Annotated in this window: 41 protein-coding genes and 4 pseudogenes (1 of these 45 running past the window's edge); 11 read left to right on the top strand and 34 right to left on the bottom strand. The window is 64.4% G+C overall.

Annotated features, from left to right (window positions below):
• The 10 genes in view from J8I82_RS31835 to J8I82_RS31790 are tightly spaced (at most 52 nt apart) and all read right to left on the bottom strand, a layout consistent with a single transcriptional unit that may run on beyond the window.
• On the bottom strand, positions 1-322 hold the start of the coding sequence (locus J8I82_RS31835; RefSeq protein WP_209763575.1) for an amidohydrolase family protein. The gene continues 680 nt to the left of window position 1, outside the view; 322 of the gene's 1002 nt are visible here — the first part of the coding sequence; it begins with the start codon at positions 320-322; its stop codon lies beyond the left edge, outside the window.
• Between the two features lie 26 nt (positions 323-348).
• On the bottom strand, positions 349-882 hold the full coding sequence (locus J8I82_RS31830) for a 3-hydroxyanthranilate 3,4-dioxygenase (RefSeq protein WP_209763574.1): 534 nt from the start codon (positions 880-882) through the stop codon (positions 349-351).
• An 8-nt stretch (positions 883-890) separates the two neighbouring features.
• Positions 891-1319, bottom strand: coding sequence for a RidA family protein (locus J8I82_RS31825; protein ID WP_209763573.1), 429 nt, complete (start codon positions 1317-1319; stop codon positions 891-893).
• Positions 1320-1345: 26 nt separating this feature from the next.
• On the bottom strand, positions 1346-2665 hold the full coding sequence (locus J8I82_RS31820; protein ID WP_209763608.1) for a sulfatase family protein: 1320 nt from the start codon (positions 2663-2665) through the stop codon (positions 1346-1348).
• 41 nt (positions 2666-2706) lie between these two features.
• Entirely contained in the window at positions 2707-3687 is a 981-nt protein-coding gene (locus J8I82_RS31815) for a Bug family tripartite tricarboxylate transporter substrate binding protein (protein ID WP_209763572.1), read from the bottom strand.
• A gap of 52 nt (positions 3688-3739) precedes the next feature.
• Positions 3740-4507, bottom strand: coding sequence for a 2-keto-4-pentenoate hydratase (locus tag J8I82_RS31810; RefSeq protein ID WP_209763571.1), 768 nt, complete (start codon positions 4505-4507; stop codon positions 3740-3742).
• Complete coding sequence (gene dmpG / locus J8I82_RS31805; RefSeq protein WP_209763570.1) at positions 4504-5541, bottom strand: 4-hydroxy-2-oxovalerate aldolase; 1038 nt, start codon at positions 5539-5541, stop codon at positions 4504-4506. The genes J8I82_RS31810 and dmpG overlap by 4 nt, the downstream gene beginning before the upstream one ends.
• A gap of 11 nt (positions 5542-5552) precedes the next feature.
• Entirely contained in the window at positions 5553-6500 is a 948-nt protein-coding gene (locus tag J8I82_RS31800; protein ID WP_209763569.1) for an acetaldehyde dehydrogenase (acetylating), read from the bottom strand.
• 1 nt (position 6501) lies between these two features.
• On the bottom strand, positions 6502-7323 hold the full coding sequence (locus tag J8I82_RS31795) for a 2-keto-4-pentenoate hydratase (protein WP_209763567.1): 822 nt from the start codon (positions 7321-7323) through the stop codon (positions 6502-6504).
• 19 nt (positions 7324-7342) lie between these two features.
• The gene (locus J8I82_RS31790; RefSeq protein ID WP_209763565.1) at positions 7343-8806 is read right to left on the bottom strand and encodes a 2-hydroxymuconic semialdehyde dehydrogenase; all 1464 of its coding nucleotides are present in this window, start codon (positions 8804-8806) and stop codon (positions 7343-7345) included.
• A gap of 163 nt (positions 8807-8969) precedes the next feature.
• Between J8I82_RS31790 and J8I82_RS31785 the strand changes: the two genes are divergently transcribed.
• Positions 8970-9929 carry a LysR substrate-binding domain-containing protein gene (locus tag J8I82_RS31785; RefSeq protein WP_209763564.1) on the top strand — a complete coding sequence of 320 codons (960 nt, stop codon included), beginning with the start codon at positions 8970-8972 and terminating at the stop codon, positions 9927-9929.
• Positions 9930-10003: 74 nt separating this feature from the next.
• Here J8I82_RS31785 and J8I82_RS39735 read toward each other — a convergent pair.
• Both J8I82_RS39735 and J8I82_RS31775 read right to left on the bottom strand, forming a co-directional pair.
• Positions 10004-10394: pseudogene (locus J8I82_RS39735) on the bottom strand (adenylate/guanylate cyclase domain-containing protein); the annotation flags it as partial.
• A gap of 155 nt (positions 10395-10549) precedes the next feature.
• A pseudogene (locus J8I82_RS31775) lies at positions 10550-11447 on the bottom strand (sensor histidine kinase); the annotation flags it as partial.
• Between the two features lie 6 nt (positions 11448-11453).
• Here J8I82_RS31775 and J8I82_RS31770 point away from each other — a divergent pair.
• Both J8I82_RS31770 and J8I82_RS31765 read left to right on the top strand, forming a co-directional pair.
• Positions 11454-11796 (top strand): annotated as a pseudogene (locus J8I82_RS31770) (FAD-dependent oxidoreductase); the annotation flags it as partial.
• A 3-nt stretch (positions 11797-11799) separates the two neighbouring features.
• Positions 11800-12015 (top strand): annotated as a pseudogene (locus J8I82_RS31765) (NAD(P)(+) transhydrogenase (Re/Si-specific) subunit beta); the annotation flags it as partial.
• Between the two features lie 300 nt (positions 12016-12315).
• Here the strand turns inward: J8I82_RS31765 and pdxR (J8I82_RS31760) are convergent.
• Positions 12316-13827, bottom strand: a complete 1512-nt coding sequence (pdxR, locus tag J8I82_RS31760) for a MocR-like pyridoxine biosynthesis transcription factor PdxR (protein WP_245180344.1) — start codon at positions 13825-13827, stop codon at positions 12316-12318.
• Positions 13828-14087: 260 nt separating this feature from the next.
• On the opposite strand from pdxR (J8I82_RS31760), the gene J8I82_RS31755 reads away from it, so the two are divergent.
• The 6 genes from J8I82_RS31755 (at position 14088) to J8I82_RS31730 (ending at position 23405) form a co-directional block, all read left to right on the top strand.
• Positions 14088-14984 carry a carbon-nitrogen hydrolase family protein gene (locus J8I82_RS31755; protein WP_209763563.1) on the top strand — a complete coding sequence of 299 codons (897 nt, stop codon included), beginning with the start codon at positions 14088-14090 and terminating at the stop codon, positions 14982-14984.
• Between the two features lie 266 nt (positions 14985-15250).
• Positions 15251-18184 carry an aminotransferase class I/II-fold pyridoxal phosphate-dependent enzyme gene (locus J8I82_RS31750; RefSeq protein ID WP_209763562.1) on the top strand — a complete coding sequence of 978 codons (2934 nt, stop codon included), beginning with the start codon at positions 15251-15253 and terminating at the stop codon, positions 18182-18184.
• 140 nt (positions 18185-18324) lie between these two features.
• Positions 18325-19779, top strand: coding sequence for a biotin carboxylase (locus J8I82_RS31745; protein ID WP_209763561.1), 1455 nt, complete (start codon positions 18325-18327; stop codon positions 19777-19779).
• 26 nt (positions 19780-19805) lie between these two features.
• On the top strand, positions 19806-20870 hold the full coding sequence (locus tag J8I82_RS31740; RefSeq protein ID WP_209763560.1) for a C45 family autoproteolytic acyltransferase/hydrolase: 1065 nt from the start codon (positions 19806-19808) through the stop codon (positions 20868-20870).
• Between the two features lie 232 nt (positions 20871-21102).
• On the top strand, positions 21103-22416 hold the full coding sequence (locus tag J8I82_RS31735) for a dicarboxylate/amino acid:cation symporter (RefSeq protein ID WP_209763559.1): 1314 nt from the start codon (positions 21103-21105) through the stop codon (positions 22414-22416).
• A gap of 56 nt (positions 22417-22472) precedes the next feature.
• Entirely contained in the window at positions 22473-23405 is a 933-nt protein-coding gene (locus J8I82_RS31730) for an amino acid ABC transporter substrate-binding protein (protein WP_431831599.1), read from the top strand.
• A gap of 286 nt (positions 23406-23691) precedes the next feature.
• On the opposite strand, the gene J8I82_RS31725 is transcribed toward J8I82_RS31730, so the two are convergent.
• The 17 genes from J8I82_RS31725 to aspA form a co-directional block, all read right to left on the bottom strand.
• Positions 23692-24933, bottom strand: coding sequence for a polyhydroxyalkanoate depolymerase (locus tag J8I82_RS31725; protein WP_209763557.1), 1242 nt, complete (start codon positions 24931-24933; stop codon positions 23692-23694).
• Positions 24934-25100: 167 nt separating this feature from the next.
• Positions 25101-26459 carry a sigma-54-dependent transcriptional regulator gene (locus tag J8I82_RS31720; protein WP_209763555.1) on the bottom strand — a complete coding sequence of 453 codons (1359 nt, stop codon included), beginning with the start codon at positions 26457-26459 and terminating at the stop codon, positions 25101-25103.
• Positions 26456-28228: an ATP-binding protein gene (locus tag J8I82_RS31715; RefSeq protein WP_209763554.1), complete on the bottom strand. Its 1773-nt coding sequence runs from the start codon at positions 28226-28228 to the stop codon at positions 26456-26458. Before J8I82_RS31715 ends, J8I82_RS31720 begins: the two co-directional genes overlap by 4 nt.
• A 192-nt stretch (positions 28229-28420) precedes the next feature.
• Positions 28421-29425 carry a cytochrome d ubiquinol oxidase subunit II gene (locus tag J8I82_RS31710; RefSeq protein ID WP_431831598.1) on the bottom strand — a complete coding sequence of 335 codons (1005 nt, stop codon included), beginning with the start codon at positions 29423-29425 and terminating at the stop codon, positions 28421-28423.
• Positions 29422-30825: a cytochrome ubiquinol oxidase subunit I gene (locus tag J8I82_RS31705; RefSeq protein WP_209763552.1), complete on the bottom strand. Its 1404-nt coding sequence runs from the start codon at positions 30823-30825 to the stop codon at positions 29422-29424. The genes J8I82_RS31710 and J8I82_RS31705 overlap by 4 nt, the downstream gene beginning before the upstream one ends.
• An 87-nt stretch (positions 30826-30912) precedes the next feature.
• Positions 30913-31581 (bottom strand): DUF6781 family protein, encoded by a 669-nt coding sequence (locus J8I82_RS31700; protein WP_209763550.1) that lies wholly within the window; start codon positions 31579-31581, stop codon positions 30913-30915.
• Positions 31582-31652: 71 nt separating this feature from the next.
• Positions 31653-32399, bottom strand: a complete 747-nt coding sequence (phbB, locus tag J8I82_RS31695; protein WP_209763548.1) for an acetoacetyl-CoA reductase — start codon at positions 32397-32399, stop codon at positions 31653-31655.
• A gap of 50 nt (positions 32400-32449) precedes the next feature.
• Positions 32450-33625 carry an acetyl-CoA C-acetyltransferase gene (locus tag J8I82_RS31690; RefSeq protein ID WP_209763546.1) on the bottom strand — a complete coding sequence of 392 codons (1176 nt, stop codon included), beginning with the start codon at positions 33623-33625 and terminating at the stop codon, positions 32450-32452.
• 44 nt (positions 33626-33669) lie between these two features.
• Positions 33670-35385 (bottom strand): PHA/PHB synthase family protein, encoded by a 1716-nt coding sequence (locus J8I82_RS31685; RefSeq protein ID WP_245180343.1) that lies wholly within the window; start codon positions 35383-35385, stop codon positions 33670-33672.
• A gap of 43 nt (positions 35386-35428) precedes the next feature.
• Positions 35429-36787, bottom strand: a complete 1359-nt coding sequence (locus tag J8I82_RS31680; RefSeq protein ID WP_209763544.1) for an NAD(P)/FAD-dependent oxidoreductase — start codon at positions 36785-36787, stop codon at positions 35429-35431.
• Positions 36788-36798: 11 nt separating this feature from the next.
• Positions 36799-38151 (bottom strand): dicarboxylate/amino acid:cation symporter, encoded by a 1353-nt coding sequence (locus J8I82_RS31675; protein WP_209763542.1) that lies wholly within the window; start codon positions 38149-38151, stop codon positions 36799-36801.
• 156 nt (positions 38152-38307) lie between these two features.
• Positions 38308-40602 carry an NADP-dependent malic enzyme gene (locus J8I82_RS31670; RefSeq protein WP_209763540.1) on the bottom strand — a complete coding sequence of 765 codons (2295 nt, stop codon included), beginning with the start codon at positions 40600-40602 and terminating at the stop codon, positions 38308-38310.
• Between the two features lie 145 nt (positions 40603-40747).
• Positions 40748-42490: a dihydrolipoyl dehydrogenase gene (lpdA, locus tag J8I82_RS31665; protein ID WP_209763539.1), complete on the bottom strand. Its 1743-nt coding sequence runs from the start codon at positions 42488-42490 to the stop codon at positions 40748-40750.
• Positions 42491-42503: 13 nt separating this feature from the next.
• A complete protein-coding gene (locus J8I82_RS31660; protein ID WP_209763538.1) occupies positions 42504-44087 on the bottom strand; it encodes a dihydrolipoyllysine-residue acetyltransferase in 1584 nt (527 codons plus the stop codon).
• A gap of 20 nt (positions 44088-44107) precedes the next feature.
• The gene (gene aceE / locus J8I82_RS31655; protein ID WP_209763537.1) at positions 44108-46795 is read right to left on the bottom strand and encodes a pyruvate dehydrogenase (acetyl-transferring), homodimeric type; all 2688 of its coding nucleotides are present in this window, start codon (positions 46793-46795) and stop codon (positions 44108-44110) included.
• A gap of 263 nt (positions 46796-47058) precedes the next feature.
• Positions 47059-48351 carry a dicarboxylate/amino acid:cation symporter gene (locus J8I82_RS31650; protein ID WP_209763536.1) on the bottom strand — a complete coding sequence of 431 codons (1293 nt, stop codon included), beginning with the start codon at positions 48349-48351 and terminating at the stop codon, positions 47059-47061.
• 110 nt (positions 48352-48461) lie between these two features.
• The gene (gene aspA, locus J8I82_RS31645) at positions 48462-49889 is read right to left on the bottom strand and encodes an aspartate ammonia-lyase (RefSeq protein WP_209763601.1); all 1428 of its coding nucleotides are present in this window, start codon (positions 49887-49889) and stop codon (positions 48462-48464) included.
• A gap of 337 nt (positions 49890-50226) precedes the next feature.
• Between aspA and J8I82_RS31640 the strand changes: the two genes are divergently transcribed.
• Positions 50227-51180, top strand: coding sequence for a LysR substrate-binding domain-containing protein (locus J8I82_RS31640; RefSeq protein WP_209763535.1), 954 nt, complete (start codon positions 50227-50229; stop codon positions 51178-51180).
• Positions 51181-51242: 62 nt separating this feature from the next.
• Here the strand turns inward: J8I82_RS31640 and J8I82_RS31635 are convergent, their stop codons facing one another.
• The 4 genes from J8I82_RS31635 to J8I82_RS31620 all read right to left on the bottom strand — a co-directional run bounded on the left by J8I82_RS31635 (position 51243) and on the right by J8I82_RS31620 (position 55685).
• On the bottom strand, positions 51243-52364 hold the full coding sequence (locus J8I82_RS31635) for an asparaginase (protein WP_209763534.1): 1122 nt from the start codon (positions 52362-52364) through the stop codon (positions 51243-51245).
• A 118-nt stretch (positions 52365-52482) separates the two neighbouring features.
• A complete protein-coding gene (locus J8I82_RS39425; protein WP_336620920.1) occupies positions 52483-52806 on the bottom strand; it encodes a glycine zipper domain-containing protein in 324 nt (107 codons plus the stop codon).
• Positions 52807-52948: 142 nt separating this feature from the next.
• Entirely contained in the window at positions 52949-54400 is a 1452-nt protein-coding gene (locus J8I82_RS31625) for an NAD-dependent succinate-semialdehyde dehydrogenase (RefSeq protein ID WP_209763532.1), read from the bottom strand.
• A gap of 10 nt (positions 54401-54410) precedes the next feature.
• Entirely contained in the window at positions 54411-55685 is a 1275-nt protein-coding gene (locus tag J8I82_RS31620; protein WP_245180342.1) for a 4-aminobutyrate--2-oxoglutarate transaminase, read from the bottom strand.
• A gap of 146 nt (positions 55686-55831) precedes the next feature.
• On the opposite strand from J8I82_RS31620, the gene pdxR (J8I82_RS31615) reads away from it, so the two are divergent.
• The gene (gene pdxR, locus J8I82_RS31615) at positions 55832-57319 is read left to right on the top strand and encodes a MocR-like pyridoxine biosynthesis transcription factor PdxR (protein WP_209763528.1); all 1488 of its coding nucleotides are present in this window, start codon (positions 55832-55834) and stop codon (positions 57317-57319) included.
• The last annotated feature ends 352 nt before the right edge of the window (positions 57320-57671 follow it).

Genomic DNA, 57671 nt, shown 5'->3' with positions numbered 1-57671 from the left:
AGGCGCAATGCTCGAGGGCGAGGTCATTCATCCGCTGCGCCCATGCGGCCGTGGCGCCGGCTTCGTAGCGGTAGCCGAACATGATGGGCGTGGCGCAGACGATCTGGATGTCCAGTTCGTTGCGGTCCATTTCCTCGATGCGCAGGGCGGGATCCCACAGCGCGCGATAGACCGGCCGGAAGCGCTGGTCGCCCACCATGATGTGGCCGGATTCGCCATCGGCTTCGATGGCGAGCCAGGGCGCATTGTCCGCGTCCAGCGCGGCGGCTTCTTCCCGCGTGATGCGCGGAAAGAAGTGGGCGTGCATATCAATCTTCTTCATGATGGTTGAAGCGGTGTGGTAGCGCGTCAGGCACCCTTGCCCGGGTGGATCCTGCCGCAGTTGGGGCATCGGCGGTGCTGCTCGCTGCGATAGAAGGCCTCGAAGAGCGGGGGCAGGTCAGTGACGATGTTCTGCAACTGCACCTCCACGCGATGGACGAGGTGGCCGCAGCCATCCTCGCCGTCGCAGTACCATTCGAAGCCGTCCACGATGCCCGCCGGGCGCTGGCGCTCGATGACCAGGCAGGCGCTGCCGGCCTCGGGCCGCTGCGGCGAATGCCTGACGTGGGGCGGCAGCAGGAAGATGTCGCCTTCCTTCAGGTCCACGCGCTCGCGCCGCCCGTCGATCCACAGGTTCAGGTAGGCGTTGCCGCGCATCTGGTAGAAGAACTCCTCGAGCGGGTCGTCGTGGTAGTCGGTGCGGTGATTGGGACCGCCCACCACCGTGATCATGAGGTCGGCGTCTTTCCAGACCTGCTGGTTGCCCACGGGTGGCTTGAGCAGGTGGGCGTGCTCGTCGATCCACTTGGGGAAATTGAACGGAAGACCGTGCTTGAGCATGCTGACTCCTAGCGGGCGAGCGGATGGTAGGCGATCGCCTTGATCTCGATGCGCAGGTGGGGGTGGGGAAGCTGGTGCACGGCCACGGTGGTGCGGGTAGGGCCCTCGTAGCCGAAGTATTCCGAGTACACCGCGTTATAGCCGCCGAAGTCGTTCATGTCGACCAGGAAGCTGGTGACCTCCACCACGTCTTCGAGGTCCGCGCCGGCGCTGCGCAGGATATCGCGGATATTCCCGATCACGGCCCGGGTCTGGGCCCGGATATCGAGAGAGGTCGTGCCCATGGCGTCGACTTCCACGCCTTCGAAGGTATTGTCGGGGCGCCGGGAGCTGGTGCCCGACACGAACAGGAAGTCTCCGGCCCGTCGCACATGGGGGAAGGTGCCGCGCGGTGTTGCCTTGCCGGCCACCACGGAGGATGTCGATGTTGCTTGCATGTTTGTTCTCCTTGGCTCGCCGTCTGTCACGGCATGTCTTTATGGGTGTAGACCAGTTCTACGCCGGCCTGCTCGGGAATCTCCGGCATGCCTTGGGCCCAGTCCCGGTAGCAATTGCGCAGGGTGTCCAGCATGGCGGGCTCGCGCCTGGCCAGGTTGGCGCGTTCGCGCGAATCACGGGACAGGTCGAACAGGTACTCGTTGCCGTCCACCGCGAGGAACTTCCAGCTGCCGTGGCGCACTGCCTGCTGGGCGCGGTACTTCATGCGCCAGTAGACCGTGCGCGGGCTGGCCTGGGCGGGATCGGACAGGCATGGCAGTAGCGAGATGCCGTCGGGCTGGTGCATGTGTGCAGGGAGAATTCCCGCGGCATCGAGCATGGTGGGGCACCAGTCCATGGTCATGGCGACCTGCGGGGTGGTGCCACCGGCGGGGATCACCGCCGGCCAGCGGGCGATCAGCGGCACCCGGATGCCGCCTTCGAGCAGATCCATCTTCTTGCCCGACAGCGGCCAGGTGTCGGAGAAGCGCTCGCCGCCGTTGTCGCTGGTGAAGACCACCAAAGTATTTTCCGCCAGGCCCCTGTTGGCCAGGACATCGAGAATGCGGCCAATGCCTTCGTCCATCTGGCGGATCATGGCCTGGTAGGTTTCGACCGAGCCGCCGTCGGTATGCTGGATCGCCGCCCGGATGCGCTCGGACTCCGCCTGGTCAAAGCGGGTTTCCCAGGGCCAGTGCGGGGCGGTGTAGTGCACGCTCAGCATGAAGGGCGCGTCCGGCGGCACCGCCTGCAGCCAGTCAGCCGCGCGCTCGCTGAGGATGTCGGTCAGGTAGCCGCTGCGCTCGACTTCGCGCTCGTTCTCGTAGAGGTCGTGCGTGCCGCCGCGGTCGCAGTGGGTGAAATAGTCCACGCCACCGCCGAGCGGGCCGAAGAACTCGTCATAGCCGCTCTTGAGCGGGCCGAAGTGCGGTGGGAAGCCCAGGTGCCACTTGCCGATCAGCGCGGTGCGGTAACCATGTTCGCGCAGCAGCGAGGGCAGGGTCGGGTGCCCGGGAGGCAGGCCCAGATGGGATTGCCCGCGCGCGCGCCCCGTCATCGGCTCCTCGGCGCCGCCGCGCAGCCGGTACTGGTAGCGGCCCGTCATCAGCGCAAAGCGGCTGGGCGAGCAGACCGGGGAATTGGCGTAGGCATCGGTGAAGCGCACGCCCTCGGCCGCCAGCCGGTCCAGGTTGGGCGAGACCGGCGCGCGGCCGCCGTAGCAGCCCAGATCGGCATAGCCAAGGTCATCCGCAAGGATGAAGACGAGATTCGGCCGGCCAGGCGCCGGCGAGCGCTTGGAATTCATGGCGTTCATGGTGGCGTTCATGATGGCGTTCATGGATGCTGTCAGTCCTGCGCAGTGAAGCCGGTCTTCTGCACGATGGCACGCCAGCGGTCGATTTCAGACTGGGCGTATGCCTGGAAGGCGGCGCGGCCGGAAAAGGCGGGCCGTACGCCTTGCTCGGCGAGCCGGCGCTGCAGGTCCGGACGCTCCATCACCACTCCGATCTCATGCTCGAGTCGCTGGAGGATGGCTTCGGGCGTGCCCTTGGGCGCATAGATGCCATACCAGCCTGTCGCCACGACGTCGCCATAGCCGGCCTCGGCCATGGTCGGAAGCTCCGGCGCGGCGGCCTGGCGCGCACTGCCTGTCACGGCAAGCAGCCTGACTTTGCCGGCCCTGGCCAGTTGCTGGGCGACCTGCAGGACTACGAAGCTATACTGCACTTGCCCGCCAACCAGATCGGTCACCAGCGGGGCCGAACCCTTGTATGCCACATGCTGCGCATCCGTTCCGCTGCTCCTTGCGAACATTTCACCGGCAAACTGCGATGGCGAGCCGGAACCGAAGGAGCCGAAGGCGGCCTTGCCCTTGTTCGTCCTGAGCCAACCGACCAGGTCAGCAACAGTCTTTACCGGCAGCGAGGCGGGCACGGCCAGCACCAGTTCGAACTCGACCAGGCGGGCGACCGGCGCAAAGTCGCGCAGCGGATCATAGGGAATGCGCTTGAAGGTAGCGGGGTTCAGCGCCATGGTCTGGGCGAATCCCATCAGCAAGGTGTAGCCATCCGGCTGGGCGCGGGCTGCGGCCTGTACGCCGATGAAGCCGTTGGCGCCGGCGCGGTTGTCGACCACGACCTGTTGCCCGAGCCGTGCGCGCAGCGACTCGCCGATCAGCCTGGCCACCGCATCGGGCGTGCCGCCTGCCGGACCCGGGACGATCAGCGCGACCGGCCGCTCAGGATAGCTGCCTGCGTGCGCGGCCTGGCCAGGCGCGGCCAGGGTCAAGGCAGCAATGCAGGCGTTGCGAAGATGGTTCCAAAACATGAGGGTCTCCTCCTGATCGGCCCGACGGCTGACGCCACCCGGCCGGTCGTATTCACACCACGTGGAAAGCGGCACTGCCCAGCGCGCCCATCGTCGCGCAGACATGATTGCCACGGGCCAGGGCTTCGGCAGCGGTGGCCGCGCCGGCCATGACCAGGCTGCCGGCCGGGAGCACGGTACCGGCCTGGGACAGCACTTGCGAAGCCTGCACCAGGCTGCGCAGCGGATGCCCCAGGATCGCGGCGGTCGAGCCGGTCTGTACGACGCGGCCATCGATGCGCAGCACGACGCCGAGATTGGCCAGCGCGTCGAACTGGCGCGACCATGGGCCCACCACGAGTCCGGCCGACGAGCAATTGTCGGCAACCACATCCTCGAGTGTGAAGCGGAAGTCGCGGTAGCGCGAATCGATGATCTCGATTGCGGGCGCCACGGCCTCCAGGTAGTCGGCAGCCTCCAGCAAGGTCAGCGGCCGGTCGATGTCGCGCCGGGTCAGGAAGCAGATTTCCGGCTCGGCGCGGGGGTGGATGTAGTTGTCCAGCAGCACGCGGCCGCCGTCTTCCTCCACCATGGCATCGGTCAGCCAGCCCCATATAAGGCTGTCCACGCCCATCTGGACCATCTTGGCGCGGCTGGTGAAACCCAGCTTGATGCCGATGCGCCGCTCCCCGCGCTGGCGGCGGTGCTCGATCGACATGGTCTGGATGGCGTAGGCCTGCTCGATCGAGAACGGCGTGGTGGCACTGAATTGCGCAACCGCCTCGGCGCCGCGTGCGGCGTCGTCCAGAGCGGCTGCGATGAATGCGTTACGGCTGATCATGCTGCCTCCTTGCGCTTGCCGGTGCCGGCCTGCAGCAGGTCGAGCGCCACGTCGACGATCATGTCTTCCTGGCCTCCAACCATGCGGCGCCGGCCCAGCTCGACCAGGATGTCCGCGGTCTTGAGCTGGTATTTGGCGGCCGCGCTTTCCGCGTGACGCAGGAAGCTCGAGTACACCCCGGCGTAGCCCAGCGCCAGCGTTTCGCGGTCGACGCGGACCGGGCGGTCCTGCAGCGGGCGCACGATGTCGTCGGCGGCATCCATCAGGCGGTACAGGTCGCAGCCATGATGCCAGCCCAGCCGTTCGGCCGCGGCGATGAAGACCTCGAGCGGCGCATTGCCGGCGCCGGCGCCCATGCCGGCGAGGCTGGCATCGATCCGGTCACAGCCTTCCTCGACCGCGACGATGCTGTTGGCGACACCCAGGCTGAGGTTGTGGTGGGCATGGATGCCGGTTTCGGTCTCGGGCCGCAGCGCATCCCTGAAGGCGCGGAAGCGGTCGCGCACGCCGTCCATGGTGAGGGCGCCGCCGGAATCCACCACATAGACGCAATGGGCGCCGTAGCTTTCCATCAGCTTCGCCTGTTCCGCCAGCGTGGCGGGGGAGGCCATGTGGCTCATCATCAGGAAGCCGGCGACATTCATGCCCATGGCGCGTGCGGTCTCGACATGCTGGCGCGCGGTGTCGGCCTCGGTGCAGTGCGTGGCCACCCGGACCACGCGCGCGCCGGCTGCATGGGCTTCGCGCAGGTCGTGCACGGTGCCGATGCCCGGCAGCAGCAGGGTGGCGACCTGGGCGCGCTGCACCGTCTCGGCCACGGCGGCAATCCATTCCACGTCGGCATGGGCACCGAAGCCATAGTTGAAGCTGGAACCCGCCAGGCCATCGCCGTGTGCGACTTCGATCGAATCGACGCCGGCCTCGTCAAGGGCGCGTGCAATGGCGCGGACCTGCGCCACCGAATACTGGTGGCGCACGGCGTGGCTGCCGTCGCGCAGGGTCACGTCGGAGATATAGAGGTTCTTGTTGGTCATGGTCGGGTTCCTCAGGCTGCCGCCGTGGATGCGGTCAGGCCGCTGCCCAGCGATTCCGCCACGCGTTCGGCGCAAACCAGCGCGGCACTGGTCATGATGTCCAGGTTGCCGGCATAGGCGGGCAGGTAGTGCGCCGCGCCTTCCACTTCCAGGAAGATGGTGGTCTTCAGCCCCGTCTTCCGGCCGAGGCCCGGCACGTTCACCGGGCCGTCGATGCGGTCGAACTGCACGCGCTGCTTGAGCCGGTAGCCGGGCGCATAGCCCTGCACGCGTTCCACCATCGCCTGCACGGCGGCCTCGATCGCGCCGGTGTCGGCTTCGTCGGTCAGGCAGCAGACCGTGTCACGCATGATCAGCGGCGGCTCGGCCGGGTTCAGGATGATGATGGCCTTGCCGCGGGTGGCGCCGCCCACGGTCTCGATGGCGCGCGAGGTGGTCTCGGTGAACTCGTCGATGTTGGCGCGCGTGCCGGGGCCGGCGGACTTGCTGGCGATCGACGCCACGATTTCCGCGTAGTGGACCGTGGTCACACTGGCCACCGCCGCCACCATCGGGATGGTGGCCTGGCCGCCGCAGGTGACCATATTGATGTTCGGCGCATCCAGATGCACGCCGGCGTTGACGCTGGGCACCACGTACGGGCCGATGGCGGCCGGCGTCAGGTCGATGACCCGCACGCCGTGCGCCTGCAGCGCTGCGTTGTGGCCGGCGTGGGCGCCGGCGGACGTGGCATCGAAGGCGATGCGGATGTCGCCGAAGCCCGGCATCGCCAGCAGGCCGTCGATGCCTTGCGCCGTCACCGGCACGCCGAGCCGCGCCGCGCGTGCCAGGCCTTCGGAGGCGGGGTCGATGCCGACCATGGCGCCCATCTCGACGTGCTTGCCATGGCGCAGCACCTTGATCATCAGGTCGGTGCCGATATTGCCGGAACCGATGATGGCAACTTTGCAGGGGTTCATGTCAGGCGTCTCCTTTGCTGGTGGCCTGGAACGACGCCGTCACGGCGCCCAGTCCTTCGATGCGGACGGTAAAGACGTTGCCCGGCTGCACCGTCACCATGGGGCCGAGGGCACCGGTCAGGATGATGTCGCCGGCCCTGAGCGGCGCACCGACGCGGCTCATGGTGTTGGCCAGCCAGACGGCGGCATTGAGCGGATTGCCAAGGCAGGCCGCGCCGGCGCCGACCGAAACCGGTTCGCCGGCCAGTTCCATGCTCATGCCGCAGTTGACCAGGTCCAGGTCACGCAGGCTGACCGGCCGCGTGCCCAGCACGAACAGGCCGGAAGAGGCGTTGTCCGCGATGGTGTCGGTCAGGCGGATATCCCACCCGGCAATGCGGCTGCCGACGATCTCGATCGCCGGCAGGGCAAAGGCGGTGGCCCGGATCACATCGGCAACGGTATGAACGGCATGCGGCAGGTCGCGCTCCAGGACCAGGGCGATTTCCGCCTCGACCTTGGGCTGCAGCACGTCGCCGCAATCGATCTCCTCGCCGTCCTGGCGCGCCATGTCGACAAAGAGCATGCCGAAATCCGGCTGGTCCACGCCCAGCTGGCGCTGCACCACAGTGGAGGTGAGGCCGATCTTGCGGCCGGCGACGCGGCGCCCGGCATCGAGCGCGCGCTCGGTGTTGTGCTGCTGGATGGCGTAGGCCAGCGCCACCGGATCGGCGCCGGCGCCGGCGGCCTGTGCAATGGCATCGCGCACGGGCGGGCAGGGTTGGCCATGCTCGGCGGCGGACCAGAGTTGGTCCGCGGCCTTGATGAGTTCTGGGTTTAGCATGCGGGTTCTCGCGACGGGCTCAGGGGTTGACGCAAATGGTGGTCAGGGAGGAGTAGAAATCCAGAGAGTGGCGTCCGCCTTCGCGGCCGATGCCCGACAGTCGGGTGCCGCCGAAGGGCGTGCGCAGGTCGCGCAGGAACCAGGTGTTGACCCAGACGATGCCCACGTCGAACTGCCGGGTCACGCGGTGCGCGCGCGCCAGGTCGCGGGTCCAGACCGAAGCCGCCAGTCCGTAACGGGAATCGTTGACGCGCGCGACCACTTCATCGTCACTGTCGAACGGCGCGATATGGCAGACCGGGCCGAACACCTCTTCCTGCACGCAGCGCGCCGAATCGGGCAGACCGGTCCAGATGGTGGGCTGGACATAGGCACCGTTGTCGCGCGCGTCGCCGAAATGCGGCACGCCGCCGCCGGCGACCACGGTGGCGCCTTCCTCGCGCGCCAGCGCAAAGTAGGACAGCACCTTGTCGCGATGGCCGTGCGAGATCAGCGAGCCCATTTCCACGCCGTCGGCGTCGGGATAGTCGATGCGCAGCGCTTCGGCGCGCGCCTTCATCGCCGCCACGAAGCGCTCAAAGATGGGACGCTCCACGTAGACGCGCTCCGAGCACAGGCAGACCTGCCCGGTATTGGTGAAGCTGGAGCGCATCACGCCCGCTACCGCCTTGTCGAAGTCGCAGTCGGCGAACACCACCGCCGCATTCTTCCCGCCCAGCTCGAAGGACACCTCCTTAACGCCGTCCGCCACGGCCTTCATGATGGTGCTGCCGGTTCGGGACTCGCCGGTGAAGGTGATGGCATCGATGCCCGGATGCCGCGACAGGAACTCACCCGCCGAACCGCCGCCGAAGCCGTGCACAAGGTTGAAGGCGCCCGCCGGCACGCCGGCTTCGTGCATGACCTCGGCCAGCAGCGTGGCGCTGCCGGGCGTCTCCTCGGAAGGCTTGACCACCACCGCGTTGCCGCAGGCCAGTGCCGGCGCGACCTTCCAGGTCATCAGCAGCATCGGCAGGTTCCATGGCGAGATGATCCCCACCACGCCATGGGGCTTGCGTACCGTGTAGCTGAAGACATCGCCATCAGCCGTGCGCATGTCGAAGTATTCGCCACCGGCCTGGCCGGCCAGTTCGGCAAAGGTGCGGAAGTTCTGCACGCCGCGGCGGATGTCCAGCGCGCGCGCCTGGTGTTGCGGGCGGCCGGTGTCCGCGACTTCCGCCGCCACGAAGGCATCGAAGCGCCTCTCGATGCCGTCGGCAATTGCATGGAGCAGCCTGGCGCGCTCGGCGGCGCTGGTCTTGCCCCAGGGGCCCTCCATGGCGGCGCGCGCGGCTCCGACCGCGCGATCCACCAGGCCGGCATCGGCCTCGCAGACCTGGCCGATCACGGTGCCGTCGACCGGCGAGATATTGGGAAAGATTCTGGCCGCCTCCTCGAAGCGGCCATCGACGTAGTTTCGAAACAGGATGGGGCGTGACGACACGGTGCAGTCTCCGGGCGATGATCTGGGACGCAGTGTAGGCAGCCGTTGTATTCCTGAAAAATGAAAGTTTCGTCGTCGTGTATTACTAACTAGAATAGCAAGACTGCGGGCCGGGCATCCGCATCATCCGGCGCCTGGCCTATCCCTTGTCCCCCGCATCTCCATGGCACATCACGCGAACTCCCTGGGCAGGAAACTGCGCTTTGCCCAGATCATTATTTTCGAGCAGGTGCTGCGCAGCGGTTCAATCCTGCGCGCCGCTCAGGAACTCAACCTGACGCAGCCAGCGGTCACCAAGGTGGTCCATGAGCTGGAGGGCCATTTCGGCGGGCCCCTGCTGGTGCGGGGCAACCGCGGTGTCACCGCCACGGAACTCGGCGAGCTGGTGGCGAGGCGGTCGAAGTCCCTGCTGGCGGAGTTGCGCCATATGACCGACGAGGTCAACGCCTTCCAGGAGGGGGCCGCCGGACAGGTGCTGGTCGGCACGCTGATCTCGGCGTCTGCGGTGCTGCTGCCGCGTGCGATCCAGTTGCTCAAGGCGCGGGCGCCCGCGGTGGTCGTCACTTTGCGCGTGGGCCAGATGGATCAGTTGCTTCCCGCGTTAAGCGTGGGCGACCTCGACCTGGTGGTGGCAAGGATTCCCGACGACGGCGGCTGGCAGGGCAAGTCGCCCGGACTCGAAGCCGAGGCGCTCTATGCGGAGCAGCTTTGCGCGGTCGGGGGCGCCCATCATCCTCTGGCTTCGCGCAACTTCGCCAGCCTGGCGGACATGCTGGCGTTTCCGTGGATTCTCCCGACGCGGGATTCCTCCCTGCGTCGGACGGCCGAGCGGCTCTTCTTCGAAGCCGGGCTGGGCGCACCGGCGAACGTGGTCGAATCCCTTTCCGTGCTGACCAATGTCGCGCTGATGCTCGACCAGCAAACGGTCGGCCTGATGCCGCGCACGGAGGCGCAGCAGTTCGCGGACGCGGGCATGCTGGCCATCCTGCCGCTGGCGGAACTTCCGGGATTCGGCGAGATCGGCTGCTTCGCCTGTTCCGGCCGTGTGCCGGCCCAGGCGGTTACCCTGTTCAAGGCCTGCCTGCGCGATGCCGCCACGCAGGCCTTGCAAGGTACGCCGTGAGCGGCTGCTGCAGCCGGCGTTCAGCCCTTAAGGCCCTTGTCGGCTGTCTGCCTGCCGTATGCGTCGGCCTCTCCTCATCTGGGCGCGTCGGTGGCTCTCCCAACCAAGAGCCAGGTGGGCAAGTCACCAATGCCCTTCGCTGCAACCAGGCCGCGCTCCTCTACCACGAACGGCGGACCGAGTCGCTTCCGAGTAGCTGCCGTCACCTGAACGCGGCCGGCAATGCCCTGCGACTCCATCCGGCTGGCGATATTCACGGTATCACCCCACAGGTCATATATGAATTTTCTTCGCCCGATCACGCCCGCTATGATCGGCCACAGGCCGGGGCAGACCGGCGACCGCCATATAGGAATCGCCAATTGTCTTGATCTTCTCGAGTCCCCGGCTGTCTGCGATATCGTCGAAGCCGGCAAATATCTCATTCAGTACTGCCACAAGCCGTTCGGGGCTCAGGGTGGGAGAGAATCTGGTGAATTGCACGAGGTCGGCAAACAGTACCGACACTTCTTCGAACTTTTCGGCGATGACTTCCGGGGGACCGGCGGTCGTGAGATCGGAGCGCAGCTTCAAACGCTCGGCGATGGGGGCGGGGAGCAGGTTGAGCAACAGCCGCTCCGTTACCTGTTGTTCGCAGACGAGCTGATCGTAAAGGCGTCTGAGTTCGCTACTCTGGCGAACGATCGTCTCCCGGCTCGCTTCCAGTTCACGCACCGTTTGCTCGAGCTCCTTTCCATGCTGCAACGAATCGGCTTGGTCAGATAGCGGAAGAATCCTGCAGCCATGCCCTTCTCGATGTCGCGCGGCATGGCGTTCGCACTGAGGGCGATGACGGGAATGCGGGCTGTCTTCGCGTCTTCGCGAAGACGTCTCAGCGCTTCGATGCCGTTGATATCGGGGGTGGATATCCATCACGATGACGTCGGGCAGCGCGGCGCGCGCGAGCTCGACGCCAACGGTTCCATTGATCGCAGTCAGCAGTTGCACGTCTGGCTGGCGCGCGATGAGCTGCTCGACGAGCTTCAGGTTGGCGGGGTTGTCTTCGACATACAGCAAGGAATGCACCGAAGCGGGGGCCTGCGGTTGCGCCTGGGCCGGTTCCGCAGGTTCTGCACGTTCACGATCCATCTCCGGCGGGCGTGCAGCGGGCAGGTCGACCCAGAATACGCTGCCCACGCCAACTGTACTGTCGGCCCCGATGGCGCCTCCCATCAGCTCGGCCAGCCGCTTTGCCACGACGAGGCCGATGCCCGTGCCTTCCACGGGGCCCCCCTTGTGCCCGAGCCGGTTGAACGGCTGGAACAGTTGTGCGAGCCGTCCCGGTGCCAGGCCTGCGCCGGTGTCGCGCACGCTGACGCGGACGCGATCGTCGGTCACGCTCAGCACTTGCACCTCGACCGTTCCCTGGTCCCGGTTGTACTTGATCGCATTGGACAGCAGGTTGAGCAGGATTTGCTTCAGGCGGGTCCGGTCAGCGCGGACGAAACACGAGTCGGGCATTGGGAATCGAATGCGAACGGCGACAATTCGGCCGCGTGCGACTACATGCAGCTCGACAGCATCAAGCACAGCGCGCAGGAAAAGCGTTTCATCGGCGGCTCGCAGGTCCTCAGCAACAGGATGGCACAGCCGCTTGGCACGAAGCTGCGGCTGTCGTGCCCGGTGCGCCGGATCTCGGATTGGGACCGCGAGGTCGTCACGCTGCACACCGACCAGGGCGAAGTGCGCGCGCGCCACGTCATCATGGCCATCCATCCGGCTTTGTGCGATCGCGTGCGGTTCGAATCCGCCGCAGCCGGCCAGGCGTGCCGCGCTGCAACGCGCCTGGCCAGCCGATTCGCCCGCGCGCAAGACGGCCATGGTCTACGGCGTGGTCAACCCCGCGGCCAAGACCGATCCCGAGTCGCCGATCGCCGGGATGCCGATCCTGGAGGCGTACAAGGCCAAGACCATCATCGTCAACAAGCGCTCGATGGCAGCCGGCTACGCGGGTCTCGACAACGAGCTGTTCTACATGGACAAGACCATGATGGTGTTCGGCGACGCCAAGAAGGTGGTCGAGGACATGGTCAGGGCAGTGGAGTGATTTTGTGACGGCCAACAGCGCCAGGTGTGCACGGCCGCTTTGCCGATACCGTCAGCGCACCGCATCAGATTTAAAAGATCCCTAATACAACGCAAGGAAGTATGAGATGGCAATCAGGACAGTGGGCATCGTCGGTGCCGGCTCGAACCTACCGCGATTTCTCCTACGGGTGCGAACTGCGGTAGCGCGGTGCGTTGCCACATCCGATGTGCGCTTGGGCAAAGCAACAAAGGGACGTTGGGAAGGTTGTCAAGATGCAGGGCTATAGCAGCCCTGAAGACCAGATTGTTCCCTTTCCTTTCATGAGATGTCTCGGCCAGGTTCGCGCACCAGTTGGATAGCATGCGCCAGCTTGGCAACCGACGACGCAATCTCTTCGTTGCTTACGCCGCCGTAGCCGAGAACCAGGCCGTTCTGGGAGTTCTGCTGGGAAGCAAAATATGACGAAAACGGCCGGGCAACGATACCGTGGGCAAGCGCGCAGCGCGATACGAGCTGGTCGTGAGCGTGCCGCAGCTTGACGGTCAGGTGCAGTCCTGTATCCGTTCCGACGATATCGATCTCCTCGCCAAGCTGGTGCTGCAGTTCGCTTGTCAGCAGGGCCTGCCGTTCGCCATAGATCTTGCGCATCTTGCGTACGTGCGCCGCGTAATGGCCATCCGCAATGAATTCCGCCAATGCAGCCTGTATCAAAAGCTGTCCGCCACGATGCAGCTCAGACTGTGCCACCGAAAAAGCATCGGCAAGTCCTGGCGGAACAATGAGGAAGCCGAGCCGCAAGCCGGGGTAAAGAACCTTAGAAAAGCTGCCTACGTAAATCGTATTGTGATGCGGATCCAGACCCTGGAGCGAGGGCAAGGGAGCACCCTGATAGCGGAACTCGCTGTCGTAGTCGTCCTCGATGATCCAGGCGCCGTGGCGATGCGCCAGCTCAGTCAGCAGCCGGCGCCGCGCCAGGCTCATCACCGCGCCGCTCGGATACTGGTGTGACGGCGTGACGAAGATCAGGCGCGGTGGTTCGCCCGGCGAGACGGGCGGCTGGATGCCTTGCTCGTCGACCGGCAGGCTATCCATCTGCAGGCCGGCCGAGCGAAAGATGCTGCGCGCCCCCCAATAGCAGGGATCCTCAACCCAGATCCGGTCGCCGTGGTCGGCGAGCATGCGCGCGCACAAGTCGATGGCCTGGTGGCTGCCTTGCGTCACGATGATCTGCTCGGGCGAGCAATCGACACCGCGCGCCAGCGCCAGATATTCCGTCAATGCGCGCTTGAGGGGCGGGAAGCCATGTCGGCTGCCATAGCCCAGTTGCTCCTGGCTGGCGAACTTCCAGGCCTTGGTGATCAGCCGTTGCCATACGCCGCGGGGGAACTGGCTGACGTCCGGAATGCCGGGGACGAAGGCACCTGCCTGCACGTCCGATACGCCGACGTGGGCAAGCAGCTCGCGTGCGCGCTGCGACAGGCGTGATTCGTCGCCGGGATACGGCGGCTGCTGGTCCACGCCGGCCATGCTTGCCAGCAAGGCCGGGTCGGGAGCCGTATTGCCTACATACGTGCCACTGCCGCCGTGCGTCTGGGTGTAGCCCTCGTCAGTGAGGCGGTCATAGGCATAGAGGACTGTATTGCGGGCAATGCCCAAGTCCTGTGCCAGTTCCCGCGTGGGTGGCAAGCGGGTGCCGGGCGACAGCTGCCCGGCGAGGATCGCATCGCGGATATCATCAAACAGCTGCCGGTTCAGCGGCACGCCCGAGCGCACCGGGGTGCTCCAATGACTGCGCGCGAGAAGCCAATCGGTCAATGGCGTCTCTTTCAATTCTTGGCTCCATCCGAAAATTTGTACCGGTACTATACAGTGGGGCCAACTGGCTTGTAGAGTAGATCCCATCATGTCGCTGCATTACCACAGAACTATTTCAACAATGCGGCAATTCAATCAGGCAGTCGGCATTAGCTTATGGAGATGGGAGCGCCGCAACCGGGCTGGCGCTTAATTAATTCCCGAGAACTATGACGGTGCTCCGCCAGCGCTGCGGATATACCGGGCGGTAAGATTTGTGTTTCGTGAGGCATTAAATGAAGCGTTTTGCAGTAGCAGGTATTCAAATGCCGGTTTCGGCATTCGATGAGAACATCACGCAAATGAATCGCTACCTGGCGCATGTCAGGCACCGTTTTCCCTGGGTCGATATGGTGATGTTCTCGGAACTCGCCGCCTTTGGTCCGAGCCCGGCCAAGGCGGTGGAAATGCCGGGCGCCGAGGAGGTCCGGTTGTGCGAGATGGCGGCCAGGCATGGCTTGTGGCTGATACCAGGCTCGCTGTTCGAGCGCCGCGACGGCGCGATCTATAACACCGCGCCCGTCATCGATCCCGCCGGCAATGTGGTGGCGCGGTTCCGCAAGCTGTTTCCGTTCCGCCCCTACGAGCAAGGCATCGCCGCGGGCAACGAGTTCGTGGTGTTCGACGTACCGGACGCCGGCCGCTTCGGCATCTCAATCTGCTACGACATGTGGTTCCCGGAGACGACCAGAACGCTTGCAGCCATGGGCGCCGAGGTGATTCTGCACCCGACCATGACGGATACGATCGATCGCGATATCGAGTTGTCGATCGTGCGCGCGTCGGCGGCAACCAACCAGGTTTATTTCTTTGACATCAATGGTGTCGGAGATGGCGGCGTGGGGCGCTCCATTGTGGTCGATCCTTCCGGTTATGTGCTGCATGAGGCTTCGTCGGGTGCCGCGGAGATCATTCCGGTGGAGATCGATTTTGAGAAGGTGCGGCGCGAGCGCGAACGTGGCTTGCGCGGCCTTGGCCAGCCGCTCAAGAGTTTCCGTGACCGGGAAGTGGAGTTTCCCGTCTATCAGCGCGGCAGCGGTGCCGACGCATATCTGCATACCTTGGGGAAACTGGTCAAGCCAGGAGTCAGCGAAAACGCACAGCCGCAAGTGAGCGGTCCTGCCGGGGAGTAACTTCGCGGTACCCCGGATCGGCCTCATGCTCCCCGGCTGAACTGGCGCGATCGCATTGGAGACGATTATCGGATGGGAACGCATGCGCTGTCCCAGGGAGACGCTTGTCGTCGGCTTTGTTATGGGATCCTTTAATCATGGCCCATGGAAAATGCACGACAAGCGCAAAACAAGATCACAACCATCGATTAAGCAGCTAAGACTCAAATTCGGGTTCGCACGCGCGCATCCGGGTATTGAGAATATCTCGCTGGCGGAGGAATAACATGACACGCAGCACCGCAAGAAAAGCGAAAACCGGGCAAAACGTTTCCCTGAACCGCTATCGCAGTGTCTGGGAGATGCGCGCGGATGGCTGGATGAACCTGACCGACGATCTGGGTCGGCTGGTCAATCTCGGACGCGAATGCAATGAGTTCGTCGAGCGCCACGCTCGTGTCACCGAAACCCTGTCAATGCTTGAGCCGATCGAGCGGTTCTGGGCGTTTCCGGGCTACCGTCTGTTCGAGGAACTGACCGCCTGGTTCGCCAGTGGAGACCTGCACCGGCTCAATATTGCAGTGCATCGCATCAATCGCATGCTTGCCAGCGATACCTATCGCCACAAGAAACTGTCGCTCGAGGCCGAATCCGAGGAGCCGTCCGAGATCGAGACGGAAGAAGAGATGCAGGCCCAGATCACGCGCCCATATTTTGAGGTGCTGATCGTCGACGACATGTCACGCGAGGATGAAGAGGCCCTGCGCAGGCGCGTCCAGCGCAAGCAGCGCGTGGATGACCCCTTCGTCTGGGATGTCGTGGTGGTGCCGAGCTTCGAGGATGCCCTGATCGCCACGCTTTTCAACTTCAACCTGCAGGCATGCGTGATACGGCACGGGTTCCCGTTCAAGTCGGAGTATGAACTGGACCTGTTGCGCAAGTTCCTGGACGGGCTGGACGAAGGCATCGAACAGCAGCCGGAGTCCGAGCGAGGGCCATTGCTCGGACAAAAGATCGCAGAACTGCGACCCGAGCTCGACCTGTACCTGGTGACTGATGTTAAGGCCGAGGAAATCGCCTCGCGCGTCGGCGAAGTCTTCAACCGGATCTTCTTCCGGGAGGAAGACCACACCGAGCTGTACATGTCAATCATGAAGGGGGTGTCGGAGCGATACAAGACCCCGTTCTTCACGGCGCTGAAGGAATACTCCAAGCAGCCAACCGGCGTATTCCATGCCCTGCCGCTGGCGCGCGGGAAGTCGATCATGAATTCGCACTGGATCCAGGACATGGCGCAGTTCTATGGCCTGAACCTGTTCATGGCGGAGACGTCGGCCACCTCGGGAGGGCTGGATTCGCTGCTTGATCCCATCGGCCCCATCAAGGTTGCGCAGGAGTATGCAGCACGTGCATTCGGGGCTCGCCGCACTTTCTTCGCCACCAACGGCACCTCGACCGCAAACAAGATCGTGGTGCAGGCGTTGGTAAAGCCCGGCGATATCGTCATGGTGGACCGCAACTGCCACAAGTCGCATCACTACGGCATGGTGCTGGCGGGCGCAAAAGTGGCCTATCTTGACTCTTATCCGCTGAACGACTTCTCGATGTACGGCGCCGTGCCGATCGCCCAGATGAAGCGCACCCTGCTGCGCTTCAGGCAGGCCGGCACGCTGGACAAGGTCAAGATGGTGCTGTTGACCAACTGCACGTTCGATGGCGTCGTCTATGACGTGAAGCGCGTGATGGAGGAGTGCCTGGCCATCAAGCCAGACCTGATCTTCCTGTGGGACGAGGCATGGTTTGCCTTCGCCCGCTTTCACCCGACCTATCGCCAGCGCACCGGCATGGATGCTGCATCGCGCTTGCGCCGCGAACTCGACAGTGACGACTATCGGCGGCGATACGAGGCCTTCGCCACATCGTTCCGCGGCGCTGACTGGGATGACGAGGAGAAACTCGTCGCCACGCGCCTGATGCCGAACCCGGACCGGGCACGGGTGCGCGTCTATGCGACCCAGTCCACGCACAAGACCCTGACCTCGCTGCGGCAGGGCTCGATGATCCACGTGTGGGACCAGGACTTCAAGGACAAGGCGGAAGAGGCGTTCCACGAAGCCTACATGACGCACACCTCCACGTCGCCGAACTACCAGATCCTGGCATCGCTCGATGTCGGACGGCGGCAAGTGGAACTGGAAGGGTATGAACTGGTGCAGCGGCAGATGGAGCTGGCCATGACCTTGCGTGAATGGATCCACACCCATCCGCTGCTGAAGAAGTACTTCCATTTCCTCAATGTGTCACGCGTGGTACCGACTGACTATCGTCCCTCGGGGATCGACGCGTATTACAGCCCCGAGTCCGGTTGGGCGAATATGGAGGCCGCGTGGCGCGTCGACGAGTTCGCGCTGGATCCGACCCGGTTGACCTTGTCGATCGGCTGCTCCGGCATTGACGGCGACACGTTCAAGAACAAGTACCTGATGGACAAGTACGGGATCCAGATCAACAAGACGTCCCGCAACACGGTCCTGTTCATGACCAATATCGGTACCACGCGCTCCTCCGTTGCTTACCTGATCGAAGTGCTGATCAAGATCGCCAGGGAGCTAGACGAACGAACCGCCGACATGAGCGTGATCGAGCGCCGCCTGCACGAGAAGCGGGTGGCATCGCTGACGCGGGAATTGCCGCCGCTGCCTGACTTTTCTCACTTTCACTTTGCCTTTCGTAGCGTCTGCAACAGCGGGCAAATCGAAACACCGGATGGTGATATCCGCAAGGCCTTCTTCATGTCCTATGACGAGGAGAACTGCGAATACCTCACCATGGCCGAGGTGGCGAAAGCCATTGCCAGGGGACGTGAGGTGGTGTCGGCGCTGTTCGTGATTCCGTATCCGCCCGGCTTCCCGATCCTGGTGCCGGGCCAGGTGATCAGCTCGGAGATCCTGGAATTCATGCAGGCCCTGGACGTGCGCGAAATTCATGGCTACCGCCCCGAACTCGGCTTCCGTGTGTTCAGTGAAGGCGCGCTCCAGCAACTGGCGCTGCAGGCCGCCGGTGAGGCCGCGGCGGCCGTCGCGGCGGCGGCCAAGGCGTCGGTGTCGACAGTGGTGGAGATATCGACGGCAATCGTCGATGAGGTCGCGGCAGGGCATATGGAACGCGCGGCGGAACGAACGACGGAACGCGCTGCGGAACGCCCTGTGCAAAAAAAATAGTCGGGCATGAAGCTGGCCATGACGGCCGGCTTCCCGCCGCAGAGCCCGTGTCAACAAGAAAACTATGCCGGACCTGGACCGCCAGGGGCCGCGGGATACCCGCGCCACGACGGCAAGAAATTCCTCAGGAGAAAGCCGCGATGCAGAAAGTCCGTAACGTCTCAGATCTCCGCGTGTTGTTCCATCGGAACGAAAAGCCGATCTACTTTATCAGCGCCACCAACTTCAATCTCCTGGGCATCGATCAGTGGGTGAACCGCTTCAAGTATGTGAACTACATCGATTGCTTCGATGGGCGCCATCCCAATGTGTTTGTGCCGCCGGAACGTCCCCACGAAGAGTTCACATCGATCGAAGACATCAACAATTACCTGCTCCAGCATAAGGATGTGGTCGACATGATCGAGCAGCGAGGAGGACATCCCGCCGCCACCTTCCTGATGTTTGACGAGAGGACCGAGGAGCTTGCCGACGAACTGGGGCTCGACGTCTGGTTCCCGCCTGCGGCGCTGCGCAGCCGCTGCGACAACAAGATGGAGACCGTCCGTATCGGCAACAAGGCTGGAGTCCATTCCGTGCCCAATGCACTGGAGAAGGTCGACAGCTACCAGCACCTGATGCAGATCGCTGAGCGCCACGGGCTTGGCAGGGATCTTGTGGTGCAAAGCGCGTTCGGGGATTCCGGCCATACCACGTTCTTTATTTCCAGCGAAGACGATTTCAACCAGCATAAGGATGACATCGTCAATGACCCGGAAGTGAAGATCATGAAGCGCATCAACTGCCGCGGCGCCACGCTGGAAGCCTGTGCGACCCAGTCCGGCACCCTGGTAGGTCCGCTGCTGACCGAGATCGTGGGCGCGCGCGAGCTGACGCCGTACAAGGGCGGGTGGTGCGGCAATGAGATCTTCCCCGGCGCGTTCTCGGAAGAGGTCAGGATGAAGGCGCGCGACATGGCTTTCCGCTTCGGCAACCAGTTGCTGGAGGAAGGATATCGCGGCTACTTCGACCTGGATTTCCTGATCGATGTGGATACCGGGGAAGTCTATCTCGGCGAGCTCAATCCCCGTATCTGCGGCGCCAGCCCGATGACCAATCATGCTGCCTTTGCCTATGCGGACGCACCGCTGTTCCTGTTCCACCTGCTTGAATTCTCGGGCGTGCCGTTCGACCTGAACGTGCGCGAACTCAATGAGCGCTGGGCCGAGAAGTCATTTATCGACGGCTGGTCGCAGCTCGTGATCAAGTACACCGAGGACAACGTCGATGTGGTGACCCACGCGCCGCCCTCGGGCATCTATCGCATGGCTGCCGACGGATCGGTGTCCTACCATCGTTTCGATTCCAATCGGCGCGAGATCGAGACGGAAAGGGAAGCGTTCTTCCTGCGTATCACCGGGCCGGGCGACTATCGTTATGAAGGTGCCGATCTCGGCATCCTGATTACGCGAGGTCGCTCGATGAATGATGAGTTCAGGCTCAACGAGCGCGCCCACCACTGGATCCGCGGCATCAAGCAATACTATGGGGCCAAGCCGCTGGTGTCCGCCCAAGCGGAACTGGCGCCGCAGCCCGGTGCATTCAAGATCCTGTAAGTCCAGTCACGCGAGGGCAAGACGACATGCGTTGTACTTTCGAAGCAATCAGCGAGGACTTGCCCGGGCAGCGATGGCAGAACATCTTCCGGCAGTTCTGGCCCGGATACCGGCAATGGTATCTGCGCGATGGCGAGCGCGCGCGGCCCGGCTTCCTGATGTGTCGCCGGGCCCTGCGCGATCATATGCCGGAACTGGTGCCGACCTGGGAGCGGTTGGTCGATCTCGCCGGCGGCGGCGACCTGGAGGCGCGCTTCCTGTCGATGTGGGGGCCGCCGCCTTATATCGCCGGTTGTTCCCAGGCGGTGTGGCTGCCACTGCCAGGCAACCACGTAGCGGGCGCGACGCCGGCGCTGCTGCGCAACTACGACTTCGCTCCGGCCTTGCTGGAGGGCGTCTGGCTTGCGTCACGATGGCACGGCCGGCGGGTGGTGGCGGTTGGCGATTGCCTGTGGGGCGCGCTGGACGGCATCAACGAGAGCGGCCTTGCCGCATCGCTGTCGTTTGGAGGCCGCAAGACAGTTGGCCATGGATTCGGCATTCCGCTGGTGCTGCGCTATGTGCTGGAGTTTGCGGAGGACGTCGACGCCGCGGTGGGAATGCTATCGCGCATCCCTGTCCATATGAGCTATACCGTGAGCCTGCTTGACCGCAGCGCACAGTGGGCAACCGTGTTCGTCACGCCGGACCGGCCGGTGGAAGTGGTGCGCAAGCAGGCAGTGAGCAACCTGCAGCACGGGGTCGAATGGCCTGCGCATGCGAAGGCAACGCTGGCGGAGGTCCGGGAGGAGGCGCTGGCCGCGGCGGTGCGGCAGGCGGATGACTCCAGGGCAGTGCTGCACGCACTGTTGCGGCCGCCGCTGTTCCAGACCGCTTACGGGCGCGGACATGGCACTTTGTATAGCGCCGTCTATCATCCCTGCGACGGGTCGGTCGAAATGGTATGGCCGGATGCCACCTGGCGACAGTCGTGCAGCCACTTCGTGCCGGGCGCCAGGATGATCGAGTTCGATGTGGAGAGTTCCGCGCTGCCGTACACCGCGGTGCCGGCGCGCCGCTGGGTACTTGATGACGTAGGCAGTTTCCAGTAGGGACTGATGCGGTAGCCGCGAACAAAAAGCAAATCGACAAGCAGATCGAATTCCGTTGAAGCGCAAGGCAGCAGGGCATCGCCAGCCCGCTTGCCCCAGCCGCATTTTTTCTGTCACGCCCGCCGGTAACAGGGTGCGATGCCATTCGGATCGCGCCCCGGGGGGATATCGCCTGAAATTCCGAAATGACTGCTTCGGATAGCAGGCTGGAGAGAGACTCCAAGGAGGAGCCATGAAGAAAAAACGTCCAATCACCACCTACATCATCATTGCGATGATCCTCGGTGTCATCGTCGGTTACAGCTGCCACCGCGCGTTCCCGGATCCCGCGACCGCGAAGCAGATCGCAGGCTATATCTCGATCTTTACCGATGTCTTCCTGCGGCTGATCAAGATGATCATTGCGCCGCTGGTGTTCTCCACGCTGGTGGTAGGCATTGCTCACATGGGCGATGCAAGCACGGTGGGACGTGTCGGCGTCAAGGCGCTCGGCTGGTTCATCGTGGCCTCGTTCATCTCGCTCTCCCTCGGGCTGATCCTGGCGTCGGTGCTGCAGCCAGGCGTCAATATCGGCCTGCCGCTGCCGGAGGTGGGAGCCGCCACCAATCTGAAGACCAATGCCTTTACGCTCAAGGATTTCATCACGCACTTGGTGCCGAAATCCGTGGCCGAGGCGATGGCAACCAATGAAATCCTGCAGATCGTCGTGTTCTCGATCTTCTTTGGCACTGCGCTTTCGACCCTCGGTGAAACCGGGAGGCGGCTGGCTGGCGTGATCGATGACCTGGCGCAGACGATGCTCAAGATCACCGGCGCGGTGATGTGGATGGCGCCCCTCGCGGTGTTTGCGGCCATCGCCTCCACCGTCACCACGCAGGGGCTGGGCATCCTGCTGACCTTCGCCAAGTTCATGGGCAGCTTCTACCTTGGCCTCGCAGTGCTGTGGGGGCTGCTGGTGCTGGCCGGGATGTTCTTCCTTGGCAAGCGGGTATTCACGCTGATCCGGCTGATCCGCGAGCCCTTCCTGCTTTCGTTCTCCACGGCGAGTTCGGAGGCCGCCTATCCCAAGATGCTCGACGCCCTGGACCGGTTCGGCGTCGGCAGGAAGATTTCCAGCTTCGTGCTGCCGATGGGCTATTCGTTCAACCTCGATGGCACCATGATGTACTGCACGTTTGCCGTGCTGTTCATTGCGCAAGCTTATGACATCCATCTGCCGGTCAGCACCCAGATCACCATGTTGCTGCTGCTGATGCTGACCTCCAAGGGCATGGCAGGCGTTCCGCGCGCCTCGCTGGTGGTGATTGCCGCGACGCTGAACCAGTTTGGCATTCCTGAAGCGGGGCTGCTGCTGATCATGGGCGTGGACCAGTTCCTCGACATGGGACGCTCGGCGACCAATGCCGTAGGCAATTCGATCGCCGCTGCGGTCGTGGCGAAATGGGAAGGGCAGCTCGCACCGGAATCCGACCTGGAGCACGATGGCCCGAGCCGCGCGCCGCAAGCCGGCGTCCAACTCGGAAATTCAGGCACCGCCCGGGTATGACCGGGCGCCCGCAGGGACTATGCTGTCATTGCGCGAATGATCAATGAGGAGGGCCAATGCTCTTGAATCCATCCCCCCTGCATAGCCTGCGTCGCTATGCCGTGAACTGCGCCCTGATGGCGTTGTGCGCGATGCTCTCCGCCGCCCAGGCGTCCGCACAGCAGCCGGGGGAACTCTCCGGCGCGCTGAAGAAGGCAAAGGAAGGCGGCAGCCTGACGATCGGCTACCGGGAATCGTCCTTGCCGTTCTCCTATCTCGGCAGGTCCGGCAACCCCATCGGATACTCCATCGATATCTGCCGTGCCATCGTGGAGGCCGCGGCCGCCGAGGTGGGCCGCGAGGTGAGTATCCAATGGCTGCCGGTGACCTCCGAGACCCGCTTTGACGCCGTCACGTCGGGCAAGGTCGACCTGGAATGCGGCTCGACGACGCGTAATGCAGAGCGCATGCAACGTGTGGCATTCTCCCCCGTGATCTTTGTTGCCGGGACCAAGCTGATGGTGCCGAGGAACTCGCCGATCAATACATTGCGCGACCTGAAAGGGAAACACGTCGTGGCCACTGGCGGCACCACGAACGTGGCGGCGCTGGAACGGCTGTCCGAGCGCTTCGACCTGCAACTGAAGATCATCCGGGCGCGCGAGCATGCCGACGCATTCCGGGTCTTGCAGCAGGGTGGCGCGGATGCCTATGCGGGAGACGACGTACTGCTGCATGGCCTGCTCAGCGGCAGTCCGGAGCGCGGCAAGTTCAGGGTGACCTCCGATTTTCTCTCCTACGATCCGTACGGGATCATGTATCGCAAAGGTGATCCGCAGTTCGCAGCTGTGGTGGAGAGGACATTGCGTGAGCTGGCGGCGTCGCGCGAGTTGGAACGCCTGTATAGGCAGTGGTTCGTGATGAAGCTGCCCACTGGCGAGCGGCTCGGCTTGCCCATGAGCGCGCAGCTCGAGGAGTTGATTCGCGCCATGCCGGAACGGGCGGAATAGCCTGGTGAACAACCGTGACAGAAGGACGGAGCCTCGCCTCCGTCCTTCTGCTTTGTGCCCGACAACAGGCAGTGCTATATGGATAATGCCGTTCAAATATGATTTGAACAGCGTCCGTCATTCCAGCGAAGGCGGGAATTCAGCGTCTTTCACGTCCCTTCGGGATAAGTCACTCGGTTGCCGCCTTCGCCAGGACGACAATGCTTATTTGAACTGCAGTAGTGCTAGAAGGAGTGCCTTATCACCATAGTGGCAACGCGGCATTCCCGGATCCTGATCCAGGCTTTCACCCATGGCTGGCGATAAAGGCGCGTAGCTGCGGGTAGATCTCCTCGCGCCAGCGGCGGCCGGAGAAGATGCCATAGTGGCCGCACCCGGCGGCGGTGATATGCTGCTTGCGCGTGCCGGGAATGCCCGAACACAGGTCGTGTGCCGCAGCGGTCTGGCCTGCCCCGGTGATGTCGTCCAGTTCGCCTTCGATGGTCAGCAGCGCGGCCTCTCTGATGTCCTGCGGCCGCACTTTTTTGCCTGCTATCTCCCAGCTACCCCTGGCCAGCCGGAACTCCTGGAACACGTCACGAATCGTATCAAGGTAATACTCTGCGGCCATGTCGAGCACGGCGTTGTACTCATCGTAGAAGCGCTCGTGTGCCGCCGCGTCGTCCAGATCTCCATCTACAAGATTGCGGTAATAGTTGTAGTGCGCCGACAGGTGCCGGTCGGGGTTCGTTGCCACGAAGCCGGCGTGCTGCAGGAACCCCGGATAAACCTTGCGGCCATGCCCTGGATAGTTGGCCGGCACGGTATGGATGACGTTGTGTTCAAACCATTCGAATGACTTGTCGGTCGCCAGCGCGTTCACCGCGGTGGGGCTGCGGCGCGCGTCGATCGGTCCACCCATCATCGTCATCGTCCGCGGTGTGGTCTCGCCGGCCGATGCCTGCAATGCAATTGCCGCCAGCACGGGTACGGCAGGCTGGCAGACGGAAATGACATGCAGGTTGTCCGCGCCGATGTGGCGGATGAATTCCTGGATGTAATGGACATAGTCCGCGAGGTGGAAGGTGCCGTCTTCTACCGGCACCATGCGGGCATCGACCCAGTCTGTCACGTAGACCTTGTGGTGCTGCAGCAGTGTCCGGACGGTGTCGCGCAGCAGCGTGGCATGGTGGCCGGACAACGGTGCGCAGACCAGCACCACCGGGTCGTTCTTGAGCCGCTGGATGGCAGTTGCATCATCGGCGTAGCGCTTGAAGCGCAGCAATCGGCAGAAGGGCTTCTCGACAATGACCTGTTCCACGACAGGAACTTCCCGCCCGTGGCATTGCACCGACCTGATGTCGAAAGCCGGCTTCTTGTAGTCCTTGCCGAGGCGGTACAGCAACTCGTAGCCGGCAGCCAGCCTGTTGGCACCGGGCGTCAGTGAGAGCGGGCTGAGCGGATTGGTAAAGGTCCGCGACGATGCCTGAGCCAGGGCAGTAAGGGGCAGCAGCATCGCGCTCTTGAGTTCGTGGAGTTGGTAAAGCATGAGAAATACCCTGTGGAAATGACCTGAAACGACGGGTCTGAACAGCGGGCCTGCGCCGGGCCTGCGGGATGAGCGCGAACGCGTGTATGCATCGGGCCGACGAGCCCGCGATCACGCGCATTCGCAGTTTGGATCGGCGGCATCAGCCGGTGGCTCATGCACGGCGATCACTCTTCCGACTGCTCCTTGTCATAGCCGATATGGAGCCGGCGGAGCTTGGAGTACAACGTCTGCTTGGGGATGGAAAGCGCTTTCGCGGTAGCGGCGACGTCGAAGTTGTGGCGCTTCATTTCTTCCATGACAACGACACGTTCGAACTGTTCGAGTTGGTCGGGAAGGCTATGGCACCGTTCGCCGTGGCTGTGGTGCAGGTCGAAGTCGTCGGACAGCAGCCCGAGCACGAAGCGGTCTGCCACGTTGCGCAGTTCGCGCACGTTGCCGGGCCATGAATGGGATAGCAGCAGGTCGAACTGGGCACTCTCGAGCACGGGCGCCGGACGGCCAAAGCGCGTCGCCGCCTGCAAGATAAGATGCTCGAACAGCAGCGGGATATCTTCACGGCGCTCACGCAATGGTGGCAGGTCGATGAAGGCGACGCCGATGCGATAGTACAGGTCGGCGCGAAATTTCTTTTGCTCGCTGAGGAGCTTCAGATCTTCTTTGCTGGCGGCGATCACGCGGCAATCGACCTGGATGGGCTCGTTCGATCCCACGCGCTCGATAGAGCGCTCCTGCAGCGCGCGCAGGAATTTGACCTGTACCGATAGTGGCATGCTCTCGATTTCATCGAGGAACAGCGTCCCGCCTTGGGCGTGCTCAAACTTGCCGCAGCGTCGGCGTGTGGCGCCGGTAAACGATCCCACCTCGTGCCCGAACAGTTCGCTTTCGGCCAGCGACTCGGGCAGGCCGCCGCAGTTCGACGGCACAAAATTGGCGGCGCGCCGTGCGCTGTGGTCGTGCAGGCAGCGCGCGACGAGATCCTTGCCCGTCCCGGTCTCGCCGTAGATCACCACGTCGGCAGGCGCATCGGCGAGCGCGCGGACCGCCCGACGCACGCGCTCCATCTGGGCGGAACGGCCGATCAGGCACGCCTGGATGCCGCGCCAGCCCTCCAGTTGCTCGCGCAGGCCCCGCACCTCCAGGCTCAGCTTGCGCCGGTCGGCAGCCCGCCTGACCACGGACACCAGATGGTCGGATGAGCACGGCTTCTCGATAAAGTCGTAGGCTCCCTGGCGCATGGCCCGCACGGCCATGGAGATGTCGCCATGGCCGGTCATCAGGATGACGGGCAGGTCGGCGTCAACGCCCTGAAGCTCGCTCAGCCAGGACACGCCGGTCATGCCCGGCAGCCTGACGTCGCATACCACTACGGCAGGCACACCCAGGCTGACGCTGGCGCGCGCCTGCTCTACGGAGGCGAACCCGTCGACAGTGAAGCCAGCGAGTTCGAGCGCCTGCGAACTGCCGATCAGCACATCCTCTTCGTCCTCGACGAAAATTACGCGGATGGGATGGGTGTCGCTCATTGATGTTCCCCTTGGGTCGGCGGCGCAAGCGGTAGTTCGACGACGAATTCGGCGCCCCCAGGCGCCAGGTTTTTGGCATACAGGCGGCCACCGAACTCGCGCACGATATGCGCCGAGATCATCAGGCCGAGTCCGAGACCCTTGCCGGCGGGCTTGGTCGTCACGAACGGCTCGAACAGCCGCGGCAGCACGTCCGGATGAATGCCTGGTCCCGAGTCGCGGATGGTTAGTACGCATTGGCCTTCGCATTGGGCCAGGCCGATTTCCAGTTTTCGCACGGCGGCACCCGACAATGCATCGGCGGCGTTGCCCAGCAGGTTGACCAGGACCTGTTCCAGCCGGGGCTCGTCGGCCAGGACGCAAAAATCGTCGTTCGTTGCCGCGACGTCGACGTTGATATCGAGCTCGCGCAAGCGGGCGGTCACCACAAACAACGCGTCCTGGATCACCTGGCGCACCGCGACCGGCCGCAGGGGCGCCTGGGTCTTGTGGGCAAAGGCCTTGAGCTGCTGGGTGAGTCGGGCCACGCGCCCGATCAGGTTGGCGATGCGGCGCAGGTTGCCTGCGGCATCGCCGAGTCGCCCTTGGTCCAGTAGCACTGCGGCGTTGTCAGACAGCGTGCGCATCGCCGCCAGGGGTTGGTTCAGCTCATGCACGATCCCGGCGGACATTTGTCCCAGTGCAGCCAGTTTGCCGGCGTGGACGAGGTCGTTCTGCAGCGCCCGCAACTCGGCGGTCCGTTCAAGCACCTTGCCCTCCAGGCTGTCGTGCGCCTCACGCAGCGCGCGCTGCGCCGCCATTTGCTGCTGGGCGGCTCGCCGGCGCTGTGCTACCACCAGGATCAGCAAAAAAAACACCATGCCGGCCAGCAGCGCGCCGATGGCGGCGTTGCGGGCGAGGGTGCGCGCCGGCAGTTCGTCGTCCAGCAGCACGATTCGCCACAGGCCGTGGTTGACTGTGCGTTCGGACGCAAGGTACTCCACGCTGTCCAGGCGTACGCGGGTGGTATGCTGGTCCAACCGGGAGCGGACCTGCCAGTCCAGCGGCATCAGGTCCGACTTGCCATAGGTGCGCGCGCGTGCGGCCTCGGCCAGCATGGCTGCCGTCAACGGCGCCAGCGGACGCAATCTCCACTGCGGCAGCGAGGCCAGGATCACGACGTCGCGGGCGTCCACCACAAGTACTTTGCCCGGGATCTGGACCCAGTTCCGTTCCACTGCGTCAAGGTTGACCTTGACGGTGGCGACGCCGCGCTGCACGCCGTCCTGCCGCAGGGCAAAGGCGAGGTAGTAGCCGGGGCGTCCGGAAGTAAACCCCACGCCGTAGAAGCGACCCTGCCCGTGTTCCAGCGCATCCCGCATATACGGGCGGAACGACAGATCCGCGCCTACCGGCGTACCCGGCTGGTTCCAGTCTGCGGCGGCAAGGGTCATGCCGGAGCGCTGTGTGACGTACAGGTTGTCGGCACCTGCGGTCGCGGTGATGCCTTGCAGGTAGCGGCTGACGTGCTGCTTGAGCGACGCGTCGTCGGGCCGGGAAAGCAATTCGAAGACATCCGTGGTGGACTCAAGTAGCGAGGGCAGGTAATCGAAGCGGGACAGTTCGCCGTCCAGTCGCGCGGCGACGACATCTAGCCGATGTTGGCCGGCGACGCGCAACTGCTCGAGGCCGGCGCGCAACGCCATGGCATAGGCGAGCCACACGGACAGCGCGATCGCCGCCAATGCCATGCCGCCCCAGATGCCTATGCGCATACGGTCACGATGCATGTCGCGTGCCCTTTCTCCGCGGTTATTGGACTCGCCGGATAGTGCATTCCCGAAGTTGGGGTCGATGAATGCCTGTTCGTTCTGACGCAAGTCAGGATGTTGCAGTGTACTGCCGGATTCCAGCCAGCCGGCCCCCGGGTAATAACCCGGGCCACTATCATGCGTTGTGTGGCGGTGCAGCATCATGGGTGCCTAAGCGTAGCGGAGTGCGCGCGTCTTGCCACGGAACACGCGGTAGGAGAACACGGTGTAGCCCGCGATGGCCGGTACCGAGATACAAACGCCAGCCAGGATGACTCGCAGGGCCTCCGGACTGCTGGCGGCTTGCCAGATCGTCAGGCGGTGGATCACGACGAAGGGGAAGATGCTGTAGGCCAGGCCGAGGAAGCTGAGCACAAAGACGGCGATCAGCAACACGAAGGGGAGCCAGGCGACCGGCCCACGCACCAACCGGGTGTTCAGGAGCAGGCGCACTGCCATCAGCATGATGCCGGTCGCCATCGGGATGGCAAGCAAGGCAATGATCTGGGGCAGTACGAACCAGCGTTCCCGGACGACGGCGCTGATCCATGGCGTCGCCACGGAGATCAGGGCAAGCCCGCATGCCATCGGCGCCCATGCGGTCTTCGCCCACTGCACGGCGCGCTGCTGCAACTCGCCTTCGGTCTTCATGATGAGCCAGCACGCGCCAAGCAGCACATAGGCCATCGGCAGCGCGGCTGCGATCGCGGCCGCGAACAGAGGGTAGTTCCAACCGTTGCCAAAACCACTGATGTAGCGGCCCAGCATCCAGCCCTGTGCAACGGAGGCCATGGTAGAACCCGCGAAAAATAATCTGTCCCATGTCGGCTTGCGCGCGCTCTTCACCTTGACCCGGAAATCGAAGGCTACGCCGCGCAGGATCAGACCGACCAGCATTAGCGTGACTGGCAGGTAGAGCTCCGTCAAGATCAATCCGTGCGCCTTGGGGAAAGCCACTAGCAGGATCCCGACGCCCAGCACCAGCCAGGTTTCGTTAGCGTCCCAGAACGGGCCGATCGAGGCCACCATCACATCCTTTTCGGCGGGCGTGGCCCGGTGCATCAGCATGCCGACGCCGAGGTCATAGCCGTCGCTGATCACATAGGCCAGCATGGCCAGGCCCATCAGCGCCATGAAGATGACGGGCAGGGCATCGTCGAAACGCATCCAGCTCATGATGTGCTCCCGGTCGGCAAGATCCGCGGCGGTATCGCACCAGACGGTATGGAGGGCTGCTGGGCAGGGTCGCTGGCAGGCGTTTCCTCCGGCTTTTCCGCCAGGTACTTCAGCACGCTGACATAGGCGACGATCAGCGCGAGGTAGACGCTGACGAACAGCGACAGCGTCAGGGCGATATGCGGGGCCGGCACGCTCGATGCCACGTCGGCAGTGCGCACCAGTCCATGGACGATGAAGGGCTGGCGTCCGACTTCCGTGACATACCAGCCGGCGACCGTGGCAATCCAGCCGGAGAATGTCATGCCTGCAAGCCCCCACAGCAGTGCGCGCGGCAGGTGTTGGGGCTGCCAGCCAGCGCGGCGGTACAGCCACCAGCCGAGCCAGCTCGCCGCCAGCATCAGCACGCCCACGCCGACCATCACACGGAACGCGAAGAACATCGGCAGCACGGGCGGATGGGCGTCGCGGAAGGTGTTCAAGCCGCGAATCTCGCCGTCGAGGCGATGCGTCAGGATCAGGCTGGCGAGCTTCGGGACCCCGACCGAAGCATGGTTGGTCCGCAGCGTCTCGTCGGGTATTGCGAAGAGCAGCAAGGGCGCACCGCGCTCAGTGTCCCAGACGCCCTCCATTGCCGCGATCTTCTGCGGCTGGTGCCGGAGGGTGTTCAGGCCATGCATGTCTCCGACAGCAATCTGCAGCGGAATGGCGGCGGCGGCGAGCGTCAGCCCGACGCGCAGCACCCTGGGGGCGGACAGCTGCCCGGTGCCCTTGAGCAATTGCCAGGCACTCAGGCCGGCGAGCAGGAAGGCGCAGGTCAGTGCGGATGCCAGCAGCATGTGGGCAAGGCGGTAAGGGAAGGAGGGATTGAAGATGACTTCGGCCCAGCTCTTGACGTGGAACTCCCCATTGACGATCTCGTAGCCCTGCGGGGTCTGCATCCAGGAGTTCAGGGCCAGGATCCAGAAGGCGCTTAGCGTGGTGCCGAACGCGACGAAGAAGGTCGACATCAGGTGGACGCGCTCGCTCACCTTGCCGTGCCCGAACAGCATCACGCCGAGGAAGCCGGCTTCGAGGAAGAACGCCGTCAGCACCTCATACGCGAGCAGGGGGCCGGCGATATTGCCCACCGTTTCCATGAACCCCGGCCAGTTGGTGCCAAACTGGAAACTCATGGTGATGCCGCTGACGACGCCAAGCGCAAACGTCAGGGCAAACACCTTGGTCCAGAAGCGATAGGCGTTCAGCCACGCCTGGCGGACCACTGGCTTGGCGCTGGCAAGATAGCGCCAGCGGAAGAACAGCAGCAGCCAGCCCATACCAATGCTAATGGTCGGGAACAGGATGTGAAAGGTGATGTTGGCCGCGAACTGCATGCGTGCCAGCAGGATGGGATCCATGTGTCCGGGTCTCCTCCGTCGAGATAGATGGGACGCTGCGCGACAGCGCAGCGTCCGTTTGCCGCGTATGGCACGACGACACCACCGTCAGGGTTTGCGCGGAGCCGCATCCCCGTTCAGGCCATTCGACATACCGATCAGCACGCCGGTGACCAGGGTGGTGTAGTGCTGCAGCCAGGCCTCGGTGGTGCTTTGCCCGAGCGCACGGCCCTCGCGCGCCATGGCGCGGGCCTGGCTGGTCAGTTGCTCGATGACCGCGGCGGCACTGGCGCCGGTCGCGCTGCCCTTGAGCTTCATGCCCTCCAGCACGGATGACCATGGCCCCTGGACCGTTTGCGCCGCTTCGCCGATCGTCTTGCCCAGGGTGGAAAACAGCAGGTCTTCCATCTTCTCGATGTCGGACAATGCCTTCTTCACGTGTGCCTCGCGCAGTTGCGCGCCCTGGTCGACGATCTGCTGCAGCGCGCGGCGATTCGCTTCCACCGCCTGCACCAGGGCGTCGTCCAGGCCCTGGACCGTCCCGGCCAGGATGGATTCAAGGTCGGGTCCCGCCAGGCCGCTCCTGGCCGCCCCGGCCGAAGCGGCCTGGGTGATGCTTTTCAGGACGTCCTGAATGCTGTGTACCGTCAGGTCACGACCCTGCAATGCCTTGAGGGTCGCCTCCTGTACCGCCTGGCGCAGGGACTCGCCCTGTTGCGCCGAAGCCTGCTCAAACTGCCGGATCAGCGCCTCGTGGTCGATCACCATCTTGTTCATCTTCGTCTCCTGCCAGTCTCGTCGCGTCTCATCGCGTCTTGTCGAATAGCTGCCATCGCCGCTCCGCTGGCTCACTGCATGTGCTGTCCGCCGTTGATGGCGATATTGGCGCCGGTCACGAAGGCCGCCTCGTCCGAGGCCAGGTAGATGATCAGGCCTGCCACTTCTTCCGGCTTGCCCAGGCGGCCCACCGGGATCTGCGGCAGGATCTTCGTGTTCAGGATCTCATCGGGAATGGCGGTGACCATCTTGGTGCCGATATAGCCCGGCGAGATGGTGTTGACGGTGACGCCTTTCCTTGCCACCTCCAACGCCAGCGCCTTGGTGAAGCCGTGGACCCCGGCCTTCGCCGCCGAGTAGTTGGTCTGGCCGAAGGCGCCCTTCGAGCCGTTGACCGACGACACGTTGACGATGCGGCCCCAGCCGCGCTCGACCATCCCATCGGCAACCTGCTTGCTCATGTTGAACAGGCTGTCCAGGTTGGTGCGCAGCACGGCGTCCCAGTTCACCTTGTCCATCTTCTTGAAGGTCATGTCGCGCGTGATGCCGGCATTGTTGATGAGGATGTCGATGGGGCCGGCCTGCTCCGCCACCGCGGCCACGGCTTGCACGCACGAGTCGATATCGGCCACGTCGCAGGGCACGGCCAGGATGTCATGCCCGCGCGCCTTCATTTGCTGCACCCACTCGCCGTGGTTCTTGTTGCCCGGCGAATAGGTCACCGCCACCCTGTAGCCAGCCTCGGCCATCTTGGTGGAAATGGTTTCTCCCAGGCCGCCCATGCCCCCGGTGATCAAGACTACGCGTTGCTGGTTCATTGCTGTGTTCTCCAATGGAATCGATGGAATGAAGGCCGTACTGATGCGGATCAGCGCTCGATCGCCAGCGCCACGCCCATGCCGCCGCCGATGCAGAGCGAGGCCAGCCCGCGTCTGGCGTCGCGGCGGATCATTTCGTGGATCAGGGTGACCAGGATGCGGCAGCCGGACGCGCCGATCGGATGGCCGATGGCAATGGCGCCGCCGTTGACGTTGATCTTGCGTGTGTCCCAATCCATCTCCTGATTGACCGCGCAGGCCTGTGCCGCAAACGCCTCGTTGATCTCCATCAGGTCCAGGTCGTTGACACTCCAGCCTGCCTTCTGCAGGCAACGCCGGGAGGCCGGCACCGGGCCCATGCCCATGATGCTGGGGTCGAGCCCGGCCGACGCGTGGGCGGCGATGCGGGCCATCGGCGCCAGCCCCAGCTCGCGCGCCCTGGCAGCCGACATCAGCAGGACAGCTGCCGCGCCGTCGTTCAGCCCCGAGGCGTTGCCGGCCGTGACGGTGCCCGCCTTGTCGAAGGCCGGCCTCAGCCCAGACAAGGCTTCGGCCGTTGTCCCGTGCTTGATGAACTCGTCGCTGTCGAAGATCACCGTGCCTTTCTTCGAGACGATCGAGACCGGGACGATCTCGTCCTTGAACTTGCCGGTCTTCTGCGCGATCTCTGCCTTTTGCTGCGAGGCGGCCGCGAACTCGTCCTGCCGGGCGCGCGAGATGTTGTATGCCTTCGCCACGTTCTCGGCTGTGGTGCCCATGTGGTACTGGTTGAAGGCGTCCCACAGGCCATCGACGATCATGGTGTCGGTCAGTTTCCAGTCGCCCATACGCTGGCCGTCGCGTGACCCCACTAGCACGTGCGGCGCGGCACTCATGTTCTCCTGGCCGCCGGCGATGACGATGTCCGCGTCGCCGCATTGGATGGCCTGGGCGCCCAGGTGGACCGCCTTCAGGCCGGACCCGCACACCTTGCCGACGGTCATGGCGGGCACGCCGACGGGCAGCCCCGCCTTGATGCCGGCCTGACGGGCGGGGTTCTGCCCGTTGCTCGCGGTCAGCACCTGGCCAAGCAGTACTTCGTCGACCAGCTCGGGTTGCAGTCCGCTGCGCTCGAGCAGCGCCCTGATCACGGTAGCGCCCAGCTCGGGCGCCGCGACCTTGGCCAGCGATCCGCCAAACTTGCCGACGGCAGTTCGGGCAGCGGCAACGATAACGACATCTTCCATACGATTCTCCTGCGTGAAAAAATTGAGGGACTGACGTACAGCCACTAGCTGGCTGTTTCTTTGACATAGCGGCCGGGCGCCGGCTCGATCACCGCGTAGGCGGCGCTGCCCAGCGAGCGCCGCGCAGCGGTTTCCGGTCCGGCATGCTGCGCGAGCCATTCCGACCAGGCAGGCCACCAGCTGCCTTCGACGCATTCGGCGCCGTCCAGCCAGCGTTGCGCACTGCTGTTGTTTTGGCCGATCCAGTAGTGGCGTTTGCGTCTGGCAGGCGGATTGACCACGCCGGCGATGTGACCGCTGGCGCCCAGCACGAAGGTCGTCGGCCCACCGAGCAGGCGGGTGGTGGCAAAGGCGCTGCCCCAGGGCACGATGTGGTCGTCGTGCGAAGCGTAGAGGAAGGCGGGCACACTGACGCGGGAGAAATCCACCGCCTCTCCACACTGCACGGTGCCGCCGGGCACGCGCAGGCGGTTCTCGAGATAGGCGTTGCGCAAGTACCAGCAATACATCGGGCCGGGCAGGTTGGTGTCGTCGCAGTTCCATGACAGCAGGTCGAAGGCCGGGGGCGCCGTTCCCTTGAGGTAGCTGTTGACGGCATAGGGCCAGATCAGGTCGTTGGCGCGCAATGCCGCGAACACGTGGGCCAGCTCGCGCCCGCGCAGCAGGCCGCCGCGGCCGATGGTCGCCTCGCGCACGGCGACCATGGCCTCGTTGACGAGCAGGCCGATCTCACCGGTGTCGTGGAAATCCAGCATCGTCGTGAGGAGCGTGACGCTTGCCACGTGGTCTTCGCCGCGCGCCGCAGCTACCGCCAGCGCGCAGGCCAGCAACGTGCCGCCGACGCAAAAGCCGAGCGTGTTGACGCGATCTGCCCGACTGATCTCCCGCGCCGCGTCGATCGCGCGCAGAACGCCCTGTTCGAGATAGTCGTCCCACGTCAGGTGGCCCTGCGCGTCGGAGACATTGCGCCACGACACCAGGAAGACCGTGTGCCCCTGCGCCACGGCATGGGCGACGAACGAGTTCTCCGGCTGCAGGTCGAGGATGTAGAACTTGTTGATACAGGGTGGCACGATCAGCAGCGGCCGCTTGTGAACCTTCTCCGTGACGGGCGAGTATTGGATAAGCTGCATCAGCGCGTTTTCGAACACCACGCCGCCCGGCGTGATGCCAACGTTGCGGCCGACCTCGAAGGCCTGGTCGTCGGCCATCGAGACACGGCCCTTGGCCAGGTCCTGCAGGAACAGCCGCATGCCTTCCACCAGGCTTGCGCCACCGGAATCCACCGCGAGCTGCAGCGCTTCCGGATTCGTGGCCAGGCAGTTGGCGGGGCTGAGCGCGTCCAGCACCTGGCGCAGTGCGAACTGCCACTGCGCCTTGGTTTGCGCATCGGCGGGCGCTTCATCAATGGCATCGCGCAGCCGCGCCGCGTAGCTCTGGTAGTGGCGCACCACCAGTTCGCAACGCGGGTCGTCGCGCCATGCCTGTGCGGCAAAGCGGCGGTCCTGTGTGCTGGCGCGATCGGCATGATCAGCGGCATCGGAAGCACCCGCCGGCGGCCAGAACGCCGCCATCTGCCTGAGTGCCTGGTTCCGCCACGCGCAAAGGGTGCGTGCCGCAGACAGCAGCGATACCGGCGCCAGCGCGGCATCCTGCGGGGCGGGGGCCGGTTCGACGCCGAACGTGCGCAGCATGGCCTGTTGTGCGCTGAACAGCTCGGTGATCCAGCGGCTGGGGTCGGGCGTAGGAGTAGTGGTCATGGAGTCGAGCGTGTGGGTGCAAAGGTTGGCGAGGGCGCAGCGGTCAATGCAGCTTCACGTGCGGTTCCGTACGCCGGACGATCGAGCGCGCCAGCGTGTCGAGCGCGACTTTCGTGAAGCCATGCAACGCCAGTTCATGCATCTTGTAGAGCGAGAGATACATCAGCCGCGCGAACATGCCCTCGATCATCAGGCTGCCGCCGATCAGTCCGCCCATCATGTTCCCCACGGTGCTGAACTCGCCCAGCGACACCAGCGAGCCGAAGTCGCGGTACTTGTAGGCGGCGAGCGGCTTTCCCGCCATGCGCCGACGTATCTGCTTCACCATGTGCGAAGCCTGCTGGTGTGCCGCCTGCGCGCGCGGCGGCACCAGCCCGCCCTTGCCCTGGCTGGCTCCGGGCCAGCTGCATGCCGCGCAGTCGCCGATCGCGAAAATGTTCGGGTCGCGGCTGGTCTGCAGGGTCGGCTGGACGACCAGCTGGTTGACGCGGTTGGTCTCCAGGCCGGCGATCTCCTTGAGGAAGTCGGGGGCCTTGACACCGGCCGCCCACACCACCAGTTCTGCCGGCAGCGCACGGCCATCGCCCAGGCGCACGCCGTTGGGCAATACCTGCGCGACCTTTGCATCGGTCAGCACGTCCACGCCGAGTTTGCGCAGCAGATCTTCCGTCGCCTTCGACAGCCGCTCCGGCAAGGCCGGCAGCACGCGTGGCGCGGCCTCGATCAGCGTGACCCGGATGTCCTTGTCGGCGTCGACGCGGTCCAGGCCGAAGGCCACCACCTCGCGGGTGGTGCGATGCAGCTCCGCAGCCAGTTCCACTCCCGTGGCGCCGGCGCCGATGATAGCGACATGCAGTTGCTGAGGCAGCAGGGGCGTGGCCTGCGCATGCGCACGGATGCAGGCGTTGACCATGCGCGAGTGAAAGCGCAGGGCGTCTGCCGGGCATTCCAGCCGCATGGCGTGCTCATACACCCCCGGCGTGCCAAAGTCATTGCTCTGGCTGCCGACGGCGATGACCAGCGTGTCGTAGGCAAAGCTGCGCTGCGGCGTGATCTGCTGGCCTTCGTGGTCCACATAGGGGGCCACCAGCACCTCGCGGCGTTCGCGATCAAGGCCCACCATTTCGCCGACGCGGTAGCGGAAGTGGTGCCAGTGCGATTGCGCCAGGTAACCCACCTCATGTGCGCTCATATCCATGCTGCCGGCGGCGATCTCGTGCAGCTTGGGTTTCCACACATGGGTGCGGTTTTTCTCGATCAGGGTGATTTCGGCTTGTCGGCGCCGGCCGAGCGTGTCGCCCAGCCGGGTAGCCAACTCAAGCCCGCCCGCGCCGCCGCCGACGATGACGATGCGGTGCGGTACCTTCAGGGAGGCATCCGGACGATAGGTAGGTTGCTTCATCGCGCTTCCGCTCACCGGGGCAAGGTGGTGCTGGCAATCGGCATGTGGGCCGCGACCTGGTCGAGCACCACCTCCGGCTCGTCCGCCGCGGCGTCTGACTCGTTATCCAGCCTGCGGCGCATTTGCTCGACATCGAGGTCACCGGTCCATTTCGCCACCACCACCGTGGCCACGCCGTTGCCGATCAGGTTGGTCAGCGCGCGCGCCTCCGACATGAAGCGGTCGATGCCGAGGATCAGGGCGAGCCCTGCCACCGGAACATGCCCCACCGCCGAAAGCGTGGCCGCAAGCACAATGAAGCCACTCCCGGTTACGCCGGCGGCGCCCTTTGAGGTCAGCAGCAGCACGGCGAGCAGGGTGAGTTGCTGCGTCAGGCTCATGTCGGTGTTGGTCGCCTGGGCGATGAACACCGCCGCCATGGTCAGGTAGATGGAGGTGCCATCCAGGTTGAAGGAGTAGCCGGTCGGGACCACCAGTCCGACCACTGACTTGCGGGCACCCAGGTTTTCCAGCTTGGCCATCATCCGCGGCAGCACGGATTCGGAGGAAGACGTGCCCAGCACGATCAGCAGTTCTTCCTTGATGTACTTGATGAACTTCCAGACAGAGAAGCCATGCATCCGCGCGATCCCGCCAAGCACGACGAAGATGAACAGCAGGCAGGTAGCGTAGAAGGTCGCCATCAGCTGGCCAAGCTGCAGCAGCGAGCCCACGCCGTACTTGCCGATGGTGAAAGCCATGGCGCCAAAGGCGCCGATCGGCGCGACCTTCATGATGTAGCCGACGATGGTGAAGAGCACGTGGGAAAACTTCTCGATGAAGTCGAACACCAGCGTGCCGCGGCCGCCGAACCTGTGCAGCGCGAAGCCGAACATCACCGCGAACAGCAGCACCTGGAGGATCTCGCCCTTGGCGAAGGCATCCACCACCGTGTTCGGGATCACGTGCAGCAGGAAATCGACGGTGCCCTGCATCTTGCCGGGCTCGGTGTAGGCGGCGATGGCCTTCGTATCGAGGGTGGATACATCGACGTTCATGCCGGCGCCAGGCTTGACGATATTGATGATCAACAGGCCGACCACCAGCGCAATGCTGCTTACGATCTCGAAGTACAGCAGCGCCAGCCCGCCGGTTTTGCCGACCTTCTTCATGTCCTCCATGCCGGCGATGCCCACCACGACCGTGCAGAAGATGATCGGCGCAATGATCATCTTGATCAGCTTGATGAAGCCATCACCCAGCGGCTTCATCGCCGCGCCGGCCTGCGGATAGAAATGGCCGAGGATGACGCCGATGACAATGGCGGTGATGACCTGAAAGTAGAGGGTTCTGTAGAACGGCTTCGGGTGATTGTCTTTGTCCATGATTGTCTCCATTCTTGATTCGTGGTTGCCGTTAGCCCCTAGATGCCTGCCGCATGCGCCCGCTGGTCCGCGGTCAGCCCGAGCGCACCGGCGGGCCGCAGGCGGCAGGCGTGAATCCCATCTGCCCAGCCTGTTGGGCTAGGTCCCCGCAGGCGTTCAATCGAGTGCCCATCCCTGGGCGCGCTGCGCGTTGGCATCGACCGTCGCCACTGCCGTCATGTTGACGATGCGGCGAACGGTGGAGGACGACGTCAGGATATGCACGGGGCGCGCGGCGCCAAGCAGGATGCCGCCCACCGTGATGCCGCCGCCCGCGGCGATGCGCAACAGGTTGTAGGAGATGTTGGCGGCATCCACGTTGGGCATCACCAGCACGTTCGCCTCTTTTTCCAGGCCGGACTCGGGGAACTCGTGATCCAGGATCTGTTTGGACAGCGCAGCGTCGCCCCGCATCTCGCCCTCTACCGCCAGCGACGGCTCGCGTGCCTTCACCAGTGCCAGCGCCTCACGCATCTTGAGCGCGGCGGGATCGCCGGAGCCGCCAAAGTTGGAGTGCGAGAGCAGCGCCACGCTGGGCGTGATGCCGAAGCGCCGGACTGCATCGGCGGCCAGCAGGGTGATGTCGGCGATTTGCTGTGCCGTCGGGTCGAGGTTCACGTGCGTGTCGCAAATGAACAGCTGGCGTCCGGGCAGCATCAACATCTGCATGGCAGCCAGCGTCGGGCTGCCCGGCTTCATGCCGATGGTGTCGCGCACATAGGTGAGGTGATCCTGGAAGCGGCCCACGGCGCCGCACAGCATGGCATCGGCGCTGCCTTGCCGCACCAGCATCGCGCCCAGCAGCGTGCCGCGGCTGCGCAGCTCCGTCTGCGCCAGCGCGCGCGACACGCCGTTACGCTTGCTCAACTGGTGGTACGCCTCGGCGGCATCGCGGTAGATCTCGGGGTCCTGCGGGTCGACGCATTCGCAATCCACGCCGGGCTGCAGGCGCAGGCCGAACTGCGCGATGCGCGCCACGATCACGTCCGGTCGGCCCACCAGCAACGGGCGCGCGATGCCCTCGTCGATGACAATCTGTGCCGCGCGGAGCACGCGCTCATTCTCGCCTTCGGCATAGAGCACGCGCTTCGGTGCGCGCTTGGCGGCGGCGAACACTGGCTGCATGGCGCTGCGCGACTGGTAGACAAACTGGCAAAGCCGCTGCCGATACGCGTCCATGTCCGCGATCGGGCGCGTTGCCACACCGCTGTCCATTGCCGCCTTGGCCACGGCCGGCGCCACCGCCTCGATCAGGCGGGGGTCGAATGGCTTGGGGATGAGGTACTCGGCGCCGAAGCGCAGGCCCACTGCGCCGTACGCCTGCGCGACCAGCTCGGGAATTTCCGCATGCGCGAGCTCGGCGATCGCGCGCACGGCGGCGAGCTTCATCTCTTCGTTGATGGTCGTGGCACCGACGTCCAACGCCCCGCGGAAGATGAACGGGAAGCAAAGCACGTTGTTGACCTGGTTCGGGTAGTCGGAACGGCCGGTACCGAGGATGGCATCGGGCCGCACCGCCAGCGCATCCTCCGGCGCGATCTCGGGCGTGGGGTTAGCCATGGCCAGGATGATGGGATCGCGGGCCATGGTCTTGACCATCTCGGGTTTGAGCACGCCGCCCGCCGACAGCCCGAGGAAGATATCGGCATCGCCGATGATGTCCGCCAACGTGCGCGCCGAGGTGTCCTGCGCGTAGCGCGCCTTGTTCGGGTCCATCTGCTCCTTGCGGCCGAGATAGACTACGCCGTTGCTGTCGGACACGAACACTTTGCTCATCGGCAGGCCCAGGCTGACGATCAGGTCCAGGCAGGCGAGGGCGGCGGCGCCCGCGCCGGAGGCAACCAGCTTGACCTCGCTGATATCCTTGCCGACGTGCTTGAGCGCGTTGAGGATGGCCGCGGCAGCGACAATGGCGGTGCCGTGCTGGTCATCATGGAAGACCGGGATCTTCATGCGCTCGCGCAGCTTCTGCTCGATATAGAAGCACTCGGGCGCCTTGATGTCTTCCAGGTTGATGCCGCCGAAGGTGGGTTCCATGCGCGCGATGGTCTCGATCAGCGCATCTGGGTCGTTCTCCGCCAGTTCGATATCGAACACGTCGATGCCCGCGAACTTCTTGAACAGGCAGCCCTTGCCCTCCATCACCGGCTTGCCGGCGAGGGGCCCGATATTGCCCAGGCCCAGCACGGCGGTGCCGTTGGTGATCACGGCAACCAGGTTCGCGCGCGAGGTAAGGTTCATCGCCTCGGCCGGGTCGCGCACAATTTCCATGCAGGCGTCGGCCACGCCGGGAGAATAGGCCAGCGCCAGGTCGCGCTGGGTGGCCATGGCCTTGGTGGGGGTCACCGAGATTTTGCCCGGCGTGGGGTAGCGGTGGTAGTCGAGCGCGGCTTCGCGAAGGTTGTCGGTCATGGTTGTCTCTGTGGCTCTGTGTGGCTCTGTGTGGCTCTGTGTGGCTCTGTATGGCTCTGTCGGGGGCACCGGGCCGGCGCCAGACGTTCTTGTGCTTTTGGGGATGCGGGCACGCGACGCAATGGCTGCGCCGCGCGCCTGTCGCCTATTTCTTCTTCATGGGCGGCAGATCGGTGCAGTGGCCCGCGAAGACCTCGGCGGCCATGCCAATCGATTCACCCAGGGTCGGATGCGGGTGGATGGTCTTGCCCACGTCGGTAGGCTCGCAGCCCATTTCCACGGCCAGGCAGATCTCGCCGATCAGGTCGCCGGCATGCGTGCCGACGATGCCTCCGCCGATTACGCGATGCGTGGCTTCGTCGACCAGCAGCTTGGTGAAGCCCTCGTCGCGGCCATTGGCGATGGCCCGGCCGGACGCGGCCCACGGGAACACGGCCTTGCTGAACTGGATGCCTTCGGCCTTGCACTGATCTTCGGTCTTGCCGGCCCACGCCACCTCCGGGTCGGTGTAAGCCACCGACGGGATCTGGCGCGCATCGAAGAACGCGGGCTCGCCGTGGGCGGCTTCGGCAGCCACATGCGCTTCGTGCACCGCCTTGTGCGCCAGCATCGGCTGGCCGACGATGTCGCCGATCGCGTGGATATGCGCGACGTTGGTCCGCATCTGCCGGTCGACCTCGATGAAGCCGCGCTCGGTGACGGCCACGCCGGCCTTCTCCGCACCGATGGACTTGCCGTTGGGACTCCGGCCTACCGCCACCAGCACCACGTCGTAGACCTGCGGCGGCGGCGCTTCCTTGCCCTCGAAGCTGACCTCGATGCCGGCCGCCGTTGCCCTGGCGCCAACCGTTCTGGTCTTCAGCATGACCTGGTCGAAGCGGCGCGCGTTCTTCTTCTCCCAGACCTTGACCAGGTCGCGGTCGGCACCCTGCATCAGGCCGTCGAGCATTTCCACCACATCGATGCGCGTGCCCAGCGTGGAGTAGACCGTGGCCATCTCCAGGCCGATGATGCCGCCGCCCACCACCAGCATGCGTTTGGGAATCGACTTCAGCTGCAGGGCGCCGGTGGAGTCGACCACACGCTCATCGTCGGGCATGAAGGGCAGCTTCACAGCCTGGCTGCCGGCGGCGATGATCGCCTTGGCGAACCTGACGACGCGTTTGCCGCCATCGGCCGCCAGCACTTCGAGGTGGTGCGGGTCGAGAAAGCTGCCGACACCCGTCAAGACCTCGACCTTGCGGGCCTTGGCCATGCTGGCGAGGCCGCCGGTGAGCTTCCTGATGACGCCGTCCTTGAAGCCGCGCAGCTTGTCGAGATCCACCTCGGGCGCGCCGTACCGGATGCCGTGGTCGGGCAGTTGCGCCACCTCGTCCATCACCGCGGCCGTGTGCAGCAGTGCCTTGGAGGGGATGCAGCCGACGTTCAGGCACACCCCGCCAAGGGTGTCGTAGCGTTCGACCAGGACGGTCTTCATGCCCAGGTCCGCGCTGCGGAACGCGGCGGAATAACCGCCGGGGCCGGCGCCGAGCACCAGCATCTCGCACTCCAGGTCAGCCCGTCCGCCGTAGCTTGCCGCATTGGGTACCGGCGCGGCTGGCGCAGCCTTCTCCGCCACCGGTGCGGGCGCCGCCGGCGCAGCCACGGCTGCGGCCTCGACCACCAGGATCACCGAGCCCTCGCTGACCTTGTCGTTGACCTTGACCAGGATTTCCTTCACCGCGCCGGCATGCGTGGAGGGGATCTCCATCGAGGCCTTGTCGGATTCGACGGCGATCAGGCTGGTATCCACGGCGATGGTCTCGCCGGGCCTGACCATCACTTCGATTACCGTGACGTCCTTAAAATCGCCGATATCCGGCACCTTGACTTCGACACGTTGAGTCATTGCTGCACGCCCCTCAGAACAGCACACGCCGCAGATCGGCGAGCAGGTTGGCAAAATAGACGTTGAAGCGCGCCGCCGCGGCGCCGTCGATGACGCGGTGGTCCCACGACAACGACAGCGGGAGCGTCAGGCGCGAAGCCCAGGTCTTGCCGTCGCTGGAGTACTGCTTCCAGAAGCTCTTGCAGACCCCCATGATGGCTACCTCGGGCGCATTGATGATGGGCGTGAAGTGGAGGCCGCCGATGCCGCCGAGCGAGCTGATCGTGAAGGTGCCGCCCGACATCTGGTCGGGCTTGAGCTTGCCCTCGCGCGCCAGTCTGGCCAGTTCGCCCATCTCCCGCGCGATGTCGGGGATGGTCTTTTTGTCGACGTCGCGGATCACCGGCACCATCAGGCCGTTGGGCGTGTCGGCCGCGAAACCGATGTGGTAGTACTGTTTGAGCACCAGACTGTCGCCGTCCAGACTTGCGTTGAACTCGGGGAATGCCTTCAGCGTGGCCACTGCCGCTTTCATCATGAAGGGCAGCATGCTGATCTTGACGCCGCTCTTCTCCAGCTCCTTGTTCATCTGCACGCGGAACTGCTCCAGGTCCGTGATATCCGCCTCGTCATGTGTGGTGACGTGTGGGATCACCACCCAGTTGCGATGCAGGTTGGCGCCGGAGATCTTCTTGATGCGGCTCAGATCCTTACGCTCGACCGGGCCGAACTTCGCGAAATCAACCTTGGGCCATGGCAGCAGGTCCAGGCCGGTACCGCTGCCGGCGGGCGCGGAGGCGGGCTTGGTCGCGGGCACGGGCGCAGTCTGGCCACCAGTGCTGGCGAATGCCTCGACGTCGGCGCGCAGGATGCGGCCGTGCGCGCCGCTGCCGTGCACCTTGCCCAGGTCGACGCCGGACTCGCGGGCGAGCTTGCGTACTGCCGGCCCGGCGTAAGCCAGCCGGAAGGCGGCTTCGTCGACGCCGGACGGGGAGATATTCGAAGGTGCCGCCGGTGCCGGTGCGGCAAGCAGCGCCGGAGCGGCGGGGGCCGTGGCCGTGGCGGCGGCATCGTCGGTGGCAAGCGCCATGATGATGCTGCCTTCGCTGACGGTGTCTCCCAGCTTGACGCGGATCTCCCTGACCACGCCGCTCAGGGGCGCGGGCACGTCCATGGTGGCCTTGTCGGACTCCAGCGAGACCAGCGGGTCCTCTGCCTTCACGGTGTCGCCCACCTTGACGAAGATCTCGATCACCGGCACGTCCTTGAAGTCGCCGATGTCAGGGATGCGGATTTCGGCCAGCCCGGCAGGCGCGTTCACCGGTGAGGGCGGCGCGTTCACGCTGGGCTTGGCGGTGTCCGCCGGCACTACAGCGCCCATGCCCTCGAACTGCATCAGCAGGCTGCCCTCGCTGACGGCATCGCCCAGCTTGACGTGGATCTGCTTGACCACGCCGCCGTGCGGCGACGGCACATCCATGGTGGCCTTGTCGGATTCCAGCGAGACCAGGGGGTCCTCGGGGTTGACCAGGTCTCCCACTTTGACGAACAGCTCGATCACCGGTACGTCCTTGAAGTCGCCGATGTCGGGCACCTTGATATCAATGGCTTGGTTCATAGTCCTCAATCCTTGGCGTCTCAGACCGTCCACGGCGCTGCGCGCTCGGTATCCACCCCATACCTGGCAATGGCCTCGGCCACTACCGACGGCTTGATCGCGCCGTCGTCGCACAGGGCCTTGAGCGCGGCTACGGCCACGTGGTAGCGATCGACCTCGAAGAAGCTGCGCAACTTGGCGCGGTAGTCGCTACGGCCAAAGCCATCGGTGCCCAGCACGACATAGCGCCGTCCGGCCGCCTGCACGTACTCGCGTACCTGGTCGGCGTAGTTGCGCATGTAGTCGGTGGAAGCGATCACGGGGCCCTCGTGGCCTTCCAGACTGGACTCGACCCAACTCTTGCGGCGAGCCTCGGTCGGGTGCAGCAGGTTCCAGCGTTCGGTGGCCATGCCGTCGCGGCGCAGTTCGTTGTAGCTGGTGGCGCTCCAGATGTCGGCCGTGACGTTGTAGTCCGCCTTCAGAAGTTCGGCCGCCGCGATCACTTCGCGCAGGATGGTGCCGCTGCCCATGAGCTGCACGCGTAATCCGCCCTTGCCGCCCTTGCCGCCGTCCTTGAGCTTGTAGAGGCCCTTGAGAATGCCCGCCTCGGCGGCGGGGCCCGCTTCCGCGAGGCCCGGGTGCGGGTAGTTCTCGTTCATCAGGGTGATGTAGTAATAGACATCCTCCTGGTCCTGGTACATCCGGCGCATGCCGTCGCGCACGATGGTCACGACCTCATAGGCGAAGGTGGGGTCGTAGGAGACGCAGTTGGGGATGGTGCCTGCGATGATGTGGCTATGGCCGTCCTCGTGCTGCAGGCCTTCGCCGTTGAGCGTGGTGCGTCCCGCCGTGCCGCCCAGCAGGAAGCCGCGCGCGCGGATGTCGCCCGCCAGCCAGGCCAGGTCGCCGACCCGCTGGAGCCCGAACATCGAGTAATAGATGTAGAACGGAATCATCGGCACATTGCTCGTGCTGTACGACGTCGCCGCGACAATCCAGCTCGACATCGCGCCGCCCTCGTTGATCCCCTCCTGCAGCACCTGACCGTCCTTGGACTCGCGGTAGTACATGAGCTGGTCGGCATCCTGCGGTTTGTAGAGCTGGCCGACGGAGGAATAGATGCCGAGCTGGCGGAACATGCCCTCCATGCCGAAGGTGCGCGACTCGTCGGGCACGATGGGGACTACGTGCCTGCCGATGGCCTTGTCGCGCACCAGGGTGCCAAGCATCTGCACGAAGGCCATGGTGGTGGAGATCTCGCGCTCGCCGGTGCTGTCCAGCAGGCGCTGGAAGGTGGACAGCGGCGGGATCTCCAGCGCATGAGACTTGCTGCGGCGTGCCGGCAGGTAGCCGCCCAGCGCCGCGCGCCGGGCGCGCAGGTACTGCATCTCGGGGCTGTCGTCGGGCAGCTTGATAAAGGGGATGTCGGCCAGTTGCTCATCGCTGACCGGAATCTGGAAGCGGTCGCGGAAGCCGCGCAACGCATCCAGCGTCATCTTCTTGGCCTGGTGGGCAATCATCTGGCCTTCGCCCGATTCGCCCATACCATAGCCCTTGACCGTCTTGGCCAGGATCAGCGTGGGCTCGCCCGCGTGCCTGACGGCGGCGGCGTAGGCCGCGAACACCTTCTCCGGATCATGGCCACCCCGCGTCAGGCCCCAGATCTCGTCATCGCTCATATCCGCGACCAGCGCCTTGAGTTCTTCATACTTGCCGAAGAAGTGCTCGCGTACATAGGCGCCGCTCTTGCTCTTGAAGTCCTGGTACTCGCCGTCGACGCATTCCTCCATGCGCCGCAGCAGCAGGCCGCTCTTGTCCTTGGCCAGCAGCTTGTCCCAGCCGCCGCCCCAGACCACCTTGATCACATTCCAGCCAGCGCCGCGGAAGACGGATTCCAGCTCCTGGATGATCTTGCCGTTGCCGCGCACGGGGCCGTCCAGGCGCTGCAGGTTGCAGTTGATGACAAAGATCAGGTTATCCAGCCGTTCGCGGCCCGCGAGCGAGATCGCGCCCAGCGATTCGGGTTCATCCATCTCGCCGTCGCCCATGAAGGCCCAGACCTTGCGCGGCGCGGTGTCCGCCAGGCCGCGGCCTTGCAGGTACTTGAGGAAGCGCGCCTGATAGATCGACATCAGCGGCCCCAGGCCCATCGACACGGTGGGGAATTGCCAGAAGTCCGGCATCAACCACGGGTGCGGGTAGGACGACAGGCCGGTACCGCCGGTCTCTTGGCGGTAACCCAGCAATTGCTGTTCCGTGAGTCGCCCCTCGACAAAGGCGCGCGCGTAGATGCCCGGCGCGCTGTGACCCTGGATGTACAGCAGGTCGCCGCCATGGGTGTCCGTGGGCGCGTGCCAGAAGTGGCCGAAGCCGATGTCGTAGAGCGTCGCCGCCGACTGGAAGCTGGCGATGTGGCCACCAAGCTCCGACGATTCCTTGTTGGCGCGAAGGATGATCGCCATTGCGTTCCAGCGGATGATCGAGCGCAGGCGATGCTCGATGGCGCGGTCTCCGGTCGATTGCGCCTGGTCCTCGGGGGCGATGGTGTTGCGGTAGCCCGTGGTCAGCGAGCGCGGCACATAGAGGCCGTCGCGCCGCGCTTCATCGACCAGCGCGTTGACCAGTTGGTTGGCGCGCTCTGTGCCGCGGTGCTGCGTTACCGCTTGCAAGGATTCCACCCACTCGGCGGTCTCGACGGGATCGAGATCGCCCGCTTCTCGTGCGCTCATGCTGTCTCCACTTGTTTGTTTTGAATGGCATCGGTTGATGCTGCGGCAGAGTGATTTAGCAATCGCCGTGCCATTGCCGGGAAGGCTGTGCTCAGATCGCAAGCCGTTGATTGGAAAGGAAAAGGTTTGAATGCCCAGGGCGACCAGTTGGTGATTCCATATTGCGGCGCCCGGATCGTTATGAGATTTCATGCGAGAGCGTCAGGGAATACCCGAGCCCGCGTGGCGCGGCCCTTCCGGGCCAGCGCACGCGGGCGCGGCGGCTAGCCGCCGCGAGGTTGCTGCGCAGGGGCTTCCACGATGTCGTCCGGCTCAGGCAGCTGCGCCGGGCTCAACTCGCCCTCCCATTTGGCGACGACAGCCGTAGCGATGCTGTTGCCAATGACATTGGTAGCGGTGCGCCCCATGTCGAGGAACTGATCGATGCCCAGGATCAGCAGCAGTCCGGCTTCAGGCAGGCCGAACATCGGCAGCGTCGCCGCCACCACTACGATGGAAGCTCGCGGCACACCTGCAATGCCCTTGCTGGTGATCATCAGCACCAGCAGCATGGTGATCTGCTGTGTCAGGCTCAGTTCGATGTTGTACGCCTGCGCGATAAACAGCGCGGCGAAAGCCTGGTACATCATCGAGCCATCGAGGTTGAAGGAATAGCCAAGCGGCAGGACGAAGCCGGTTACCTTGTTGGGGACACCGAACTTCTCCATCTGTTCCATGGTCTTGGGATAGGCCGCCTCGCTGCTGGCGGTCGAGAAAGCAAGGATGGTCGGCTCACGGATCAGCTTGAGCAGCGTGAACACCCGCCCGCCCAGGAACAGGTAGCCCGCCGCGGTCAGCACCAGCCACAGCACCAGCAACCCCAGGTAGAAGCCGCCGATGAACTTGCCGTAGGTGAACAGCACGCCGATACCCTGCACCGTGATCGCCGCGGCAACCGCGGCAAACACGCCGAGCGGGGCAAAGCGCATGACAAAATCAGTGACGCGCAGCATGATCGTCACCAGCTCTTCGATCGACGCCACCAGGTGATGGCCGACCTTACCCTGGAACGAGGCGATGGCGAAGCCGAAGAACAGCGAGAAGACCAGGATCTGGAGGATCTCGTTTTGCGCCATCGCTTCAAACACGCTCTTGGGGAAGACGTGCGTGATGAAGTCCTTCAGGTTCAGCGAGGAGGTCTTGAGGTTGGTCGCCGTGCCCACTTCCGGCAGCGGCAGGTTGAGGGCGTGTCCCGGCTGCAGCAGGTCCACGAAGACCATGCCGAGCAGCAGCGATATGAACGAGGCTGTGATAAACCAGCCCAGTGCCTTGATGCCGATACGTCCCACGGCACCGGCATCCTTCATGCCGGCGATACCCGCCACCAGGGTGCCGAATACCAGCGGTGCGATGATCATTTTGATCATGCGCAGGAAGATGTCGGTAACGATCGAGAAATAGCCGGCAATCTCCTTCGCCTTCGCCGGGTCGGGCGCGAGGGTGTTGCACAGATAGCCGGTAACGATGCCCAGGACCATGGCGAGCATGATCGTGCTGGTCAGCTTGTTTGCCTTCATGATGCGTTGTCTCCAGCGATTGCGGACAGATGCCTGGTCTGGCCGTCGATTTGGCAGCAGGCGCTTCCGCGCGGCCTGCATCAGCCGTGCGGAGCGCGCCGTCTCCCGGCTCAGCGGGCGTGTGCGGCCTGGCTTAGCGGTGCAGGCTGCGTCAGGACTTCGGGGCGAAGGATCCGGTCAAGCTCTTCCCTGGACAGCAGTCCCTTGTGCAGCACGATTTCATAGACGCTGCCGCCAGAGGCGTGCGCCTCCTGAGCGACCGCGGTAGCGTTCGCGTAGCCGATGTAGGGGTTCAGGGCGGTCACGATGCCGATGGAGTTCTCTACCGTCGTCCGCAGGCGTTCTTCATTGGCGGTGATACCGCTGACGCAGCGCTCCGCCAGGGTCAGGCAGCCGTTGCGCAGATGGCTCACGCTCTTGAACAGGCTGTGCGCGATGATCGGCTCGAAGGCGTTGAGCTGCAATTGGCCGGCTTCCGCGGCGAAGCTGACCGTGATGTCATTGCCAATCACCTCGAATGCGATCTGGTTGACCACTTCCGGGATGACGGGGTTGACCTTGCCAGGCATGATGCTCGACCCTGCCTGCATCGGCGGTAAATTGATCTCGCCCAGGCCGGCACGCGGGCCGCTGGAAAGCAGGCGCAGGTCGTTGCAGGTCTTCGACAGCTTGACCGCTACGCGCTTGAGCACGCCTGACAATTGCACGAATGCGCCGCAGTCCTGGGTTGCCTCGATCAGGTTGGGGGCCGTCACCAACGGAATGCCGGTGATTTCCCTGAGCCGTTTCAGGATCAGCGGCGCGTAGTCCGGATGCGCGGTAATACCGGTGCCGATCGCGGTTGCACCCATATTGATTTCGCAGATCAGCAGGGCGGCCTCGCGCAGCCGCTCCTCGTCTTCGCCAAGCATCACGGCATACGTGCTGAACTCCTGGCCCAGCGTCATGGGTACCGCATCCTGCAACTGGGTGCGCCCCATTTTCAGGACGTGCCTGAACTCTTCGGCCTTCTGCTCGAAGGCGCGGCGCAGCACGCCCATGGCGTCCACCAGCCCCAGGATACCGAACCACGTCGCGATCTTCAGCGCGGACGGGTAGACGTCGTTGGTGCTCTGTCCGATATTGACCTGCTCGTTCGGGTGCAGGAACTGGTACTGGCCTTTCTCGTGCCCCATCAATTCCAGCGCGCGATTGGCGATGACCTCGTTTGCATTCATGTTGGTCGAGGTCCCGGCACCGCCCTGGATCACGTCGACCACGAATTGCTCGTGCAGTTTGCCGCCAACTAGTTCAGCACACGCCATGACGATGGCGTCGCAGCGCTCCTCGTCGAGCAGGCCAAGCTCATGGTTGGCTAGCGCGGCGCCCTGCTTGATGTATGCCAGTGCCTTGATCAGCTCCGGGTAGATGGAGATCGGAGTGCCGGTAATCGGGAAGTTCTCCACCGCGCGCAAGGTATGTACACCGTAGTAGGCTTCGGCTGGGACGTCGCGATCGCCCAGGAGATCATGTTCGGTTCTGAAGGGTCCTGCGGCCATCGATGTGCTCCTCGTTTGCTTAGTGGTGGACTTGATGAGAGGAGACCAGCTTATGCATAGCCATGACGACATACGAACTTCATGCAAATTTGTCATGGCATGCGCCGAGATGCGCATGCTGCAGCGGGAGAGACGCGAGAGATAGGAACTTGCGCTTGCAGAGCGAGCCTGGTCGGCGGAGCTGAATTGAAGGTGTTGTGATTTTGGAATAAAGGGCCGCGAATTTTTCATCGAGACATAGGACTACTATCGGGGTTCCACCGATTCGCGCGGCCGAGCGTTTCCGTATGATGAGGCTCAGACCCTCCGTCGCAACCTGATCCCGAGTAGTTCCATCATGGAAATCAAGTGGCTTGAAGACTTTCTGTGCCTCGCTGAAACGCGCAGCTTTTCACGTGCCGCTGGCGATCGCCATATCACTCAGTCGGCGCTCAGCCGGCGCATCATGGCACTGGAGGAGTGGCTCGGCATCAGCCTCGTCGATCGGAGTGTGCATCCGGCAACGCTCACGACCGCCGGGTGGTTGTTCCGCCGCCTGGCCGCGGACTTGTTACGTGATGCCTACGCGGCACGCGCCTTGCTCAGTAACCGGCAGCCGCTGGGCGAGAAAGACAAGGTCATCCGCTTTTCGGTGGCGCACACGCTGGTGTTCAACTTCTTCCCGACCTGGCTCAAATCGCTGCATGAGCGCTTCGGCATGCTGACCGCCTGCGTGCATGCCGTGAATGTCCCGGAGGGCGTCCAGCAACTGGTGGACGATGACTGTGACATTCTGCTGGGCTACCACCATCAGCATCTGCCGATCCTGCTGGACCCGAACGGCTATCCGTTTCTGATGCTGGGCGTGGAGCGGATCCTGCCGTTCTCCGCGCCGGACCAGCATGGCGAACCGATTTTCCGCCTGCCGGGCACCAGTGCGAAGCCGCTGCCTTTCATGGCGTATTCGTCGGGTGCGTTCCTTGGTAACGTGGTCGAAATGATATTGCTCAATGCACCGGAACCGTACGCGCTGCGGCGCTGCTTCGAGACGCACATGTCCGAAGCGCTGAAAGCCATGGTCGTGGCCGGCCATGGCGTGGGCTGGCTGCCCGAGAGTTGCGTCACCGACGAACTGAGTGCGGGCACGCTGGTGATAGCGGGTCCCGCCGCCTGGGCCACAAGCCTGGACATTCGCCTGTACCGCTCGGCAGCCAGCCCCAAACTGCTGGTCGATGAACTGTGGGCCTATCTCAGCCGTATAGCCGACCCGAAGCTGCTGGCGTCCGCGAAGCTCGCGGAGTCCGGGCGCTGAGCGTGCTTGCCCGCGACGCGGGCAAGCGCGGCAGAAGCGGCAGCAGCAACAGGCTGCCAGCTTCAGTATTTCCAGAAGATCTTCTGCAGTTCCTTGTTGTCACTGGTGCTGGTCAGTGCCAGCGCCATCAGGATACGGGCCTTCTGCGCGATCTGGTCATCGGTGACCAGCCAGCCGAATTTGTCGTCCGGCTGTTCGGCATTGCGGACCACCACGCCACCGCCGGTGCGCGAGGCGCGCACGATCTGGACGCCCTTTGCGCGCGCCGCCTTGAGCGGCTCGACCATGTAGTCGCCCACGCTGCCGTTGCCAGTGGCGGCATAGACGATCGCCCTGGCGCCGTGCCTCACTGCCGCCTCGACGCTGGCTGGATTGACGTTGCCGTAGGCGTACACCACGGCGACCTCGGGCAGCTTGTCGATCTTGTCGATGTCCCATTCGGTCTGCATGGTATGCGGACGCGCCGGCAGGCGGAAGAACAACGTACGGCCTTCCACCACGTAGCCCAGCGGGCCAAACGGGGATTGGAAGGTCTCGACCTTGAAGGTGTTGGCCTTCGTGACGTCGCGACCGGTGTGGATTTCGTCGTTCAGCACCACCAGGGTTCCCTTGCCTCTGGACTCGGGACTGGAAGCCACCAGCACGGCATCGTACAGATTGAGCGCTCCGTCGGCACCCAGCGCGGTGCCGGGGCGCATCGAGCCAACTACCACCACCGGCTTGTCGCTCTTCAGCGTGAGGTTGAGGAAGTATGCGGTTTCCTCGATGGTGTCGGTGCCGTGGGTGATCACGACGCCGTCCACGTCGGGCTGCTTCAGCAGCGCGGACACGTGCTTGCCGAGCTTGAGCAGGCGCTCGTTGTTGAAGCTCTCTGAGCCTATCTGGAATACCTGTTCGCCCTTGACGTTAGCCACCCTGGAGATTTCGGGCACCGAGGCGATGATCTTGTCGACCGGCACCACGGCGGACTGGTAGGCGGCGGTATTGGTGGCGGCGGCTCCGGCTCCGGCAATGGTGCCACCAGTGCCGACAATGACGATATTGGCCTTGCGCGCGTGGCTGGCGATGCCAGGTTGTTCCGGTGTAGCGGTGCCGGGGGAAAGCTGGGCATGGGCCGCGCCGGTGGTCAGGCTGGCGGCAAGCAGCAGGGTGTTGAGCAGGGTGACGCGGGGGAAGCGGTTCATGGTCGTTCTCGTGGTTCAGGCAGCAGGCAAGGCGTGACCCGGACTGCCGGAAGCACGGCAGCCTGCGGTCCTGGTTGCTCGGCGGGTGTGCCAATGGCAACGCGCAAGGCGCGCGCGCTTATCGCTTGTCGATCAGCCAGCCGATCAGTACGCCGGCAGCGGCGGCAACGCCGATTGCTGTCCATGGGCGTTCATGCACATAGTCATCCGCAGCGCGGACCGTGTGGCGGCTCCGTTCCACGACGACGTACTGCACGTCTGCGACCTTCTTCTTCGCCTTCTTCAGGCGTTCCTCCAGCTTCCCCGGCGAAGCCGGGGCCGGCTCGCCGGCGGCATTGGCGGGGGGAACCATAAGGCTGTCAATTTCGCGCAGGGCGCCACCAGAATTCGACATGAATTTCTCCTCGTTGAACTGCGTAAAAGCTTGACTCGTTCCGGTCAAGTGGGGATGCCTGACTAGCTTAAGGAACATGCGGAGTCCCCGGAAGGACCAATCCGGAATAGTTGATGGAACCGCCTTGGCGCTCGGCAAGGGCGGGCGCATGCGGTTCCTGGAGCCGTTGCATGCGGCCGCGCCGGTGTGGTCAGTCCAGGTCCAGGCAGAGGTATTTCATTTCGAGGTACTCGTCGATGCCATACCGCGACCCTTCGCGCCCGAGCCCGGATTGCTTGACGCCGCCGAACGGCGCCACCTCGTTCGAGATCAGCCCGGTATTGATGCCGACCATGCCGTATTCCAGCGCCTCGGCCACGCGCCATACCTTGCCGATGTTCCTGGAAAAAAAGTACGCGGCGAGGCCGGATTCGGTGTCATTGGCCATGGCAATGACGTCTTGCTCGTCCCTGAAGTGGAACAGCGGGGCAAGCGGGCCGAAGGTTTCCTCGCGCGCGACACGCATGGCAGCGGTGGCGTGGGCCAGCACCGTGGGCTCGAAGAAGGTGCCGCCAAGCGCATGGCGGCGGCCACCGGTCAGTACGCGTGCGCCATGCAGGAGCGCATCGGCAATATGGCTTTCCACCTTGGCGACGGCTTCGCCATCGATCAGGGGGCCTTGCGTGACCCCGCTGTCGATGCCATGGCCCGCCTTCAACGCGCCAACGGCCTGCACCAGCCGGCTCGCAACCTCGTCATAGACAGCATCATGGACATAGATGCGATTGGCGCATACGCAGGTCTGGCCGCTGTTGCGGAACTTGGACGCCATGATGCCGTCGACCGCGCGGTCGAGGTCGGCGTCTTCAAACACGATCAGCGGTGCGTTGCCGCCGAGCTCCAGCGACAGCTTCTTGACCGTGCCGGCGCATTGCGCCATCAGCAGCTTGCCGATGGCGGTCGAGCCGGTGAAACTCAGCTTGCGCACCACCGGGCTTGCACACAGCACGTTGCCGATCTCGATCGGATCGCCGGTGACCACCTGCAAGACACCGTGCGGCACGCCGGCTTGCTCGGCCAGTGCGGCCAGCGCCAGCGCGGTCAGCGGCGTCTGCTCGGCCGGTTTCACGATCATCGTGCATCCCGCCGCCAGCGCCGGACCGGCCTTGCGGGTGATCATCGCCGCCGGAAAGTTCCAGGGCGTGATCGCGGCGCAGACGCCGACCGGCTGGCGCAGCACGAGCAGCTTCTGGCTGGGGCGCGGGCTCGACAGCACATCGCCGTCGACGCGCTTGGCCTCTTCGCCGAACCATTCGAGGAAGGACGCCGCGTAGGCGACTTCGCCGCGCGCTTCAGCCAGCGGCTTGCCTTGCTCTGCGGTCATCAACTGCGCCAGGTCCTCCTGGTGGGCCAGCACCAGGTCGGCCCAGCGGCGCAGCACCGCGGCGCGCGCCTTGCCGGTCAGGTCGCGCCAGGACGGCAGGGCACGTTCCGCGGCTGCCACGGCCTGCTCGGTCTCGGCAGCGCCGCAGGCGGGCACGGTGCCGATGACCTCTTGCGTGGCGGGGTTATGTACGGACAGCACGGCACCGTTCGCGGCTTGTGTCCATTCGCCGTCGATCAGGCAGGCATTGCGCAGCAGCGGGGGGTGTTGGAATCGCATGATCTTTCCCTCAGTCGGTCAGGCCATCCAGCACCTGGGTCAGCACCGCGAGCGCCGCATCGAACTGGGCTTGCGGGATGGTTAGCGGGTAGAGGAAGCGGATCGTGTTGCCATACGTGCCACAGGTCAGCAGGATCAGCCCGGCGGCAAGGGCGCGCTGCTGCACCCGTTTGGCGATCTCCGCGCTCGGCTCGCCGGTTTCGGGATCCTGGAACTCCACCGCGATCATCGATCCGGTGCCGCGGATGTCGGCGATTGCCGGGCAGTTTTCGGCCGCCTGATCCAGCACTGACTTCAGCTGATTGCCCAGCTCGGTGGCGCGCTCGCACAGCCGCTCTTCTTCGATTACATCGATCACCGCGTGTGCTGCCGCTACCGCCAGCGGGTTGCCCGCGTAGGTGCCGCCCAGCCCGCCCGGCAGCGCTGCATCCATGACCTCGGCACGCCCGCACACCGCCGAGAGCGGCATGCCGCCGGCGAGGCTCTTGGCCATGGTGAGGAGATCGGGCTGCACGGCGTAGTGCGACATGGCAAACAGCCTGCCGGTGCGGGCGAATCCGGTCTGCACTTCGTCGGCGATCAGCAGGATGCCATGCCGATCGCACAGCGAGCGCAGCCTTTGCATAAAGCCTGCCGGCGCCGGGTGGAAGCCGCCTTCGCCCTGGATGGGCTCGATGATGATGGCGGCCACCCGCTGCGGGTCCACGTCCGTCTTGAACAGGGACTCCAGCGCCTGCATCGCCTGATCGGCACTCACGCCGTGCAGTTCGCACGGAAACGGAGCGTGATACACGTCCGCAGGGAAGGGGCCAAAGCCGACCTTGTACGGCGCGACCTTGCCGGTCAGCGCCATGCCGAGGAGGGTGCGGCCATGGAAAGCGCCGGAGAAGGCAATCACGCCAGCGCGCCCGGTATGTGCGCGGGCGATCTTGATGGCGTTCTCGACGGCCTCGGCACCGGTGGTAAACAGCGCGGTTTTCTTCAGGCCGTCGATGGGCGCCAGCGCATTGATGCGCTCGGCAAGGATGACGTAGCTCTCGTATGGCACGATCTGGTAGGCCGTGTGCGTGAAGCGCTGGAGCTGCGCAGCCACCGCCTGTATCACGCGCGGATGGCGGTGGCCGGTGTTAAGCACGGCAATGCCGCAGGCAAAGTCAATGTATTCGCGGCCTTCCACGTCCCAGAGCGTGGCGTTCTCGGCGCGCTCTGCATAGAAGTCGCACATCACAGCGACGCCGCGCGGCGTGGCAAGGGCGCGGCGCTGGTTCAGTTCGAGGTTCTTCAAGTGCTCTCTCCGTGATTCTTGTATGGGCCCGGCTGGCATGCCCGCCGGATTGGTACACCGCGCTGCCCGAACGCGACGGCGAGGTGCATTTCATCGCGCTTTGGCACTACAATCCAGTACCGCATTTACAAAATTGATGGTGCCAATTGAGATCCATTTGTGGAGACTTGCTGCTTCAACGCCTGGGGCCGGCGGGCCCGGCAGGGCTGGCGAGGCCAATTAACCGCAGTCTTTATGAGTGCATCCGCGCGGCCATCCTCGATGGCACGCTGTCGCCGCAGACCCGCCTGCCGCCATCCCGTGACCTTGCGGCCGAGTTGGGGCTATCGCGCAATACGGTGATGTTTGCGTATGAGCAGTTGCTGGCCGAGGGTTATGTCCACGCCCGCACCGGCAGCGGTACCTTTGTCGCCGCCACCGCGCCGGAGGCCTATCTCAACGCCAAGGCAGCCGAGGCAAAGAGCGCGCGGGCGCAGGCGATGCCGGGCCTGTCGCCGCGCGGTGCCGAATTGCTGGCGAACGCATCGGCATCACCGTCGCAGTGGGGTGCTTTCATGCCCGGCGTGCCGGACGTGACGCGCTTCCCGCGCCAGCGCTATGCCCAGATTGCGGCCCGCCTGTGGCGCAATCCGGCCCCCGCGTGGCTCAGCTATTGCCATGGCGGAGGCCTTCCGGCGTTGCGCGAGGCCGTGGTCGCGCATTTGCGCGTGGCGCGCTCCGTGCAATGCGATGCCACGCAGGTATTGATCACCGAGGGCATACATCAGGCCATCGACCTGGTGGTCAGGTTGCTGGGAATGCCTGGCGAACAGGCATGGGTGGAGGAGCCCAGCTATTGGGGAATTCGCGGCCTGCTGCAGATGAGCGGCATTCACATGGTGCCGGTGCCGGTCGACGAGGAAGGACTGACGATCCCCGCCGAGCGCCCCGGCGGGCCATGTCCGGCACCTAAGTTTATTTTCGTGACGCCGTCGCACCAGTACCCGCTCGGTGCCGTGATGAGCCTGAACCGGCGGAGGGCCCTGCTTGAGTACGCCCGCAGCCACGGCAGCTGGATTGTCGAAGACGACTATGACAGCGAGTTCCGGTTTTCCGGGCAACCGATCCCGTCATTGCAGGGCATGCAGACGGATGCACCGGTGATCTACATCGGTACGTTCAGCAAGACGCTGTTTCCAGGCCTGCGCATGGGCTACATGGTATTGCCAGGTGCTCTGGCCCATTCCTTCCAGACAGCGCATTCCGAGCTGTACCGCGCCGGCCACCTGATGACGCAAGCCACCGTAGCAGAGTTCATGCAGGCGGGCGACTATGCTGCCCATATCCGCCGGATGCGTCTGCTGTATGGCCGCCGCCGCGCGATCCTCGCGGCCCTGATAGTGCGATATCTAGGCGCGGACGCATTGCACCGGTACGGTAGCAACGCCGGCTTGCACTTGGTGCTGTGTCTGCCGGATGATGCGGATGATGTTGCTATTGCCGAGAAGGCCAGCTCCCTCGGCGTCCTGGTCAGGCCATTGTCGCGCTATTTCCTTGGCAAGCGCGTGCAACGCGGGCTCCTGCTGGGCTACGCCGGCGTGCCTGAGGAGGAGATCGGGCCCGCGTTCGAGATACTGCTTGGGTGTATACGGTAGTGATGCCGCCCGGTGCAAAGTATCCGACTTTCGCTGTGACGCCTGAACGGGAACCGCATGCGGTGATCGATACCTGGATGTAGGCTCGGGAGTCGAAGGGCGCCAACGGCAACCGCAGCGGGATTAAGCTTAAAGTGTACGCAGAATTGAAGGGTAGCGATTGTGCAGTCGGTTGGCCATCGATATCTCAGGCCAGTCAGCAATGGCGGTGGCACTTTTACTTTTTTACACTTCACGGTGGGCGACGGAACTGCCGGGGGTAGAAGACTGCTAATCCTTGTGCGCGGTTCTCAGCGCTCGCAAGATCGCCACCTCCGCGCCCGGTGCGAGCAGCATGTCCTTCGACAGCACG

Origin of the sequence: Cupriavidus consociatus (assembly GCF_017814975.1) — a bacterium.
Classification (GTDB): Bacteria; Pseudomonadota; Gammaproteobacteria; order Burkholderiales; family Burkholderiaceae; genus Cupriavidus; species Cupriavidus consociatus.
Note: the sequence above shows the minus strand (reverse complement) of the source record. Positions and strands in the feature narration are given on the sequence as shown.

Excerpts from the sequence above, each read along its gene's own strand:
- J8I82_RS31830 (WP_209763574.1), bottom strand. The coding sequence starts at position 882 with ATGCTCAAGCACGGTCTTCCGTTCAATTTCCCCAAGTGGATCGACGAG.
- J8I82_RS31825 (WP_209763573.1), bottom strand. The coding sequence starts at position 1,319 with ATGCAAGCAACATCGACATCCTCCGTGGTGGCCGGCAAGGCAACACCG.
- J8I82_RS31820 (WP_209763608.1), bottom strand. The coding sequence starts at position 2,665 with ATGAATTCCAAGCGCTCGCCGGCGCCTGGCCGGCCGAATCTCGTCTTC.
- J8I82_RS31815 (WP_209763572.1), bottom strand. The coding sequence starts at position 3,687 with ATGTTTTGGAACCATCTTCGCAACGCCTGCATTGCTGCCTTGACCCTG.
- J8I82_RS31810 (WP_209763571.1), bottom strand. The coding sequence starts at position 4,507 with ATGATCAGCCGTAACGCATTCATCGCAGCCGCTCTGGACGACGCCGCA.
- dmpG (WP_209763570.1), bottom strand. The coding sequence starts at position 5,541 with ATGACCAACAAGAACCTCTATATCTCCGACGTGACCCTGCGCGACGGC.
- J8I82_RS31800 (WP_209763569.1), bottom strand. The coding sequence starts at position 6,500 with ATGAACCCCTGCAAAGTTGCCATCATCGGTTCCGGCAATATCGGCACC.
- J8I82_RS31795 (WP_209763567.1), bottom strand. The coding sequence starts at position 7,323 with ATGCTAAACCCAGAACTCATCAAGGCCGCGGACCAACTCTGGTCCGCC.
- J8I82_RS31785 (WP_209763564.1), top strand. The coding sequence starts at position 8,970 with ATGGCACATCACGCGAACTCCCTGGGCAGGAAACTGCGCTTTGCCCAG.
- J8I82_RS31755 (WP_209763563.1), top strand. The coding sequence starts at position 14,088 with ATGAAGCGTTTTGCAGTAGCAGGTATTCAAATGCCGGTTTCGGCATTC.
- J8I82_RS31750 (WP_209763562.1), top strand. The coding sequence starts at position 15,251 with ATGACACGCAGCACCGCAAGAAAAGCGAAAACCGGGCAAAACGTTTCC.
- J8I82_RS31745 (WP_209763561.1), top strand. The coding sequence starts at position 18,325 with ATGCAGAAAGTCCGTAACGTCTCAGATCTCCGCGTGTTGTTCCATCGG.
- J8I82_RS31740 (WP_209763560.1), top strand. The coding sequence starts at position 19,806 with ATGCGTTGTACTTTCGAAGCAATCAGCGAGGACTTGCCCGGGCAGCGA.
- J8I82_RS31735 (WP_209763559.1), top strand. The coding sequence starts at position 21,103 with ATGAAGAAAAAACGTCCAATCACCACCTACATCATCATTGCGATGATC.
- J8I82_RS31730 (WP_431831599.1), top strand. The coding sequence starts at position 22,473 with ATGCTCTTGAATCCATCCCCCCTGCATAGCCTGCGTCGCTATGCCGTG.
- J8I82_RS31725 (WP_209763557.1), bottom strand. The coding sequence starts at position 24,933 with ATGCTTTACCAACTCCACGAACTCAAGAGCGCGATGCTGCTGCCCCTT.
- J8I82_RS31720 (WP_209763555.1), bottom strand. The coding sequence starts at position 26,459 with ATGAGCGACACCCATCCCATCCGCGTAATTTTCGTCGAGGACGAAGAG.
- J8I82_RS31715 (WP_209763554.1), bottom strand. The coding sequence starts at position 28,228 with ATGCATCGTGACCGTATGCGCATAGGCATCTGGGGCGGCATGGCATTG.
- J8I82_RS31710 (WP_431831598.1), bottom strand. The coding sequence starts at position 29,425 with ATGAGCTGGATGCGTTTCGACGATGCCCTGCCCGTCATCTTCATGGCG.
- J8I82_RS31705 (WP_209763552.1), bottom strand. The coding sequence starts at position 30,825 with ATGGATCCCATCCTGCTGGCACGCATGCAGTTCGCGGCCAACATCACC.
- J8I82_RS31700 (WP_209763550.1), bottom strand. The coding sequence starts at position 31,581 with ATGAACAAGATGGTGATCGACCACGAGGCGCTGATCCGGCAGTTTGAG.
- phbB (WP_209763548.1), bottom strand. The coding sequence starts at position 32,399 with ATGAACCAGCAACGCGTAGTCTTGATCACCGGGGGCATGGGCGGCCTG.
- J8I82_RS31690 (WP_209763546.1), bottom strand. The coding sequence starts at position 33,625 with ATGGAAGATGTCGTTATCGTTGCCGCTGCCCGAACTGCCGTCGGCAAG.
- J8I82_RS31685 (WP_245180343.1), bottom strand. The coding sequence starts at position 35,385 with ATGACCACTACTCCTACGCCCGACCCCAGCCGCTGGATCACCGAGCTG.
- J8I82_RS31680 (WP_209763544.1), bottom strand. The coding sequence starts at position 36,787 with ATGAAGCAACCTACCTATCGTCCGGATGCCTCCCTGAAGGTACCGCAC.
- J8I82_RS31675 (WP_209763542.1), bottom strand. The coding sequence starts at position 38,151 with ATGGACAAAGACAATCACCCGAAGCCGTTCTACAGAACCCTCTACTTT.
- J8I82_RS31670 (WP_209763540.1), bottom strand. The coding sequence starts at position 40,602 with ATGACCGACAACCTTCGCGAAGCCGCGCTCGACTACCACCGCTACCCC.
- lpdA (WP_209763539.1), bottom strand. The coding sequence starts at position 42,490 with ATGACTCAACGTGTCGAAGTCAAGGTGCCGGATATCGGCGATTTTAAG.
- J8I82_RS31660 (WP_209763538.1), bottom strand. The coding sequence starts at position 44,087 with ATGAACCAAGCCATTGATATCAAGGTGCCCGACATCGGCGACTTCAAG.
- aceE (WP_209763537.1), bottom strand. The coding sequence starts at position 46,795 with ATGAGCGCACGAGAAGCGGGCGATCTCGATCCCGTCGAGACCGCCGAG.
- J8I82_RS31650 (WP_209763536.1), bottom strand. The coding sequence starts at position 48,351 with ATGAAGGCAAACAAGCTGACCAGCACGATCATGCTCGCCATGGTCCTG.
- aspA (WP_209763601.1), bottom strand. The coding sequence starts at position 49,889 with ATGGCCGCAGGACCCTTCAGAACCGAACATGATCTCCTGGGCGATCGC.
- J8I82_RS31640 (WP_209763535.1), top strand. The coding sequence starts at position 50,227 with ATGGAAATCAAGTGGCTTGAAGACTTTCTGTGCCTCGCTGAAACGCGC.
- J8I82_RS31635 (WP_209763534.1), bottom strand. The coding sequence starts at position 52,364 with ATGAACCGCTTCCCCCGCGTCACCCTGCTCAACACCCTGCTGCTTGCC.
- J8I82_RS31625 (WP_209763532.1), bottom strand. The coding sequence starts at position 54,400 with ATGCGATTCCAACACCCCCCGCTGCTGCGCAATGCCTGCCTGATCGAC.